The organism is Herbaspirillum lusitanum (assembly GCF_046025995.1).
Taxonomy (GTDB): Bacteria; Pseudomonadota; Gammaproteobacteria; order Burkholderiales; family Burkholderiaceae_D; genus Herbaspirillum; species Herbaspirillum lusitanum_A.
The window spans coordinates 169,806-227,476 of sequence record NZ_JAQQFM010000009.1 but is presented as its reverse complement, the minus strand read 5'-3'; the positions used below and the strand labels follow the sequence as shown (position 1 = coordinate 227,476).

The window sequence follows — 57,671 nt, the reverse complement described above, 5'->3', positions numbered from 1 at the left end:
GCTGGCCAAACACCTGGCATCGTCTACGGCGGCACCAGCGCACCGGTCAACATCGCTCTCGATCACAACGCGCTGTACCACGCGTTGAAGAAAGAAACCTTCCACTCCTCGATCCTGGATCTGGAAATCGAAGGCAAGGTTGAGCAAGTTCTGCTGCGCGACTTCCAAGTCCACGCGTACAAGCAACTGGTTCTGCACGTTGACTTCCAACGCGTCGATGCATCGCAAAAGCTGCACACCAAGGTGCCTCTGCACTTCATCAACGCTGAAATCTCGCCAGCAGTGAAGCTGTCGGCCGGTATCATCAGCCACGTGCAGTCGGAACTGGACGTGTCCTGCCTGCCTAAGGATCTGCCTGAGTTCGTGGAAGTTGATCTGGCCAAGCTGGAAATCGGCCAATCGATCCACCTGGCTGACCTGAAGCTGCCAAACGGCGTGAATGCCGTGAGCCAGGAAAACCTGACCATCGCTACTGCAAGCGTGCCAGCCGGCAAGGTTGAAGCTGCAGGCGAAGCTGCTGCAGGCGAAACACCAGAAGCCAAGTAATATCAGGCTTGCATGTAAAAAAACCCGCTTCGGCGGGTTTTTTCATGTCTGCGTTTTAGTCAGCGCGGATGGCGCGACCAACATCGCCATGCAAAACAAAACGAGGCAAGCAGATTCGATATCTGCTGCCTCGCCACGACAGGACTTTATTTCTCCAGCTTCAGCCAGGCTTCGCGTTGACGCACCACCGCCACCGGCTTGCCGATGGCATTCAGTCTGACCTGCGGCGCCGAGTCGGCTTTCAGCTTGACCGAAAACTCCATCAGTTCATCACGCCGGAAGGCATGCACGCGCACCGTGTCATTCACACGATAGCGCGCCAGCAAACCATCCACGCCGGTCGGCGGAACGCGCAGGCCGTCGAGCGCCACCAGCTTGTCGCCGGCCGACATGCCGGCGATGTGTGCCGGCCCGCCTTCATACACGCTGGCCAGCTTGGCGTCGCCGTTGTCGCGCGTCACGCGCACGCCGAAGGCCGGTTTCGCCGCAGCATCGTCATCGGCGTAGGCAACGCCGAAGGGCGCCAGCAAAGTCTGCAGCGGCACATCTTCCGTACCCAGAATGTAGCGTTCGACATAGCGCTTGAGACTGACGCCGGAAACGCGCTCCATCAATCCCAGAATCTCATCTTCGCCGACGCCCTTGCCGCCGCTCGCTGTATAAAAGTCGCGACCGAATTCCTGCCACAAGACGCGCATCACATCATCCAGCGAGCGCTTGCCCTTGCTTTCGCTCCGGATGGTCAGATCCAGCCCCAGCGCCACCAGCGAACCCTTGGTGTAATAGCTGACGATGGCGTTCGGCGCGTTTTCATCCTGGCGATAATATTTGACCCAGGCATCGAAGCTGGACTCGGCCACGCTTTGCTTGCGGCGGCCGCTGCCGCGCAAGACGCCGTTGACGGTCTTGGCCAGCATCTTCAGATAAGTGCCGGTGTCGATCAGGCCGGTACGCACCAGGAACAGATCGTCGTAATAGCTGGTGAAACCCTCGAACAGCCACAGCAGCGAGGTGTAATTTTCTTCGCGCAAATCGTAGGGCGCGAACACCGCCGGCTTGATGCGCTTGACGTTCCAGGTGTGAAAATATTCGTGGCTGCACAGGCCGAGATAAGTGCGGTAGCCGTCGGTCTGCTCGTCCTTGCCCTTCACCGGCAGATCGCTGCGCGCGCAGATCAGGGCCGTCGAGGCGCGATGTTCCAGACCGCCGTAACCATCGCCGACCGCCAGCGTCATGAACACATAGCGCGACATCGGTGCACGTTTGGTCTTGGGCTCGAAGAAAGCAATCTGCGCTTCGCAGACCTTTTTCAGATCGTTGCTCAGACGCGCCAGATCGAGATTGGGCACCTGGCCGGTGATCACAAAGTCATGCGGCACGCCATGCGCGGTAAAGGTGACCAGTGCAAACGCACCCAGTTCGACCGGGTGATCGATCAGTTCGTCGTAGTCGCCCGCGACATAGGTGCCGAAACCGTAGCGCTTGGCTTTCAGCTCGGGCAAGGCGGTGGCGACACGCCAGCGCTTGAATTCATCGCCCTTGGGCTTTTGAATATCGACCACATGCGGCGCCTGCTCATGACCGTGCACGCACAGAAAGACGCTGGTGCCGTTGAAAAAGCCATGGGTCTGATCCAGATGCGCGGTGCGTACCGACAAATCCCAGGCGTAGACCTGATAACTCAGCGTCAGCGCGCCCGTGCATGGCACGGCCTGCCAGGTGTGCTTGTCCAGCTTTTTCAGCGACAGCTTGCGGCCATTGGCGCTGGCGCGGATCTGCACGATGTTCTTGCCGAACTCCCGGATCATGTAGCTGCCGGGAATCCAGGCCGGCAAGGAAAATATCTGGCCCTCCGGCGCCGGCGTATCCACCGTGACGGTGACATCGTAAAGATGGGAAGCGGGGTCGTGGGAGGTAATGCTGTAGCGGATCGGAGTAGCCATATCGGTCTGTGTGCCTGAAGGGTGACCTCCGCATTTTACTTGAGCGCGCCAATAAAAAAACCGGACAGATTGTGGTCTGTCCGGCTGTAAGGTCAAATGAAGACTTTGCGGCTGGCGTCCGATTCGAAATCAGCGCGCAGCTTGATGCTTAGTTAGCGTGGCAACAGCGATGCACCCTTCAGATACTCGTCGACTGCGCGTGCGCACTGGCGTCCTTCACGGACGGGAGCCGGATCAACGAAACAGACCTGCGTCTGTTTCGTCCGGCGAGCGCTGCGATGGCTTGCAAGCCATCGCCGGGCGATCCATTAACGTGGCAGCAGCGAAGCACCCATCAGATATTCATCTACCGCGCGTGCGCACTGGCGTCCTTCACGGATCGCCCACACCACCAGCGACTGGCCGCGACGCATGTCGCCTGCGGCAAATACCTTGTCGACCGAGGTCTTGTAGCAGCCATCGCCGTCAGTCGTGGCCTTGGCGTTGCCGCGCTGATCCTTGTCGACGCCGAAAGCGTCCAGCACCTGCTGCACCGGCGACACGAAACCCATCGCCAGCAAGACCAGATCTGCCTTCATCTCGAATTCCGAGCCCGGCACTTCCTGCATCTTGCCGTCCTTCCATTCGACGCGCGCAGCGATCAGCTTTTCGACCTTGCCGTTCTTGCCTTCCAGGCGCTTGGTGGCGACCGCCCAGTCGCGGCTGCAGCCTTCCTCATGCGAGGAAGAAGTGCGCAGCTTGGTCGGCCAGTAAGGCCAGACCATGGGCTTGTTTTCGGTTTCCGGCGGTTGCGGCATCAGTTCGAACTGCGCCACCGACTCGGCGCCATGACGGTTCGACGTACCGACGCAGTCGGAGCCGGTATCGCCGCCGCCGATCACGACCACGTGCTTGCCGGTGGCCATGATCTGGCTCTTCAGCTTGTCGCCGGCGTTGACCTTGTTTTGCAGCGGCAGGAAATCCATGGCGAAATGCACACCCTTCAGCTCACGGCCCGGCACCGGCAGATCGCGCGGCTGCTCGGCGCCGCCGGCGATGACCACGGCGTCGAATTCTTTCTTGAGCTCTTCAGGCGATACGGTTTCCTTGGCCCAGTTGTTGACGTTGGACGGGAAATCGGTACCGACGAATACGCTGGTGCGGAAGTTCACGCCTTCTGCCTTCATCTGTTCCACGCGCAGATCAATGTGCGACTTTTCCATCTTGAAGTCGGGAATGCCGTAACGCAGCAAGCCGCCCAGACGATCGCTCTTTTCGAACACGGTAACGTCGTGACCGGCGCGCGCCAGTTGTTGCGCCGTCGCCAGGCCGGCAGGGCCGGACCCGACCACGGCGACCTTCTTGCCGGTCTTGATGGCGGCAGGTTGCGGTACCACCCAGCCGTTTTCCCAGCCCTTGTCGATGATGAAATGCTCGATCGACTTGATGCCCACGGCGTCATTGTTGATGCCCAGCGTGCATGCGGCTTCGCAGGGCGCCGGGCAGATGCGGCCGGTGAACTCGGGGAAGTTGTTGGTCGAGTGCAGTACGTCCAGCGCTTCCTTGTAGTTGCCGCGATAGACCAGGTCATTCCAGTCGGGAATGATGTTGTTGACCGGGCAGCCGTTGTTGCAGAACGGAATACCGCAATCCATGCAGCGCGCGCCTTGCGTCTTGGCGTCGGCGTCGTTCAGATGCAGGACGAACTCTTTGTAGTGCTTCATGCGCGACTGCGGCGCTTCGCTCGCCTCTTTCAGGCGCTGGAACTCCATAAAACCGGTTGCTTTACCCATTTTCCACTCACATTCTTCGCTAAGGATGGCGACGGACGCCTTGCTGAATTTTCTGACCTTGCAGTTTCAGGTGTCGCCCGTCAGGCGTCTTGATTGATCGTCGATGCAGAACTGGTTGCGGATCAGGCCGCAACTTTGTCCTTGGCGGCTTCAGAAGCTGCATTCAGCTCGGCCAGCGCACGTTTGTATTCGGTCGGGAAGACCTTCACAAACTTGGCGCGCGAGGCGGCCCAGTTATCCAGCAGATAGCGCGCACGCGTACTGCCGGTGTACTTGAAATGCCGTTCAATCAAGCCGCGCAGGATGGCTTCGTCGGTATCGCCCTTGCCGCCGCGTTGCAGGCTGTGCCAGATGTCGCGAGCGACGCCGGCTTCCTGCTCCGAATCAGACAACACCTTTTCCAGTGCCACCATCGAGGTATTGCACTTGCTGGCGAAGTCGGCATCCGGATCGTAGACATAGGCGATGCCGCCCGACATGCCGGCTGCAAAGTTGCGGCCGGTGCCGCCCAGTACCACCACGGTGCCGCCGGTCATGTATTCGCAACCGTGATCGCCGGTGCCTTCCACCACGGCAATCGCGCCGGAGTTACGCACCGCGAAGCGCTCGCCCGCCACGCCGTTGATGAAGGCTTCACCGGAGATCGCACCGTACAGCACGGTGTTGCCGGAGATCATGTTGTCCACTGCACGGCCACGGAACTCGGTGTTCGGACGCACGATGATGCGGCCGCCCGACAAGCCCTTGCCGACGTAGTCGTTGCCTTCGCCGACCAGATCCAGCGTGATGCCGTGTGCCAGGAAGGCGCCGGCCGACTGGCCAGCCGTACCTTGCAGCTGAACGTGGATAGTGTCGTCCGGCAGGCCTTCGTGGCCGTAACGCTTGGCCACTTCGCCCGACAGCATGGCGCCGACGGTGCGGTTCAGGTTCTTGATCGGCGTGATGAAGGAAACCTTCTCGCCCTTGTCCAGCGCGATGCGCGCCTGTGCGATCAGCTTGTGATCGAGCGCCTTGTCCAGACCGTGATCCTGCTCTTCGGTGTGGAAATACGGCGTGTTCGATTCCGGCTGATGGAAGATGCGGGTGAAGTCCAGACCCTTGGCCTTCCAGTGTGCAATCGCCTTCGAACGGTCCAGCAGATCGGCGCGGCCGATCAGTTCGTTGAAGGTGCGGATGCCCAGTTGCGCCATGATCTGGCGCACTTCTTCAGCGATGAAGAAGAAGAAATTGACCACGTGTTCCGGCTTGCCGGAGAACTTGGAACGCAGCACAGGATCTTGCGTCGCAACGCCGACCGGGCAAGTGTTCAGATGGCATTTGCGCATCATGATGCAGCCTTCGACCACCAGCGGTGCGGTGGCAAAACCGAATTCATCGGCGCCCAGCAGCGCGCCGATGACGACGTCGCGGCCGGTCTTCATCTGACCGTCGGCCTGCACGCGGATACGATTGCGCAGACCGTTCAGCACCAGCGTCTGCTGCGTTTCAGCCAGACCCAGTTCCCACGGCGAACCGGCATGCTTGATCGAGGACAGCGGCGAAGCGCCGGTGCCGCCGTCATGGCCGGCGATCACCACGTGATCCGACTTGGCCTTGGCCACGCCTGCCGCCACCGTGCCGACGCCGACTTCCGACACCAGCTTGACCGAGATCGATGCGCGCGGATTGACGTTCTTCAGATCGTGGATCAGTTGCGCCAGATCTTCGATCGAATAAATGTCGTGGTGCGGCGGCGGCGAAATCAGGCCCACGCCCGGCACCGACACACGCAGCTTGGCGATGTATTCGGACACCTTGTGGCCCGGCAGTTGACCGCCTTCGCCCGGCTTGGCGCCCTGCGCCATCTTGATCTGGATCTGATCGGCGGAAATCAGGTATTCAGCCGACACGCCGAAACGGCCGGACGCCACCTGCTTGATGCGCGAACGCAGCGAGTCGCCCGCCTGCAGCGGAATGTCGACCTCGATCACGTCCTTGCCGATTTCCGACGCCAGGGTTGCGCCCTGCTTGATCGGAATGCCCTTCAGTTCATTGCGATAGCGATTGACGTCTTCGCCGCCTTCGCCGGTGTTCGATTTTCCGCCGATACGATTCATCGCAATCGCCAGCGTGGCGTGCGCTTCGGTCGAGATCGAGCCCAGCGACATGGCGCCGGTAGCAAAACGCTTGACGATATCCTTGGCCGGTTCGACTTCATCGATGGCGATCGCCTTGGATGGATCGATCTTGAATTCGAACAGACCGCGCAGGGTCATGTGACGCTTGGACTGATCGTTGATGATCTGCGCGTATTCCTTGTAGCTGTTGAAGCTGTTGGAACGGGTCGAATGCTGCAGCTTGGCGATCGCGTCCGGGGTCCACATGTGTTCTTCGCCGCGGATACGGAATGCGTATTCGCCGCCGGCGTCGAGCGCATTGGCCAGCACCGGATCGCTGCCGAATGCGGCCGTGTGCAGACGCAGCGCTTCTTCCGCCACTTCGAACACGCCTATGCCTTCGACGTTGGAGGCGGTGCCCTTGAAATACTTGTCGACCAGCGCCTTGTTCAGACCGATAGCTTCGAAGATCTGCGCGCCGCAGTAGGACATGTAAGTGGAGATGCCCATCTTCGACATCACCTTCAGCAAGCCCTTGCCGATCGCTTTCTGGAAGTTGTAGATGGCCTTGTCGGCCGACAGCTCGCCCGGCAAATCCTTGGCCATGGCCGACAGCGTATCCATCGCCAGGAAAGGGTGGATGGCTTCGGCGCCGTAACCGGCCAGCAATGCAAAGTGATGCGTTTCGCGCGCCGAGCCGGTTTCGACGACCAGACCGGTGGAAGTGCGCAGGCCCTTGCTCACCAGATGCTGGTGAATCGCCGAGGTGGCCAGCAGCGCCGGGATCGCCAGTTGTTCAGGATCGACCTTGCGGTCCGACACGATCAGGATGTTGTGGCCGGACTTGACCGCATCCACCGCCTTGGCGCACAGCGATGCCAGCCGTGCTTCAATGCCTTCCTTGCCCCAGCTGACCGGGTAGCAGATGTTCAGTTCATAGGACTTGAACTTGCCGCCGGTGTGCGCGCCGATATTGCGCAGCTTGGCGATGTCGGCATAGTTCAGCACCGGCTGCGACACTTCGAGGCGCATCGGCGGGTTGATGTTGTTGGTGTCCAGCAGATTCGGCTTGGGGCCGATAAAGGACACCAGCGACATCACCATCGCTTCGCGGATCGGGTCGATCGGCGGATTGGTCACTTGCGCGAACAATTGCCGGAAGTAGTTGTATAGCGTCTTGTTCTTGTTGGACATGACGGCCAGCGGCGAGTCATTGCCCATGGAACCGATCGCTTCTTCGCCGGCGGCGGCCATCGGCGCCATTAGGAACTTGACGTCTTCCTGGGTGTAGCCGAAGGCCTGTTGCAGATCCAGCAGCGACAGCGGCGAGCTGGACTGATTCGGTTCGGCCTTCAGCTCGTCCAGCTTGACGCGCACCGAAGCGATCCACTGCTTGTAGGGCTTGGCGTTGGCGTAGGTGTCTTTCAGTTCCTTGTCGTCGATGATGCGGCCGGCATCCAGATCGATCAGGAACATCTTGCCCGGTTGCAGGCGCCATTTCTGGATGATCTTGGATTCGGGAATCGGCAGCACGCCGGATTCGGAAGCCATCACCACCAGATCGTCATCGGTCACGATGTAACGCGCCGGACGCAGTCCGTTGCGGTCCAGCGTGCCGCCGATGTGACGGCCGTCGGTGAATGCCATGGCGGCCGGGCCGTCCCACGGTTCCATCATTGCGGCGTGGTATTCGTAGAAGGCGCGACGGTTTTCGTCCATCAGCGTGTGGTTTTCCCAGGCTTCCGGCACCATCATCATCATGGCTTGCGGCAGCGGGTAGCCGGACATGAGCAGCAGTTCGAGCGCATTGTCGAAGCAGGCAGTGTCGGACTGGCCTTCATAGATCAGCGGGAACAGCTTCTTCAGATCGTCGCCCAGCACGGCCGACTGCATCACGCCTTCGCGCGCGCGCATCCAGTTGAAGTTGCCCTTGACCGTGTTGATTTCGCCGTTGTGTGCGATCAGGCGGTACGGGTGGGCCAGCGGCCATTCCGGGAAAGTATTGGTGGAGAAGCGTTGGTGCACCAGCGCCAGCGCGGAGATACAGCGCTCATCCTGCAGGTCCTTGTAATACACGCCGACCTGATCGGCCAGCAGCAGGCCCTTGTAGACCACGGTACGGGCCGACATCGACGGCACGAAGAATTCCTTGCCGTGCAGCAGATTCAGCGCCTGAATCGCGTGGCCTGAGGACTTGCGGATCACGTACAGTTTGCGTTCCAGAGCGTCGGTGACGATGATGTCCGGGCCGCGGCCAATGAAGATCTGACGGATGACCGGCTCTTTTTCGCGCACGGTCGGCGACATCGGCATGTCGATGTCGATAGGCACATCGCGCCAGCCGAGCACGACCTGGCCTTCAGCCAGGACTGCGCGCTCGATTTCCTGTTCACAGGCGATGCGCGATGCGTTTTCTTTTGGCAGGAACACCATGCCGACGCCGAATTCGCCTGGCGGCGGCAGTTCAATGCCCTGCTTGGACATTTCTTCGCGATAGTACTGATCGGGAATCTGAATCAGGATACCGGCTCCGTCACCCATCAGCGGGTCGGCGCCGACTGCACCCCGGTGGTCCAGATTTTTCAGAATGAGCAAACCCTGCTCAACGATGGAATGGGTTTTCTTGCCCTTGATATGGGCGATGAATCCGACGCCGCAGGCGTCATGTTCATTTGCTGGGTCGTATAGGCCTTGCGCATGCATATCAGTACTCCACCACTTTGACAGTAAGGACATTAAGAATAGTGCACCGCACCCAATAGTTCAATAAGAATAAAAGGGGTCGGAGTCAAATTAAAAACCTCATCGATTTTAGGAATTTTAAAATAGGGACAGAGTAATTAAATATCTTTAAAATGCATCTAAGTATCTGTTTTTAAAGAGATCACTTATTTTCCGGAACTAGCTCTTTCTGATCTGTGCTTTGCATTTTTACTTTTTTGACTGGCCTGCCACGCTTTGCCGGACTGACGCGACGGTTCACCTGACGCATCAGATCGTTCTTGAAATCGTCGGAGCCCAGTGCCCAGCCCTTTAATGTTGCTGTCCTGATATCGTTGCTGCGTTGACTGCCGAGACCCGCTTCCATCTCGGCTTTGTAATTGAGTTCCCGGTCAAAGGGGGTGTTGCCCAATGCCCAGTAGCAGGAATGATCGGTGATCAATGAGTCCTGTTTTGCGCCAATGTGATGCATGTAACTGGACCAGGGATAGTCGCCCGGCGCCGCCGTCAGCCCATTGCGCACCGGATTGAGCTCGATATAGCGGCTGCAATCCAGCAAATATTCCTCTGCCTCCAGCACGGTTGCCTTGTATCGCCCCTGCCACAGTGTTCCGCTGCGGCCATACTTTTGATTGAAATACGGAACGTAATGCCGTCCCACCCATTGCATCATTCGTGCCAACCCTAGTTCGTCGGCCGGCGTGACCAGCAAATGCAAGTGATCGACCATGAGCACATAGGCGTGCAAGGCCACCTTGAACTGCCTGGCGGCGTCGCGTAGCCAATCGAGGAAAGCCTGATGGTCAGCAGCATCGCGAAAGATGTGCAAGCCGTCGTGGCCGCGCTGGATGATGTGATGCGCTTGACCGGGCACCACAAGACGAGGAAGACGAGCCATGACAATTGCCGCTGAGAGAAATGGAGCTTGAATTCTAATCGACTCCGACCCCAATTTCTACGCGAGCTGGCAATGAGCAAAAGAAAAGGCGGCTGACCGTTTCCGATCAACCGCCTTCATTTCGTTCACCTGCAGATTGGGCTTATGCAGCTTTGTGTTTGTCTTTCGACAAGGCCAGACTCAGAATCACCGACACCAGCAGGATCACACCGACGATGCCCAGGGACCACAGCACCGGCACGTGGAACCAGTAAGCAATCAGCATCTTGGCGCCCACGAAGATCAGCACCAGCGCCAGGCCATACTTGAGCAGGTGGAAACGCTCAGCCGAATCCGCCAGCAGGAAATACAGGGCGCGCAAACCCATGATCGCAAACATGTTCGAAGTGAACACGATAAACGGATCCTGTGTGATGGCGAAGATCGCCGGGATGCTGTCCACCGCAAACACCAGATCGCTCAGCTCGATCAGAATCAGCACCAGCAACAGGGGCGTGATGTAGCGCACACCGTTCTGCACGGTGAAGAATTTTTCGCCGTCGTAGTCATGGCTCACGCGCAGATGTCCGCGCAGCCATTTCAGCAGAGGGTTCTGACCGAGGTCACCTTCCTTGTCGGCAAAGATCAGCATCTTGACGCCGGTGAACAGCAGGAAGGCGCCGAACAGATACAGGATCCAGCTGAACTGCGCGATCAGCCAGGCGCCCAGCATGATCATCACCGCCCGCATCACGATGGCGCCAACCACGCCGTAGAGCAACACGCGGCGCTGCATTTCGGGCGGTACGGCGAAGTAGCCGAAGATCATCAGAAACACGAAGATGTTATCGACCGACAACGCCTTCTCAATCAGATAGCCGGACAAGAACTCCATGCCCTTCTGATTGGCAATCTCGCGTCCGACGTTGGCATCCAGATACCACCACATCAAACCGGCGAAGGCAAACGCCAGACTGACCCAGATCAGCGACCAGCTCAGCGCCTCCTTCGGCTTCACGCGGTGCGCATGGCGACCGCCCAGCGCGAACATGTCGAGCGCCAGCATGCCGAGCACGAACACGATAAAACCGATCCACATGGGAAGGCTTGCAAAACTTTCAATGCTGCTCACTTGATTCTCCCGTTCACTTTATTTCCCGGCATTTCCGCCGCCGAACCGATGTGTGCGATTCGCTCTTCTTTTCAATTTGCCCGCTCAGTCGAAATCAAAAATCTCGCCGAGGAAGCCCTTCTTCTTGCGCGCGCGATAATCATGATCGCGCCCCTGATACTGATCGCGTCGGTGATGGCCGAAATCGTTCGATTGCTGCTGATATTGCTGATGTTGCTGGTGCTGATGCACCGGCGGCGGCACAGCCTGGCGCACCGCTTGTGGCGCCGGCGCGGCAGCCTGGGCAGCAGAACGCTCGATCAGCTTGTCCAGCTCACCGCGATCCAGCCACACCCCGCGACATTGCGGACAATAATCGATTTCTATGCCTTGTCGTTCGGAAATCACCAACGCGGTCGTCGCGCATACAGGACATTTCATGATCGCTCCTTGTCGAAATCACCGGCATAGCCACCACTGCGCGCCGGAACATCGCCACTTTAGCCAAGATCGATCATCTTGAAAATTCGAATATACTGATCTTTCAATTCGAAAAAACCGATGATCAGGGTCGATGGCCAATATCAATTACAAGCATCTGCATTATTTCTGGATGGTCGCCAAAAGCGGCGGCATTGCGCGCGCCAGCGAGAAGCTGCATCTCACCGCGCAGACCATCAGCGGGCAATTGACGCAGTTTGAGGATAGTCTCGGCTATCAATTGTTCAACCGCGTCGGACGGCGCCTTGAGCTCAACGACGCGGGGCGCATGGTGTTCGGCTATGCCGATCAGATCTTCACGCTGGGCGAAGAACTGGAAGAAGCCTTGCGCTTCCGCCCGGGTGGATTTCCACTGCAATTGAAAGTCGGCGTGGCCGATGCGGTGCCGAAAGCGATCGCCTACCTACTGCTGGAAACCGCGCTCGATCTGCAGGAGCCGCTGCGCATCATTTGCCGTGAAGGCAAGCTGGAGAGCCTGCTGGGCGAGCTGGCGATTCATCGACTCGACATCATCATCGCCGATAGTCCGATGCCGCCCAACGTCGATGTGCGTGGCTACAACCACTTGCTGGGCGAATGCGGCATCAGCTTCTTCGCGACCCCGGCGCTGGCGCGCAAATACCGACAGGGATTTCCGCACAGCCTGGATGACGCGCCGTTCCTGATGCCGGGCGAAGATGCCGCAGTCAGGCCGCGCCTGCTGCGCTGGTTTGAAAAGGAAAAGATAAGACCCCGCATCACCGGCGAATTCGACGACGGCGCGCTGATGCTGGCCTTCGGCGATGCCGGCGCAGGCATCTTCGCGGTGCCGACTGCCGTGGCGGATCAGGTGCGCAAACAATTCTCCGTCACTGAAATCGGCCAGACCGAGCTTGTCAAAGAACAATTTTTTGCGATATCGGCAGAGCGCAAACTGACGCATCCCGCCGTGCTGGCGATTCAATCAGGCGCACGCGCCAGTCTCATCGACGGCAAAAAGTAAGGGCGGGATTGGTAATACCAGCAATGTGCGCCCACATATCTGCGACGAGAAAAATCCTTGCACACCGTTGTGACGATATCGCAGGCGTCTCATGCTGAATATGTTCGCGGCTCGACTAACACATCTTTACACCTGACGGAACGCTGACCTCGGCATTGAGAGATGTCAGCGCGAAATCAGCAGGCGATGGATTGCTGCTTGCCTCACCAATCAGCCGAAAGTCCGCCAGCAGCAAGGCCGACGCACGCTTGGCGAAAACCGGAAACACAAAAGAAAAACCCCACGTCCTTTGCAGTCCGTGGGGTAAATCCCATTCTCGGGGGGGAGAATGGAGGGGGAACTTCAATATAAAAAAATCAGAGGCGCAGCGCAGTGTTTATTACAAATTGTTACGTCATCCTCATAAGCTGTAACAACTCGCGTCTGCATTCAATATATCAAACACTCGCCAGAAGTAAAGCTCGCAAGGCCAGAAAGGTGGCCGAAGATTTTTCACGTCGGCAGATCAGATAAGTTGTGATTCTTCCATTCTTGCCCAAAGAATAAGTTGCGAACTTCAACGGCTGCGCCTGCAATTGCAACACCGAACGCGGCACCAGGGCGACACCCGCCCCGGCCGCCACGCAGGCCAGCATGGCGTGATACGAGGCCAGTTCAAGCACGCGCATGGGGCGCACCGGCTTCTTCTGCGCCGAAGCCAGCCAGGCCTCGGCATGAAGCCGATAAGTACAGCCTTGCTCGAATACGATCAGAGTATCCAGTTCAATATCATCGGCACTGCGCACGCGGCGATGGCTGGCCGGCACCGCCACCAGCAACTCCTCGGTGTACAGCGGCGTAGCGTCCAGCGACAAGTCCGGCAAAGGGCCGGCCACCAGCGCGCCGTCCAGTTTGAAATTCCTGACCTGATCGATCAGATGCAGGCTAGGCCCGGTGCTGAGCTCAAGCCGCACCTCGGGCCAGCGCTGATGAAACTCCGCCAGCGGCCCCGGCAAGCGACTGGCGGCAGTACTTTCCATCGAGCCTATGCGCAGGCGTCCGCTCGGATTCTGCGGTGCTGCGGCCTGCCTGGCCTCCTGCACCAGATCCAGAATGCGCTCGGCATAGTCCAGCATGACCTCACCGGCCGGCGTCAGCACCATGCGCCGCCGATCGCGAACAAACAGCGGCACGCCGATCGACTCTTCCAGCTGCTTGATGCGGGTGGTGACGTTGGACTGCACTCTGTGCAGACGCTCGGCCGCGCGCGTGATGCCCCCCTCGGTCACGACCGCGCGGAATATTTCAAGTTCGGCAAGCTCCATGATTCATCTCTTATACAGATCAAGTCATTTCAATTATTCATTTTTTTAGATGTTTGAATCACGATACCATACTAGTCATTCTCAAGAACCAAGCGCCAGACATGAGCCCACGCTGCAGCCTGCAAGATGTCGATACATCGTTGCCCCTCTCTCTTTTCGTTATCCGCAATGTCCTGCGTTGCGCTGACGCAAGCCCTGCGGGAGTCGGCGCATGAAGCTGCCGACTCAGAATGAAAGTGTGCGCACATCAAGCGTAACCAGTGGCACGCCAAACGCACAACACCATGCCGGCCGCGCCCTGGCCTGGCAGATTTGCCTGTCCGGCATGCTCGCGCTGGCAGCCGCAATGGGCGTGGGCCGCTTCGCCTTCACCCCGCTGCTGCCGATGATGCTGCATGACGGCACACTCAATCTCAACACCGCCGGCATGCTGGCGACCGCCAATTACATCGGCTACTTTCTCGGCGCCATGCTGTGCGCGCTGCATCGCAGCAAAGCTCCCATCACCATGATCAAAGGCGGCCTGGTTGCCACCGTCTTGCTGACCTGGGGCATGGGCCTGCTGCACAACGACATCTTGTGGATTTCACTGCGTCTGATATCCGGTATGGTCAGCGCCTTTGTGTTTGTCTACAGCTCGGGCTGGTGTCTGCACAAGCTGACGCAACTCGGATATCCGGAATTGGGCGGCGTGATTTTCTGCGGGCCCGGCATCGGCATCATGCTGACCGGGCTTTCGTCCGGACCGATGGTGGCGCATGGCTGGAGCGCAGATTCCGGCTGGCTGGCGTTCGGCGCATTGGCGCTGCTGCTGGCATTGATGATCTGGCGTACCTATCGTAACGACCCTGCCGATCAAGACCTCAGTCCTGCCGGCGCCAGCAAAAACAAACCGGCCGGCGAAACGGCAACGGTGAAACGCGAAGTCCATCTGCAAGTGATCGCCTACGGCATGGCAGGATTCGGCTACATCATCACCGCCACATTTTTGCCGGTGATCGCGCGCCAGGCCTTGCCCGATTCATTCTGGCCGGATTTCTTCTGGCCGATCTTCGGTTTCGGCGTGGCGCTGGGTGCATTTGGCGCCACCCGCCTTTCGGCCGACGGCGACCAGCGTCGTCTGCTGACGATCAGCTATCTGATGCAGGCGGTCGGGGTCTCGCTCAGCATCCTGCTGCCGAATGCGTTCGGCTTCGCCTTGAGCTGCCTGCTGCTGGGCCTGCCCTTCACTGCCATCACCTTGTTCGCCATGCGCGAGGCACGCCGTCTGCGGCACGAACATGCCAGCAGCCTGATGGGTCTGATGACCGCCTCCTATGGCCTGGGCCAGATAGCCGGTCCGCCGCTGGCGACCGCACTGGTTCATCGCAGCGGGTCGTTCTCGCCTTCGCTGTGTGTCGCAGTGGTCGCACTATTGTTCGGCGCCGCCATGTATTACCGCCTGTCGCGCCGGCATCCTTATCCGATCTCCCAATGAAAAAGAGCCTGCAATTGCAGGCTCTTTCGTTTCCGCACGCAGCAGGCGATATCAGCGGAACGCCGGCTCGCTGAAACTGCGCAGCTTGCGGCTGTGCAATTGCTCGATGCCGTTGTTGCGCAACAGCTCCAGCGCGCGGATGCCGATCTTCAGATGCTGCGCCACGCGTTGCTCGTAGAAGCTGTTGGCCATGCCGGGCAACTTGATCTCGCCATGCAGAGGTTTGTCCGACACGCACAGCAAGGTGCCGTAAGGAACACGGAAACGGAAACCGTTGGCGGCCACCGTTGCACTCTCCATGTCCAGCGCAATCGCCCGGCTCTGACTGAAACGCAGCAGCGGCGTGCGGTGATCGCGCAGCTCCCAGTTGCGATCGTCGACCGAAGCGACGGTGCCGGTGCGCATGATGCGCTTGAGCTCGTAACCTTCCAGCTGCGTGATGCCGGCCACGGCATCCTGCAAGGCCAGTTGCACCTCGGCCAGCGCGGGGATCGGCACCCATAGCGGCAGGTCGTCATCCAGCACGTGATCGTCGCGCACATAGGCGTGCGCCAGCACGTAATCACCCATGCGCTGCGAGGCCGACAAGCCCGCACAATGGCCCAGCATCAGCCAGCCGTGCGGACGCAATACCGCCACGTGATCGGTAATGGTTTTGGCATTCGATGGCCCGACGCCGATATTGATCAGCGTGATGCCGCTGCCGTCTGCGCGTTGCAGGTGATACGCCGGCATCTGCGGCTGACGCGCCGGCGCCTTGCCGACCTGGTCGCGCGCGGCTTGCCCATCAGGCTGATTGGCGCTCCAGGTGGTAACGTTGCCGGGTTCGACGAAGGACACATATTGCTGACGGTATTCACGCTCGGCCGGATCATCGGTCGCTTGCATCAGCTGACGACCGAGACGGATGAACTCATCGATATAGAACGCGTAATTGGTGAACAGCACATAGCGCTGAAACTGATCCGGCGCCGTCGCCGTGTAGTGCCGCAGACGATGCAGCGAATAATCGACGCGCGGTCCGGTGAACAGGGCCAGCGGATGTACGCCGTCGCGCCACATGCCGTTCTCCACCTCATATGTCCCGTTGACGATGCGATCGTCCATGGTCGCCAGGTCGGGCAGGTCGAAGGAATCCGGCAGCAGGCGCAGGTGATCGGGATCGAGACTGCCTTCAACGTGTATGCCTTCGGGGAAAGCGAAGTGCACCGGAATCGGCATGTCGCTCACGCCGATCTCCAGCGGCACCTGGTGATTCTGCAGCACCAGCTTGAACTGGCTTAGCAGGTAAGTGTGGAACAGCGCGGGCCGCGTCAGCGTGGTTTCATAAGTGCCGGGCGCGCCGACAAAACCGAAGGACTGGCGGGTATCGGTGTGCGTGGCCTTGTCGGTGGTGATACGCACAAAGGGATAGCAGGCCCGCACCCGCTGCGGCAATTCTTCACCGGCAGAAAACTTGCGGAAGGCCTCACGCAGCAAGGCTGTATTGTGTTCGTAGATGTCGAGTACGCGAGCGACGGCTTCTTCGGGATTGGTAAATTTTTTTGTATCGAACATATTTTTCTCCATCTTTTCGTATCACGCGTCAGCAGGCAGCGAGATGCACTTTCAGTATGAGCCGGACATCGCATGAAGGTTCGCGGCGCCGCACCATACTGCTGCCCTGGTCTCGATATTACCTGAGTATTCAGGTTCGCCGGATGAGTGAAACAGAGGCCGCAACATCGCATTTCACTCGCTTTACCGGCAGTGGCTTTTGGTGCTATCGTCCAAGCCTGTCCTCAAAAAAGCAGGTAGCTTGAGACGCTTGAAAGCAGACACGATCTCAGCGCATCAACGCCCTGCCCGCAGCAAAAAATCTGCAACTGAAATCGACTGCCATTCCACTTTCTCTCGCCATCCTCTCGACCAGACTCTTTCAGCGCACGCGCAATTTCTGATACGCAGATTTCAAACGAGAGAATCCGCCTTTCTCGGAAATGCCGTCCGTTTATCCTGACATCTTTTGTCGTCGCGCCCCTGCGGGCCGCCACTTCTCGCGCGGCGCACATCGTGCCCCGTCCGCTTGTTGGCAAATAGCCATTCACCGATTACGAGCAGGGGCATGGACATGCCCGCGCGCGCCCTCCCGCAAAGCCTCCGTTTAAATCAGGTTTTGGGCCATTTGAATCGTCTGGAAATCGCTTTCGCGCAAGATGAAAACTTGTGCAAACAACCACACAATCTTGCTGTTCGGCATGCTTCGGGGATGTCCGTTTGTGGTGCTCAACCAGCTCATTCCGGTGCGCATTTTCACACCGAAGGTGCATGCTTTTTTCAATCAAAAAACCGCTTTGAAGAAGATGCGAGTGATGCTATCGTGAGCGCTCCCGATGGCTCGCAAGGCCCGCCGGTATGCCGCTCCGGCGCACCGGACATCGCGGACACAAAACATACAATCCTTACCAAGAGGCACTCATGTACGCAAAAAATCTATTCCGCCAATTTCTGCTGTTGCTGTGCGTCGCGTTCGCGTCGGCAGCCCATGCGCAGAAGCTTCCTAATGTGATGATTCTCGCGACCGGCGGCACCATCGCCGGCACTGGCGCAACCAGCACCACCACCGTCGGCTACACCGCCGCAAAAATCGGCGTCGAAGCGCTGATCGATGCCGTGCCGGAACTGAAGAAAGTCGCCAACGTCAAGGGCGAACAAGTGTTCCAGATCGCCAGCGAAAACATGAACAACGACTATTGGCTGAAGCTGTCCAAGCGCGTCAACACGCTGCTGGCACAGGATGATGTCGATGGCATCGTGATCACTCACGGCACCGACACGATTGAAGAAACCGCTTACTTTCTCGACCTGACCGTGCACAGCAAGAAGCCGGTCGTGATCGTCGGCGCGATGCGCCCATCGACTGCGATCAGCGCCGACGGCCCGATCAATCTGTACAACGCAGTTCTGCTGGCCGGCAGCAAGGAAGCCATCGGCAAGGGCGTGCTGGTGACACTGAACGACCAGATCAACGCCGGTCGCGAAGTCACCAAGACCAACACCTCGACCCTGGATACTTTCAAGACACCTGAACTGGGCCTGCTCGGTTACATCCAGGGCAGCAAGCCGTTCTTCTATCGTCAATCGACCCGCAAGCACACTGCCGACTCGGAATTCGATATCTCGAAGATGGATACACTGCCGCAAGTCGACATCGTCTACGGCTACGCCAACATGAACCCGATCGCGCTGAACGCCTTCGTCGCCGCCGGTGCCAAGGGCATCATCCACGCCGGCGTGGGTGACGGCAGCCTGAACAACACCGTAGCGCCATCGCTGACTGAAGCACGCAACAAAGGCGTGGTGATCGTTCGTTCCAGCCGCGTCGGCCAGGGCATCGTGGCACGCAACGGCGAAGCCGACGACGACAAGCTGGACTTCGTCGTGTCGGACACGCTGAATGCACAGAAGGCACGCATCCTGCTGATGCTGGCACTGACCAAGACGACCGACACCAAACAGATCCAAAAGTATTTTTACGAATATTGATCTGATGCCCGATCGGATCACGGCGTGATGCAGCTGCTCTGAATCAGCGACATCCGCCACCGATTCGAAACGCAAAAGAAGGCCGGCGACATGCACATGTCGCCGGCCTTTTACATTGTGCAGTTCATCCTGCAAGGGCTTGTCGGCAAATACGGCTACCGCTGAATTCCATGACTTGCCCGTCGCCGGCAAGCTCGCCTCTGCAGCAATCGCGGCGATCAGCGCCGCAACCCTGTTCCCTGCAAGCCATAGACAGGAGCAGACAGGTGCAGTCAAACCCGCCTCCCTCAAGAGCGCCGGATCATCGATAGAAGACGAGCAAGGATTGCGGGCGCATGATGCGTGCACGGAACCATCCGACTCTTTTTCAACTCAGTGAAGCTGAGCTTTCGCAATCGCAGGCCTGGCTGAAGATGGTAAAAATGCAATGAACATCCACCAGCCTCAGCGCCGCCGGCCTTGATGCATGCAAGCTGCCGGAAAAAAAACAGGCGTCGCAGGCCATGCCGAGCACAGCCCATCTCCAGCCGGCGTCCACTTGCGCAACCCCGACAATCCATAGAGACACAACTACCATGCTGAACCGACGCCGTTTCCTGACCTCCGCCACCGCTGCTGCCGCCCTGGCCGCATTCGGCATCACGCCGGAGGCGCTGGCCGCCAATCGCATCAAACTGTCGGCCGCCAGCAAGTTCTCCTACGAGGACCTGATTGCGCGCGCACGCGCGCTGGCGCAAAGCCCATACCAGCCGCAGCCCGCACCGCCGCGCGAGATTCTGGATCAGATCGATTACGAAGCGCACGGCAAGATCAAGTTCGACACCGGCTATGCGCCATTCGCCGACGGCCCGGGTCAATTTCCGCTGACCTTTTTTCACCTCGGCCGCTTCTTCCTGTCGCCGGTGCGCATGCATGTGCTGGAAGGCGCCACCGGCAGCAACGGCGCCAAGCGCGCGCGCGAAATCGTGTACGACGAAAGCTATTTCGACATGCCGGCCGACAGCCCCGCGCACAAGCTGCCGGCCGGCAGCGGCTTTGCCGGCTTCCGCTTTCAGGAGAGCCGCCTCGGCGATCAAAGCAAGCTCGACTGGCACAAGAACGACTGGGTCGCCTTCCTCGGCGCCTCCTATTTCCGCGCCATCGGCGACCTGTATCAATACGGCCTGTCGGCGCGCGGCATCGCCATCGACCCGGCCGTGGCCGGCAAGGAAGAAGAGTTTCCCAACTTCACCCACTTCTACTTCGAACCGCCGGCCGAGGGCGGCGATGCGGTGGTGGTGTACGCCGTGCTGGACGGCCCCAGCATCACCGGCGCCTATCGCTTCGTGATGCAGCGCGGCGCCGGCGTCATCATGGAAATTGAAAAAGCGCTATTCCTGCGCAAGGACGTCAGCCGTCTCGGCATCGCACCGGCCACCTCGATGTACTGGTTCTCCGAAACCGTGAAAGGGACCGGCGCCGACTGGCGCCCCGAGGTGCACGATTCCGACGGTCTGGCGATCTGGAACGGCGCCGGCGAACATATCTGGCGCCCGCTCGACAATCCGCCGCGCACCACGACTTCGGCCTTCGGCGACAACAACATCCGCGGCTTCGGTCTGCTGCAGCGCGACCGCAACTTCGATCATTATCAGGATGGCGTGATGTATGAACGCCGTCCCAGCCTGTGGGTCGAGCCGCTGGAAGGCTGGGGCGAAGGCGCCGTGCAGCTGATCGAGATTCCGACTGACGACGAAATCCACGACAACATCGTCGCCATGTGGGTGCCGAAGGCGGCGGCGAGCGCCGGCAGCAGCTATCGTCTGCGCTACCGCCTGTACTGGCAAAAAGAGGAGCCCTTCCCCTCACCGCTGGCGCGCTGCGTCGCTACCCGCCTCGGCCGTGGCGGCCAGCCGGGCCAGCCGCGTCCGCCCAATGTGCGCAAATTCATGGTCGAGTTCAAGGGCGCACCGCTTGAAAAACTGCCCTTTGGCGCCCGCCCTGAACCGGTACTCAGCGCCTCGCGCGGCCAGTTCTCCTACGTCTTCACAGAAGCGGTCCCCAACGGCGTCGCCGGCCACTGGCGCGCCCAGTTCGACCTCACGGTCGACGGCGAAGACCCGGTCGACATCCGCCTGTTCCTGCGCAACAAGGACGAGCCGCTGTCGGAGACCTGGCTGTTCCAGTATCACCCGTTCAAGACGCAGGGCTTGTACTAAAGCAAGGCCTGCAAGGATAAGCGCGGGCGTACGGATGTGACTGTATTAGCAACATAGCCGGAGCTCGTCCGGCTATTTTTTCGTCCGTCAGCACTTGCCAGAAATCAAGGTGAAAAAAAATAGCAAGGCTATTGATGACAGCACAAACAATAACAATTATCATTTGCAAAAATTTGTAAAGCCGCTACAGCGGCTCCATTACTTCGAGACCCAGCACCTTGTGACCCAGCCCTGTTGATGTCACTGCCAGGCAGTCGACATTCATATCAAGGGAATCCATGACACTCTTTTCCATGCGTGCGCCGCAGGCCCGTCCGCGTTTGCTCGCCAGCGCCATCGCAAGTGCATTTTTAATGGCCGGCCCGGTTTCGGCACAGAGCCCAACAGGCGATTCCAGCCTGCCTGAAATTCAGGTGACAGGCAGCTCCGATCAGACTGCAACCGGCCCGGTCAGCGGCTACGTCGCCAAAAAGACGCTCGCCGGCAGCAAGACCGAAACCCCTTTGCTGGAAACACCGCAATCCGTATCCATCGTCACCCGCGATGAAATGGATGCACGCGGCGTACAAAATCTGGTGCAGGCGCTGGCTTATACGCCCGGCGTCGGCGCGCCCTATCCGGATCCCAACGGCGACTGGGCTTACATCCGCGGCTATTTCTCCAGCCAGTATCTGGATGGTCTGCGCGTGGTGTATTCCGGTGGCGGCGGCGCCGTTACCATGCGCACTGAAACCTGGGGCCTGGAACGCGTCGAAGTGCTGCGCGGCCCGGCCTCGGTGCTGTACGGCCAGAATGCGCCGGGCGGTATTTCAAATGCCGTCAGCAAGCGCCCGACTGCGGAACCAATTCGGGCGATCGAATTGCAGACCGGCAGCTTCCATCGCAAGCAGGCCGCATTCGATCTGGGCGGCGCCATCGATGAAGACGGCAAACTCAGCTTCCGCGTGAATGGCCTGATCCGCGACGCCGGCACCGGGGTCGACGGCATCAAGAACAACCGCCGCTACATCGCGCCGGCGCTGACGTGGAAGATTTCATCCGATACCAGCTTCACGCTGCTGGCGCATTATCTGAACGAGGAACTGAGCCCGCGCAACTTCATCCCTTCAGTCGGTACCCTGCTGCCCAATCCGCTGGGCCAGATCGCACGCAATCGCAACCTGGGCGAACCCGACTACAACATCTACACGCGTGAGCAGCACGCAGTCGGCTATGCCTTCGAGCATCGTTTCAACGACGCGCTGACCTTGCGTCAGAACTTCCGCTTCGCCGACATCAATGCCTATTCACGCGCGATCTCGCCGACCGGCTTCGCCAATCTGCAGGCAGATAACCGCACGGTATTGCGCTCGGCCTCGCAGGCCTGGCGTCAGAGCCAGACCACCAATGTCGATACCCATCTGGAGGCCAGGTTCGGTACCGGCCCTCTGAAGCACACCATGCTGACCGGTTTCGATTATTCGCAATACGACGAAGATACCCGCAGCCAGAGCGCCAGCGCGCGCTCCATCGATATCTACAACCCGGTATACGGCAGCGGCCCGACCTCGGCCTGGGTCAATCAGACCCCGACCCTGCAGAAGCAGGAACGTCCCGGCGTCTACGTGCAGGACCAGATCGCGCTCGACCAATGGCGCTTCACCCTGGCCGGCCGTTACGAGCAGGCGCGCACCAGCACCCGTAACCAGCAGAGCGGCGCCACCACCGCCAGTCTGGACGACACCGCCTTTACCAAGCGGCTGGCGGCGCTGTACCTGTTCGACAATGGTCTGGCGCCTTACCTGAGCTATTCGGAGTCGTTCGAGCCGGTCAGCGGCACCGACTTCTTCGGCAACGCCTTCCGCCCTACGCGCGGCATTCTGTATGAAGCCGGTCTGCGCTATCAGCCGGCCAGCTACAACGCCATGCTGTCGGGCGCCCTGTATCGGCAGAAGCAAAAGAACATCACCATGACCGATGCCGATCCTGCGCACGTGTGCGCCGGCAATACCCTATGCTCGGTGCAGGCGGGTGAACTGACCACTCAGGGCGTGGAACTGGAAGCCAAGACCACGTTGAAAAGCGGCGTGAATCTGACTGCGTCCTATACCTATACCGATGCCGAGTACACCAACTCGGATCCGGCCACCAAGGGCAAGAAGGCGACTTCGGTGGCGCCGCACGCAGCCTCGCTGTGGGCCGACTACACCTTGCAGAACGGGCCGCTGGCCGGTCTGGGCATGGGCGCGGGCGCACGCTACACCGGCATGATGTGGGCCGATTCGGCCAACACGCAAAAGATCCCGAGCTATGTGTTGATCGATGCCATGCTGCGCTATGACCTCGCCAAGATCAGCCCCAGCCTCAAGGGCATGCGCTTCGCATTCAATGTGCAGAATCTGCTCAACAAGGTCTACTTCCCGGGCATCTGCTCCAAGACTTATTGTCAGTACGGTGAAGGCCGCACCATGACTGCGACGCTGGGCTATCAGTTCTGACCTGCAGCGCTCAGGCAACTGACTGAAAGCTGCAAAGAACACGCCGGATTCGTCCGGCGTTTTTTTGTTGTCCGCAAAAAAGAACCCGCCGAAGCGGGCCATGAAAACTTTGCGTCTGTGCTGCGTCTGTGCTGCGTCTGCGCCATAGGTCAACAGCAGCGCATCAACCACGCCAGATCACAGGAAACCAATTGAAATCCACGGCACCATCGCGACCACCACGATGCCGATGAACAGGGCAATCATGTAGCCGATGATGGGACGTATGCCTTCGTCCGGATGGATCTTGCTGATGGCGCAGGCGCCGTAGTAGCCGACGCCGAAGGGCGGTGCGAACAGGCCCATGCCCATCGACAGGATCACGATCATGGCGTATTGCACTTCATGCACGCCGACCTGTTTGGCGATCGGGAACAGCAAGGGCCCGAACAGCACGATGGCGGGGATGCCCTCCAGCACGCTGCCGAGCACGATGAACACCGCAATCGAGACCGCGATGAACATGGCGCGGCCGCCGGGCAGAGTCGACATCATGGTCGCCAACGAGTGCGAGAAGCCGGATTGCGTCAGCGCCCAGGCCATCGCGGTGGCAGTGCCGATGATCATCAGAATCGCGCCCGACAAGGCCGCCGTTTCGATCAGGATGGGCATCAGCCGTCTGGTGTCGAAGCGGCGGTAGATCAGCAGCCCGACCACAATCGCATACGCCACGCCCAGCGTCGACACTTCGGTCGCAGTGGCGATGCCCTCCACCACTGCAAAGCGGATGAAGAACGGCAGCGCCAGCGCCGGCACGGCGGTAGCGCCGATGCGCAGAATCTGCGCCAGCGGCGTACGCTGCACGTGCGACAGATCTTCGTGACGCGAACGCGCCCACACCACCACGCACAAGGTGATCGCCAGCACCACGCCGGGCAGCATGCCGCCGGTGAACAGCGCCGAGATCGAGACGCCGGTGACCGAGCCGATGGTGATCAGGACGATGCTGGGCGGAATGGTTTCGGTCTGCGCGCCGGTGGCCGACAACAGCGCCACCAGTTCGCCCTGCTTGGCGCCGCGCTTCTTCATCTCCGGAAACAGGATAGGCGCAATGGCCGCCATGTCCGCCGTCTTCGAGCCGGAGATGCCGGACACCAGATACATGGCGCCCACCAGCACATAGGCCAGACCGCCGCGCACATGCCCCAGCATGCTGGCGAGGAAGCTGATCATGGCTTGCGCCATGCCGGTCATCTCGATCAGCAAGCCGAGGAAAATGAACAGCGGCACCGCCAGCAGAATGATCTGCGACATGCCTTCATCCATGCGGCTCAATACCACCAGCGAGGGCATGGTGGTGCTCAGGGCCAGATAGCCGAAGGTCGCCAGTCCGAAGGAAAAGGCAATCGGCATGCCGCTCAGAATCGTGGCGCCGACGATCAGCACGAAGAAGATCAGCAGATTCAGATTGCCCAGACCTTGCATGAAAGGCACCGAGGCATGGAACAGGCCGGCCACCACCGCGACGATGGCGAGGCCGGTGGCGGTCAGTTTCCAGTTGCCGAAGCTGACCAGCCGCAGCAGGCTGATGATGATCATCATCACCGTGCCGACCAGAATCGCCGCCACCCGCCAGGCATTGATGATGTCCAGCGCGGGCGTGCGGATGACCATTTCCTCTTCCACATATTCGTAGGCCGGGAAGAGGATCATCACCAGAAACGCCAGGCAGGCCGTGACCGCGACGAAATTCCACATCGGCCGCCAATGCTCGCCGGTCTTGTTGACGATGGCCGTCATGCGCATGTGCTCGCCGCGATGCAGGGCCACCACCGCGCCCAGCATCGCCAGCCACAAGAACAGAATGCTGGCCAGTTCATCCACCCAGACCAGCGGATGATGGAAGAAGTAACGCGCCACCACGCCGATGAACAGGATCAGAATCTCCACCGCCACCAGCAAGGCGGCCGGAATTTCAGCCAGCTTGCCGATGAAGTAATCGATCTTGCGCAGCGCGGGCAGCACCTGCGGCGCGGAGCCGTGCGCCGTTGCCGTTGGCTGTGAGGTGGTCATGCCAGATTGCCGGTGACTTTTTCGAGATAGCCCCAGGCTTCATCGCCAAATTTCTTTTTCCACTCGGCGTAGAACCCGGACTTGCTGAGTTTGTCGCGGAAGCCCTTGGTGTCGACTTCGTTGAAGGCCAGACCGTGTCCTTCCAGCGTCGAACGCAGCGAGGCATTGACGCGGATCACTTCCTTCTGCTGCTCCAGCGCATTGCTGTTGATGTGATGCGTCACGATCTCTTGCAGATTGGGCGGCAGGCGGCCCCATGAACGGCGATTGGCCAGACACAGAAAACCGTCCCACATGTGATTCGACAGCGCGCAGTATTTCTGCACCTCGTACAGCTTGGAGACCTCGATGATCACCAGCGGATTTTCCTGGCCGTCGACGATCTTGGTCTGTAGCGCCGAGTAGGCTTCGTTGAAGCTGATATTGGTCGGCGAAGCGCCCAGCGACTGGAACAGCGAAGTCCACAGCGCGCTCGGCGGCACCCGGATCTTGAAGTTGTCGAGATCCTGCGCGGTCTTGATCGGCTTGCTGCCCGAGGTGATCTGGCGGAAGCCGTTGTCCCAGTATTGATCGAACACTTCCAGCCCGGCCTTGCGCACCTGCGCACGGATGTATTTGCCGAGGTCGCCGTTCATCGCGGCCGAGACTTCTTCATTGCTCTTGAAGGCGAAGCCGACGCCGGTGATGGCGGCATTGGGCACCATGGCCGACAAGGCATTGACGCCCGAGATGGTGAAGAAATCCAGCGCGCCGGTGCGCAGCTGCGACAGCATGGCGGGATCGCCGCCCAGTTGTGAATTGGGGAAGACTTGCAGCTCGACCCGGCCGTTGCTGTCCTTGGCGATGCCGGCGGCGGCCTTGCGCATGTAGACCGTCTGCGGATGGCTTTCGGCGGAATTGTTGCCGGTCTTGAGCGTGAATTCCGCGGCATAGGCATTGCGGATGCCGGGACCGGCTATCGTGGTAATGGCGCCGGCGCCCGCCGCCATCAGAATCCTGCGTCGTGTGATCGAGGTCATGCTTGTCTCCTTTTATGGTTTTAGGGCGCCCACTTATGTGAGGGTCGCCATGTCGATATGTCGTTGAAACGTCGTGCCTTACTCCTTGCTGATTGATCTGGTTTTGCGCTACTTTTCCCTGCCGGTGTTCGTTGTTCGCTTGCCGCCGCTCAGGAACCGAAAGTCTCCAGCGCCTGCTTCAGCTCCGCATGCGATTGCGCCGCCGTCGCCAGCGCAATGTTGTCGCGCGCAGCGTCCCACGACTGGCGCAGTGCGCGCACGCCGGCGGCGATGCCGGCCGGATGCGCGACGATGCCGCCGCCGGCGCAATACAGAAAGTCGGGCGACTGCAGCATCTGATAGGTAGCGGGAATCTGCTTGGCCGACTGGCCGGAAGAAAACACCGGCATCACCGCGCAGCTCTTGTCGCTGAACATGGGCGTCGAGCAGGCGCGCGCCGAGGCGATCACGCTGTCATCCGGCTCCCAGAATTTGTTGGACAGGCCGTTGACGTGCATGTGATCCACGCCCGCCAGTCGCCAGATCTTCTGCCAGGCGACGTAGGACCAGCCGTTCTGCTCCGAGCGTCCCAGATAACCCCAGCCGTTGCGATGCGCGTGAATCGGCAGGCGGCAATGTTTGCGGAAGGCGTTGAAACCGGTCAGGCCGACCGAATTCAGACTCAGCATCACACAAGTGCCGCCGAGCGACTCCACCAGATCGTGACGGCGCTGCATTTCATCAAGCTCGCCGGTCAGGTTGAAGGCGAACATCACCTTCTTGCCGCTGCGCTGGGCGTGGCGTTCGATCACTTCCATCACCGCGCGCGCCCGATCTTCGAAGCTGCAGTAATAACCGTCGCCCTGCAATTCGTCATCCTTGATGAAGTCGATGCCGCCTTCGCACAACTGATCCACCAGCGCCGCAGTTTCCGCTGCACTGAGTCCGACCGAGGGCTTGATGATGGTGCCGATCAGAGGTCGCCCTTCGACGCCGGAGAGTTGGCGCGTGCCGGCCACGCCGAAGCCCGGGCCGGGATAGGCGGCCGCGAATGCATCCGGCAGATCGATGTCGAGAATCTTCAATCCGGCGACTTGTTTGAGTTCGAACAGATTGCCGGCCACGGTCGCCAGCAGATTGGTCAGCGACAGGCCGAGATTGTCGACCGGCCACGACAATTCCATTTCATACGTGCGCAGTTCGCCGGCAACTGCGCCGGGCAAGGGCGCCGGCGCCGCTTGCTGCAGTTCGCTGAAGTGCTCGACGCGCGCCGCTGAACGTTCTTTCAGTTCGGCGCTCTCGCCGGGAATGGCGATGAAGGTGCCCGAGGATTGTTCGCCGGCCATCACCTCGGCCACGCGGCGACCGTCGCCGGTCGTCTGCAGGCGATAGCGCGCCTTGATTCTTTGATTCGTCATTGCTCAGACCTCTGACTTGATTTCTGTCCCGGATGCTTGCTGCGAAGGGGGCGCACTCAGATCGCGCAGGTGATCCCGCCGTCGACCGGCAGGCAGACGCCGGTGATGTATTGGGCCTCGTCGGATGCCAGGAAAGCTGCCGCCTTGGCGATATCCCAGCCGGTGCCCATGCGTCCCATCGGGCACAGCGCGGAACGCTGCTCCACCATCTTTTCCTTGGAGACGTACTGGCCGCTGATGGCCTGATAGATATGCGGCGTGTCCATCATGCCCGGCATGATGACGTTGGCGCGCACGCCCTTCCTGGCGTATTCCAGCGCAATCGACACCGTGAACTGATTCAGCGCGGCCTTGCTGGCGTAGTAAGCGGGATAGGGATAGCCGGTATGACGGATGGCCGCAATCGAGGAGATGTTGACGATGGCGCCGCCGCCGTTTCTGACCATGATAGGCACCACTTGCTGGCAGGTGAAAAAGACGCTGCTCAGATTGATGTCCAGCGCGCGCTGCCAGGTCTTGTAATCCAGCTCTTCCAGCGTGCCCATGATGGGAGCGCCGACATTGTTGTGCAGGATGTCGATACGACCGTGCGCCTGCTCGATCTGCGCCACCACCTTGGAGATCTGCGTCTGATCGGTGACGTCGCAGGCATAACTGCTGGCCTGCCCGCCCTCGCCTTTAATCAGTTCCGCCGTTGCGGCGGCAGCCTCGGGATTGATGTCGATCGCCACTACCACGGCGCCATCGCGTGCGTACTGCACGGCGGAAGCCTTGCCGTTGCCCCAGCCTTCGCCTACCGAGCCGGCGCCGAACACTACGGCGACCTTGTTTTCCAGTCTCTTAGCCACGTCTTTGTCTCCATGTTGGTTTTTGCTTTCTTTGTGTAAGGTATAATGTATTATGTTATACAAAGATTTTCAAATGATTTCGTTCAGCGTGCCGTGAAATGAAATCGCCTCCGTCTTCGTGCCCGCGACAAGCATGGAACACACGGAAGCCGGAAGGAGAAGCACGAGCTAAAACGCTCGATTCTTCTCTGATTTGAGGTCTATCGCCTTTAAAATGCGAGATTCTTTCTACTCGGCACGACGTTCATCACTCATGGATTTATCACTACAAAACAAGCTGGCGGCGGTAAGACAGGCTGCCCGCCATGATCAGCGGCGCGCCGACATCGTCATCGAATTCGTGCGCAGCGCGGTGTCGGACGGCACCCTCAAGCCGGGCGACCGCCTGCCGACCGAGCTGGAAATCGCCGAAGCGCTGGGTGTGAGCCGCACGCCGGTGCGCGAAGCCATGCGCGTGCTGGAAACCCTGGGCGTGCTGGACATCTCGCCCGGCTCGGGCACCTACCTGAAGTCAGGCGTTGGCAACTCGCTGTCGCTCCTGTTCATGTTTCAGTCGCTGTTGCAGGATCCCTCCGCGGAGTTGCTGGCCGAGCTGCGCACGATCTTCGAGCGCGCCTGCGCCGAGATCGCCGGCGTCAAGGCCACGGATGAGGATCTGGCGGCCATGCGCGATGCCATTGCGCGCCTGGAAGCGCTGCACGCACTGCCGGAACCGGACATTGAACTGATCGTCGACGCCGACCTCGATTTCCACCGTGCGGTCTATGCCGCCACCCACAATCCGCTGATTTCCACGCTGGCCGATTACGTGCTGTCGATGCTGCGGCCATGGATACACGCCACCCAGATCAAGGAAGGCCCGGAGAAATCCATACTGCTGCATCAGGCCGAGTACGAAAGCATCACCAGATCACTGGCACAGCCGACCGATCCTTCTGAAGTCCGCAAGATTGCCGATCTCAACATGGCGCACTGGCTCAGCGTGTTGAGCCAGGTGCCGAACAGTCCGACTGCACATACCCGCCTCAATGCCAATGAGACGAATGGCGCAGCCGGCAAACCCGAGCGCGGCAAGTAGTCTGCGCGCGGATTTCTTCCGCACTCAAGCAAGACCAACACCCATACAAAAATGAAGACAAAAATAGGTTTTTACGGAGACGACTTCACCGGCGCATCGGACAACGCTGCGCAATATCACCGCCACGGTCTGCGCACGATTCTGTTCTTTGCCAGGCCGGGCGATGCAGCGCTGCGTCAGGCCGCTGAAGAATACGATGTCATCGGCGTGGCCGGCACCGCGCGTTCGGCGCGACGGGCCGACATGGCGGCCGAAGTGCTGCCGGTGCTGCACAGCCTGCGCCAGCTCCCGCTGCGCGTGGTGCAATACAAGTGCTGCTCGACGCTGGATTCCACATCCGAGACCGGCAGCCTGGGCGAAGCGGCGCGCCTGATGCGCTCGGTCTGGCCCGGCAGCTTCGTGCCGGTGCTGGGCGCAGCACCCGAGTTCGGCCGTTACACCCTGTTCGGCAATCATTTCGCCCGCGCGCGCGACGTCATTTATCGCCTGGATCGGCATCCGACCATGTCGCGCCATCCGGTCACGCCCATGCATGAAGCCGACATCAGGCGCCTGTTCGAGGAACAGGGTTTTCCCATCGAACGGCTGGTCGATCTGCCCGAGCTGGATGCGGCGCAAAGCGATCCGGCCGCGCATGCGACAACGCTGGGCGCGCAGCATGATGCCGCCGTCTACGATAGCTACAGCGTGCAGCAACTGACCACCGCCGCCGGCAGCATCTGGGAGATATCGGCCACACGCCCGGTGACCGCCGTGGCGGCGCAGGGCTTCGCTTTCGGCCTCGGCAATTATCTGAAACAACAGGCCAGCGCAAACCGTGAAAGCCGCCCGGAGCCGGCCGACACGACACAACATCTGCCTGCGGCGGATCGCATTCTGGTCGTCTCAGGTAGTTGTTCACCGCAATCGGCAGCCCAGATCGACTGGGCCGAACAGAATGGATTCCATTGCATCCGGGTCGCCCCGCATATCGCGCTGACGCCGGATGATGCGGCCCATGCAGCACAACTGGCCGCAGTGCGCGAGCAAAGCATCGTCGCGCTGAATCAGGGCCGCAGCGTACTGATCTACACCGCGCGCGATCTGGACGATCCGGCCATAGCACAAACCCGCGAGGTTCTGGATCAGCTCAAACTCGGCAACGTCGAGCTGGCCGACCGCGTCGGCAAGTTCTACGCCGACCTGATCCGCGCCGCGATTGCCGCTACCGGACTACATCGCATCGTGGTGGCCGGCGGTGACTCGTCCAGCTTCACCATGCGTCATCTGCGTGCCACCGCGCTGACGGTGCAGGCCAGCCATTTCATCCAGAACGCGCATATCTGCCGCATCCTGGCCGACGATGCACAGGTCGACGGCATCGAGGTCTTGCTGAAAGGCGGCCAGGTCGGCACCGATGATCTGTACGGCATCGTCAGAGACGGCTTTACCTTGAAAGGCTGATACCGAAAAACACAGAAGCACAGCAATACAGCGGACGCCGCCCATCACACTCATAAAAAGCGCCGCTGAGTTCACACTGATTTCCAACCGGAGGAGACTGGCAATGGCATCAACAGAAGCACCGCAGGCGCGCCTGCAGGGAAGAGTCGCAAGCATCACCGGATCGGGACAGGGCATGGGCGAAAGCATCGCCCGCGCCTTCGCCCGCAACGGCGCCGCAGTCGTCATCAGCGACGTCAATGAAGAACGCGCCCAGCGCGTGGCCGACAGCATCATCGGTAACGGCGGTCGCGCAGTTGCCTTGCGCGCCGACGTCACCGTCAGCGCCGACGCCGAGCGCATTGCGCAGGCGGGAGTCGACGCCTTCGGTCAGCTCGATATTCACGTGAATAACGCCGGCATCAGCCAGACCCGCCTGTTCATGGAAACCGAACGCGGCGATCTGGAGCGCATCCTGCAGGTCAATCTGGTGGGCGCCTTCATCTGCGCGCAGGCGGCGGTGCGCCACATGCTGCCGCGCGGCTACGGCCGCGTGATCAACATCGCTTCGCTCTCGGGCCAACGCGGCGGCGTCGGCCGCGCCGCCTACGGCAGCTCGAAAGCGGCGCTGGAATTGCTGACCAAGGTGATGTCGGTGGAGCTCGCGGCCTCCGGCATCACGGTCAACAATATTGCGCCGGGCGCCATCGCCACCGAGATGGCGGCAGCCCAGCATGACCAGGCCACGCGTGAGGCTTATCACTATCTGATTCCGCAGCGCCGCTACGGCACGCCCGATGAAGTCGCGGATGCTGCGGTGTTTCTGGCCTCGGAAGAAGCGCGCCACATCTGCGGCCATACCCTGAACGTGGATGGCGGTTATCTGACGGCAGGTCTGATGTTCAGTCTGGGCAACAGCAAGGCGCCGGCGGCGCCCAGCGTTTAGCTACTGGACGGTTCAATCAGATCAGTCCGGACCGGAAAACAGGAGCGCATTGGCGGGCGCATTGCACAGGTTTTTCGGGCCCGGCCAAAAATAATTTCCCATTCCATAAAAACCTCTATATAATCGCGCCTCTTGCGGCTGTAGCTCAGCTGGATAGAGTACTTGGCTACGAACCAAGGGGTCGTGGGTTCGATTCCTGCCAGCCGCACCAGATATAAAGGGTCCATCGCAAGATGGGCCCTTTTTTCTTTGTGCAAAGCCTTTTATTGAAGTCTTTTCAACTGCTTTTCTGCATGCACCTGCGGCATGCCGCGCGCTCAGTCCCTCACTCCCTTATTCCCGTATTAGCCCGCAACTGATAAATCCGGCCATTGATCTTGCGCGCACAGCCCTTGCAGCAACATCCGGCTGCCCGATATGACCGGCGCGCATTGTCACAGTGCCCGCCAGACCGGTGTCGGATCACGATAAAAAAGAGCTTGTATAAATCCAGGACTTTTCGGTTAGAATGCCAGCTCTCTTTGGGGAGTAGCCAGCTTCCGAGCCATTCGGAAGAGCCCGTGTCAACATTCTCGACCGTCGGTCGTGGTGCGGGTAGCCAACAGGTAGGCGAGACCATTGATATTTCCGCGCATTCGGTCAGGCGCGTGGAGATGTCATGGACTTTTTGCCTGACCAGGACCCCTTTCATGAATTTCGCCGCGCTCGTTCTCCTCGCTCTCGCCATGTCCACCGATGCTTTTGCCGCAGCCATCGGCAAGGGCGCCGCCATGCAGAAACCCCGTTTTTTCCAGGCTTTGCGCATCGGTCTGCTGTTCGGTGTGATCGAAGCCATCACCCCGCTGATCGGCTGGCTGATCGGCTCCGCCGCCTCCGAATGGGTCTCTGAATGGGATCACTGGATTGCCTTTGCCTTGCTGCTGGTGCTGGGTAGTCTGATGGTGCGCGAAGGCCTCAGCTCTGAGCAGGAAGAAGAAAAAGCCGCGCCGCAAAATCAATCGCTGCTGATGCTGGCGCTGACAGCGGTCGCCACCAGCATCGATGCCATGGCGGTCGGCGTCGGCCTCGCCTTCATTGATGTGAACATTGTTCAAGCCTCGGCGATGATCGGTATTGCCACCATGGTCATGGTCACCATCGGCGTCATGCTGGGCCGGCTGCTCGGCGGCATCATCGGCAAGCGCGCGGAAGTTCTCGGCGGCGTCGTGCTGATCGGCGTCGGCGCCACGATCCTGTATGAACATCTGGCCTGATACCTGATCACTGCTGTAAAACTGGCAAGCTGTTGCGGATAGCAGACATACGGCCCGGCATGCATTGGGGCAGATCGCAGGCCTGCGGCACGCAGTGCGTGGCAACCACATCGGCCACGCCCGCGCTCTGCCACGCCGGCTTCGCCAGACCGCAACCCGCATAGAGCCCCACGCAGAACCGATAGCGCTACATGACTCAACTTGTTCGGGGTCTCTGCGTGACTCGTCTTCGCACGTATTTACATGCACCAATCGCAAGCGTTTCTTCGCGTTGCCGTTCCGGCATACATTGCTTCTCAATATTGATATGGTTAGGGCTGACAGACGCTTCTAGAATCCCGTAGTGCGTGCGGGCAACGCCGGTGGGAGCGGATTTGCGCCAACGTGCATCAGGGGAACTCAAGGGAATGAGCTCACAGTCATGGCGCATTTCCCTTGGAACTAAACTTAGAACGCAATACAGTCGGTCTTGATAGGGAAAGCATTTCATGTTCGGAAACATAAAAATCGGCCCGCGCCTCGGGGGAGGTTTTGCGGTCGTGCTGGTTTTTTCCATGCTGGTCTCCGGCATTGGCGTCTGGCGCCTGAAGACCGTGGCCAAAGAAACCCGCGCCATGATGGATGTGCCGCTGAGTTCGGAGCGTCTGGTCTCTGAATGGAACACCTTGCTGCTGATTGCGATCCAGCGCACGACTTCTGTGGTCAAGAGCAAGGATCCGGAGTTGCAGGCATTTCTGGCCAAGGAAGCGGCCCAGTCCAGCAAGATCTCCACCGAAACGCTGACACAGGTTGAACGCCTGCTGGCCTCAGACGAAGAACGTCAGCTGTTCAAGAGCATCAATGAATATCGCAAGAAATTCCTGGAAATCAGAGATCGCATCTACAAGGCGAAGAAAGACGGCACCCCGGAAGAAATCAACCGTCTGTTCGAAACCGAGTACGTGCCGATTGCCAAATCCACCCAGGATGAAATGCGCAAGCTGCTCGACTATGAGCGCGGCAAGATCGACGCCATTTCTCGCCATGTCGAAGAGACCTCGGACAATAGTCAGAAGCTGATCCTGTTGCTGGAAGCGATCATTCTGTTGTCGGGCGTGTTCTTCGCAGTCATGCTGACGCGCAGCATCACCCGTCCGATCAATATCGCGCTCGACATCTCCAAGCAAGTCTCGTCGGGCGATCTGACCTATCGCGCTGCGCCGACCAGCAAGGATGAACTCGGCGAACTGGTCATGTCGCTGCAGCGCATGAGCGAACAGTTGCATGTGATCGTGGCCAATGTGCGCAGCGGTTCGGACAACATCGCCACCGCCTCCGGCGAGATCGCCTCCGGCAATCTGGATCTGTCCTCGCGCACAGAAGAACAGGCCGGCGCGCTGGAAGAGACTGCCGCATCGATCGAGCAGTTGACCTCCAGCGTCAGGCAGAACGCGGACAATTCCAATCAGGCCCACCAACTGGTGACGACTGCCGCGCAGGTGGTGAATGAAGGCGGCGACGTCATGTCGCAACTGACGCAAACCATGAGCACGATCAATGAATCCTCGCGCAAGATTGTCGACATCATCAGTGTGATCGACGGCATCGCGTTCCAGACCAACATCCTGGCGCTGAACGCTGCGGTGGAAGCGGCGCGCGCCGGCGAACAGGGCCGCGGCTTTGCCGTGGTGGCATCCGAAGTACGCGGACTGGCGCAACGCTCGGCCACGGCGGCCAAGGAAATCAAGGTGCTGATCAACGAATCGGTGGACAAGGTCGACTCCGGCAGCAAGCTGGTGGAACTGGCCGGCGCCACCATGGCGAAAGTGGTGGACAGCGTGCAGAGCGCCAACAGCCTGGTCAGCGAAATCAATTCCGCCAGCCAGGAGCAGGCCGAAGGCATCAAGCAAGTCAATCAGGCCATCACGCAGATGGATGGCGTGACGCAGCAAAACGCCGCGCTGGTGGAGCAAGCCGCTGCCGCAGCCCATTCGCTGGAAGATCAGGCCAAGAACCTGAAGCAACTGGTGAGCGTGTTCAAGCTGGCATAAATGTCTGTAAGGCCGGGATGAAATCATCCCGGCCGGATTTGACAGTCCTCCGCAGTTACCGATCGCCTTACTGATGTGGATCGCCTCGTCAGGCGACATCACTCCTTGCTCCCCCGCAATCCCCCGTCTCCGCAGTCCTGCGGCGTCCTGCCTCGCTGATGGCAAATCAAACCGCCGGCAGCAATCCCACACTCTGCAGCAATTGCATCGCGCCTGAACTCTCCCGCACAGGCCTAGTCTGTCCATGCACATGCGCGAATTTCAGCGTGCGCAATCCCTTCCGCCGGGGCTGAGCCGGCGCCGCTATCGAATTTCAAGGAGCGTGCAATGGACCCAAAAGTCACCGCGATACTGGACAACTATCACGCGCTGATCGTCCAGGAAAAGGAAGCGCGGCAGCAACTGCCGCACGTACGTGAAAAAGAAACCGGCCCGGACACCTGGATGCGCGCAGTCGGCCCGCAGACGGGACAACTGATCAACATCATCGCCGGCAGCATGCGCGCTCCGCGCATTCTGGAGCTGGGCACGTCTTACGGCTATTCCGGCATCTGGCTGGCCGAAGCGGCGCGCGCCGCCGGCGGACATCTGACCACCATCGAGATGCACGAATACAAATCCGCCTTCGCGCGCGAAATGTCGCAGAAGGCCGGGCTTGCCGGGCACGTGGATTTTCTGGTGGGCGATGCGGTGCAACTGATCGCGGAACTGGCAGGCAATTTCGATTTCGTGCTGGTCGATCTGTGGAAGGATTTGTATGTACCCTGCCTTGACGCCTTCTATCCCAAACTGAATCCGGGTGCCGTCATCGTGGCCGACAACATGCTCAAACCCGATAGCGTGGAAGCCAATCAATATCGTGCGGCGGTCAAAAGCAAACCCGGCATTTCCAGCGTGATGCTGACGGTCGGCACCGGCATTGAGATCAGCAGGTTTCAGGGCGAGTGATCGCTTTTCAGGGCCCGCAGTCACCAAGTCACCGGCCGCTAAAGCATTCGGATATTCAAGCAGCTGAACCAGCTTGACCACCTGGAAATATGCAAACGACAAGACCGCCTGCGCGCCAAGATGTAACAACTGTAAGAGATCATTTACAAGCCGCGTTGGCCGGAAACTTATGAGGATAATGCGACGGTCTACAACATGGCTGAGCTTGAACGAACAGCACTGCCGGCAGTTGCCTGGCACACAATGAGCACGGCGCCAGCATCCCTGGCTTTTATCGAGAGATCATCATGAAAACAATTCAAAAGATTACCGTCATCTCCATCACGGTCTGCGCCCTGGCGGCGATGAGCGGCTGCAGCAACATGTCGCGGCGTGACAAGAACACCGCCATCGGCGCCACGATAGGCGCGGTCGGCGGCGCAATCCTGACCGGCGGCAGCGGCATCGGCACCGCAGGCGGCGCTGCAGTCGGCGGTGTGATCGGGCATCAGGTCGGCAGGTAAGAGCGGAGCATCGCGTGGCCGGGTAAGGGGTATCGATGGACTGAGCTGCTGAGCAGCACGCATCTGCCCAGCCCCGAGACCGCGCCGTATCTGCATGACGGCGGGCATCGAGGGATCACTTGGTGGATCCGCCTGCGTGCTTTCCTGATATGAGTGCAATCGCAGCGTCGACCAGCATGCCAGGCCGACTCCTGTTCCAGGAAACCGCGGCAGTCGTCACCATGATTTTTTCTTTCAGCGGTCTGAAGACCACACTTTGCGGCGCCATTTTTTTCATGGTCGCAGGCACCAGCGCCACACCCTGGCCGCAGCCCACGAAGGCAATCTGAGAAGTGATCGAACGCACTTCATGCAGCATGCGCGGACTGAAACCGTGGCTGCGGCAACTCGCCATCAGGCTGTCAAAATAGAGCGGACTGTAGCGCCGCTCGAACATCACGAATTCTTCCTCATTCAGCGTATCCAGTCGGATTCTGGCCGTCTGCGCCAAGGGATGCTGGTGATGCAAGGCGACGCACAGGCGGCTCTCTTCCAGCGGCAGCGTAGCGATGGTGTCGCCCGCCAGTCCGTCGAGCCTGGCAAATGCCAGATCGATATCACCGCGTTCGAGTGCAGGCAAGGCATCCACACTATCAATCTCGCGCACGCTGACGGCCAGGCCGGGCATGCGCTTCTTCAGCATGTCGACGATGGGCGGAACGGCGTCGAACATGGCGGCGCTGACCGCACCTATGGTCAGCACGCCGGTCTGGCCTTGGGCAGCTTCGTTGACTGCGCGCTCCAGCTGGCCCATCTGCTCAACGAATTTTTGCACCGCCGGCAGGATCGCCGCGCCTTCCGGCGTCAGCCGGGTGCCCTGCCGCGAGCGTTCGAACAAAGTAAGCCTGAGCGCTTGTTCCAGCACCTTGATCTGCTCGGTCAAGGGCGGCTGCGACATCCCCAATCGCTGCGCCGCGCGGCCGAAATGCTGCTCCTCGGCGACCGCCACAAACATCCATAACTGCTTCACTAGCCGGAAATTGATCATCGCCTTTGATACGATTTATATATCACGATCTTATTTTAATCGTAATTTACTGATGAGCATGAAAAGCCGAAAGTAGCGTCGCTTCTCACCTCTCTCCTACAGAAATGAAACTGCCGCCGCCTCACGCAAAGTATCGATTGCATCAGATCAGGCCATCCACATGAGCCATGCCGCGCTATTCGACTGGCCCGCCATTCTCGCCGTTCTGTCCGCCAGCGCCATCGGCGTGGCCATCCCCGGCGCCAACTTTGTCGCCATTGCCAACAAGGCGCTTGACTCATCGCGTGGCGAGGCGATTTGCATGTCGTTCGGCTTCGCGGTGGTCAATAGTCTGTGGGCGATCTGCGGCATTTTCGGCGCCGGTGCAATCATCGTTCGTTACGATTGGCTGGGCCCGGTGTTGAAAGGCCTGGGGTGCGCCTATCTGATCTGGTTCGGCTTGCGGCTGCTGATCGTGACGCAGCAGGCGGCGTTGCCGGACACAGGCGCCGCCTCAGGAGCGAAAAATGCCTTCTGTCGCGGCATTGCATCGAACATCGTCAATCCCAAATCTCTGCTCTATTACTGCGCAGTGTTGTCCAATCTGGTTCCGTCCACGTCAAGCAGCGCCACCGTCGCAGCCATGATCGTGACGGTCGGCGCCTGTGCGGTGATCTGGTACAGCGGCTTGAGTTTTCTGCTTTCGTTCTCGCCCATCTCATCTGGCTTGCGTCGCCATTTCCGCAATATCAATCGCCTCTGCGGCGCAGTACTGGTGACCGCCGGGCTGCTTGAACTACTTGAGGTGCTGGGAAAATAAGCGGCAGCGGCGATTATCCGATGGATGATCGCCCTTTACCTGATTGAGCTGCGCGGACTGCGGCCATGCCGGCTTACTCTTCTTCCAGCTGGTCCAGCGCATCCGCAAACTTGCGCATCAGACGTACCAGCTCATCCATCTCGCCCGGCTCCCAGGAGGCGAAAATCTTTCGCCCCATACGTTCGCGCGCGACGTCGACGAGGTCGGTCATTGCCTTGCCTTTCGGCGTAACCGATGCCATCCGCACCCGGCGGTCGGCGTCGCTGCCCTCGCGCTTTACCAGGCCCAGACCTTCCAGCGTTGAAACCTGACGACTGACCGTGGTGTAGTCGCGCCCCACGCGATCGGCCATGTCGACCACGCCGATCGGCCCCAGTCTTTCTATGCCGACCAACAGGGGAAACAAGGCCCGTTCCAGCGAGATGCCGGCAGCCTTGACCATGGCCTCGTCGCGTTGCGGTCGATTCATCGCACTGACGATACTGATCAGACTTCCATGCAGAATCCTCAGTTGCGAAGATATATGTGTATCTTGCACATTCTTTTCCAATGACATACACTCTCCTAAATTATGTGCATATTACACTTATGAGGCTGACAATGAAGACAGTATCTGAAACTGATGTATTGATTTGCGGCGCAGGCCCCACCGGACTTGCACTGGCGCTGGTACTTGCTCGATATGGCGTGCGTTTCCGTCTGATCGAAAAAATGGATGCGCCCTTCCACGGATCGCGCGGCAAGGGTCTGCAGCCGCGTACGCTGGAAATCTTCGGGGACCTGGGCATTCTTGATGCCATCATGGCTGCCGGCGGCCCCTATCCGCCCCAGCGAGAATATCTGGACGATGGCGGCTGGCGCGATGCGCCGACGACGGCCCCGCTCGCGCCCACCCCATCCGAGCCCATCCTGCAGCCCCTGATGCTGCCGCAGTTTCTGGGCGAAGCGGTCATGCGGGCCAAGTTGAGCGAATCCGGCCATCAGGTGGAATACGGACGTGAGTTGCTCACGCTGGAGACGCATGAGCAGGCGGTCGAAGCAAGGATTGCAGGCCAGGCCGGCGAAGAACAATTGCGGGCGCGCTATGTGGTCGGCGCGGATGGCGGACGCAGCCGGGTGCGCCATCTGCTGGATATCCATCTGGCAGGCAAGACCCTGGGCGTCAGAGCGATGGTGGCGGACGTCACATTGACCGGCCTGAGCCGCGACTTCTGGCATCGCTTCAATGCTCAAGACAGGGCCCGCCAGATTGCCATCTGCCCGCTCGCCGGCACCGATTTGTTTCAGGTGCAGGCGCCCATCGCTGCCAATGAGGCCAACGACGCCAGTGAAGCCGTCGACCTCACGCCGGCCGGACTCACCAGAATGATCGCCGAGCGCAGCGGTCGCGACGACATTTCCGTCCTTGCGGTCCACTGGGCCTCGGCCTTCGACATGCATGCGCGGCTGGCAGATCGCTACCGCGCCGGCCGCATCTTTCTGGCAGGCGACGCCGCGCATATCCATCCGCCTACCGGCGGCCAGGGGCTCAACACCAGCGTTCAGGATGCCTATAACCTCGGCTGGAAACTGGCGGCAGTGCTGGCCGGCGCCGCAGAAAAACTACTCGACACTTACGAAGAAGAACGCCGGCCGGTGGCCGAATCCATGCTCGGCATGTCGACCCGCTTGCTGGATGCTGCGGGCCGTGGCGACTTGCGCCGCGGCAGAGAAACGCAGCAACTCGATCTGGGCTATCCGGAGTCTTCACTGGCATTGACGCTGCCGGAACGCCTGCAAGGCATTGCGGCCGGCGACCGTGCGCCTGATGCGCCGATTACCACTGCGCAAGGCGAAGCGCGACGCCTGTTCGACCTGCTGCGCGGCGCGCACTGGACGCTGATAGGTTTCCACGTAGCGCCGGAACTGGTGGCGCCGCAACATCCCCATTTGCACGTGCATATCTTCGGCCCAGGCGGCGATCTGCTTGATTCGCAGGGACATTTCGTCGATGCCTATGCGCCCGCAGCGGGCGACTGGATACTGGTGCGCCCGGACGGCTACATCGGCGCGATGGTTTCATCGGCCAATTTGTCTGCGCTGGAGGAGTATCTGCAGGCGGTCGGATTGTCTCTTCACGCTCGTTAACAAGGAACCAAGGAGCGCCAGGCACGGAGGTCAACGCCAGAACTGCAGATGGAGCCGGCAAGCGGCTGAAGGCAATTATGCATCGCCATGCCTTGCCCTGCCATCCAGTCACTGGCGTTGCCTCGCCGTTGTTGAGCGCGATTGCGCCATCGTCGCACACTCAAGGCACTAGTTGAGCAGGCGACGCATGGATTGCCAGACCAGGTCTGCATGTTCAAGGCCTTCCGCCTCTTCGTACTGCCGGGCGGTGCGTTCGCAGACCTCGGCGGTGGGAAAGATCATGTCGCTCTGCCTTGCCGTCAGTTTCATCTGAATCTGACATGCTCGCTCCAGATACATCAGATTCAGAAATGCCTCGGCAACGGTACGCCCTGCGACCAGCAATCCGTGGTTGCGCAAGATCATCGCCTGATGCCCGCCCAGGTTGGCAACGAGGCGTGAGCGCTCATCCAGATCGAGGGCGATGCCCTCGTAGTCGTGATAGCCGATGCGCTTGTAGAACTTCAACGCGTGCTGGCTGATCGGCAGCAATCCCGACTTTTCGCAAGCGACCGCAATTCCGTCCGGGGTATGCGTGTGGATGACACATGAGAGATCGTGACGAGCGTTGTGAACCGCTGAATGAATGACGAAACCGGCTCTGTTGATCCGCATGGACTGCTTGCCCGACTCTTGCAGAACCTGGCCGCTCGAATCGATCTTGACCAGCTTGTCCGGGCTCATTTCGTGAAACAGAACTCCATATGCATTGATCAAAAAATGGTCGCTAGTGCCTGGTACGCGAGACGAGATATGCGTATCGATCAGATCACTCATCCGAAAATGGGCCAGCATGCGGTACAAAGTCGCGAGCTCCAACCTTGCATTTGCTTCGACGGATCTATTGCCAGATTCAGTTTCAGATCGCATATCAGGGTGAATTCAAATTGAAAACCAGATCAGAGCAGCCTATCGGCGGAAGATCCGCCGATAGGCTGCGATGGAAGACTCGTCGCAGCCGCGACGCATGGCTGATCAGTGACCAGCTTTAGCCCCCGGAGATCATGGACAGGGCGGCGCCGGCAAAGACCTCCGCCCCCATGCGCAAATGCTTGTCGGCTGTATTTTCGAGATAGACATGGCTGCGTCCGCCGATGCTGGGAACGAACAACATGGCCGAGGGCACGTGACGCGCCAGCACCATGGCGTCGTGAATTGCTCCGCTGTGCAGATGCATGGTTTTGTCGGTAAGCTGTGCCGCCGAAGAGGCGACGTGCTGCAGCAGTCGGGCATCCATGATCGCCGACGGCAAATCCCCGACGCGTTCAAGAGTGATGCTGACGCCGGCGCGGCCATCGTTGCTCTCGATCAGATCGGCGACCCGCTTTTGCATCTCATCCAACACCTCCAGGCGCAGATCTCTCGTCTCCAGAGTCAGAAGCGCTTCTTTCGGGACGACGTTTGCCACGCCCGGACGAAATTCAACCGCGCCAAAATTCCAGACGGCCTCCGGCGCCCCCAGTTCTACGAAACTGTCGCGCAGCTGCACCGCAAACTCGAAGGCCGCCATGCCGGCATCCTTGCGAACAGACATGGGTGTGGTGCCGGCGTGATCGGCCTGGCCTTTGAAGACGATACGATGGCGACGCATACCGGCGATGCCGGTAACAATGCCCAGATCGAGTTCGGCATTGTCCAGACGCGGACCTTGCTCGATGTGTGCTTCGAAGTAGCCGATGCAGCGCCGCGCATCAAATTGCGCCCCCACCTCAGAGTCGTAGCCAGCGAGCTGCGCCGCGCCGGCGAAATCGATGCCGGCATAGGACAGCCGAGCCAGGTCGGGCAAGCTCAGTTCGCCGCAGAACCACTTGCTCCCAAGGCAGCTCAGGTATCGGCCTTCCTCATCCGAAAAGGCGACGACATCGCAACCGATCGGTGCATCCGGAAACTGCAGATTGAAGGCGCGGGCCGTCTCTATCGCATAAATCACGCCGAGCGCGCCGTCGAGCCAGCCGCCCGTCGGCACGCTGTCGGTATGCGATCCGAGCAGTAAAGCCCGTGGCGCTTTTGACTTCCCGATGACGTTACCGACGGCGTCGACCACGACGGTCAGGCCGGCGCTTTCCATCTCGCCGGCCAGCCACCTCCTTGACTCAACATCCGCGTCCGATAGTACCGGCCGATTGACGCCCTGCCCCTGGGCGCCGAATCGGGCGAGGTGTTTGAGAGAGGCGATGACCCGTTCGGTATCGATGGCTAGCATTTCATGCATTTCAAGCTCCGGCGGCCTGATCGCGCTTGCGCTGCGCCAGCCCTGCCATGAAGTAGGTCAAGGCGTAGACGATCACGCGATACATGACGGCCGAACCCGGCGGAATGCACAGGAAAGACAAACCGGCACAGCCCCTGCGACCGGTCTCGTAAGCAATGCGAATCGCCTCGTAGTCGGTCATTCCCATCGGCTCTGCCAGCTCACCCAGAATGTCGCCGTCGGTCGGCCCGGCGCCGCCCAGCACATCCATGTCGAAGTGCGCGTATACCGCCTCGGCATCCTTATAAGCATGATCCAGATTCTTGATCACGCCCTCGATGCCCAGCTCGGTGCGAATCTTCCACATCGGCATGAAGCAACAGCCGCCGTTGACGAAACGACGCACCACGTTTGGATCTTCCAGCATGCCGCGCTCGCCGATTTCCACCAGGTTCTTGATGGCGAAATTGGGGCAATCGCGGTAGAGCTTGTCCTTCCAGTTGGTCGATCCGGCGATCCGGTCATTCTTGGTGGCCCAGTCATACGGCCAGCAATCCCAATGGGTATCCAGACTCACCATGCCGATGGTGCCGTTGAAGTGCTGTGCGATCGGACGGCCTACGGCATAGGATGCCACCGGCGAGTTCTGTCCGATCACAATCGGCACGGCGCCGGCATTCAGTGCTTGTTTCACGCGCGTCTCAACCAACTCCTGCGCCGCCAGGATACGTTCGACCGTTCCCTCGTAGCTGGCTTCAATCGGAATCGGAATATCGCCGTAATCGACGACCTTCAGATGCTCGAAAACATCCAGGTCGAGTTCCTGTATGTAACCGCCACGGTAGCGGATCGACTGCTGGCGCACGCGGGTGGTCGCGGCCAGCCATTCAGCTTTGTCCACTCCGCTGTATTTCTTGCCCCAGCCGGCGGCAAATGGTGCGCCGATAATGACGACATCGGCGCCTTGAATATCGGCTTCATCCAGCGCGTAAGGAACACCGAGAAAGGTCGGTGTGTCCTCGCGGATACGGGGAAAATGTACGTTACGCCAGTGCTTTCCGGCGAGGGTCTGCTCCCAACTTGGATATGACGGCATGCTTAGCTCTCTCTGTGATCGGTGGCGGTTATCGGCGATTACTTGGGAAATTCCTGCAGGTTCGGGCTATCGATATAGCGGCCGCCCTTGAGGTATTTGCCGACGGTTTCATTCATCTGGCCCGACAGAATCAGATTGCGGATCGCCACGTTGAAAACGTCCTGCAATTCGGTATTGCCCTTCTTCACGGTCCAGGCAATCGGCAAGAAGAACACCGGCTTTTCAGAGAAGATCACCTTGGTGCTCGGCTGCTGTTCCACGAAACGCGAAGCGGTAAATGCATCTTCAAAGCTTGCATCGGCGCGGCCCGAGGCAACTTCAACGAAGCCTGCCGCCAGATTGCCGCCGGCGAGCGAAATGATCTTGGCATTAGGCATGGTGTGGCGAACGTAGTCTTCGGCGGCCGTTCCCTGAATTACGGCAATGCGGATCTCAGGCTTGTCCATGTCCTTGGCAGTCTTGAAGCGTGTTTCATTGGACTTGACCACAGCAACGCTACCCAGATAAAACAGTGGCGTGGTGAAGTCCACAGCCATGGCGCGCTTGACGGTCGCAAAGGTGGCCCCGATGGAGATGTCGAATTGCTTCGCCTGCAGGCCCGCGACAAAGTTGGCCCAGGTGGTCTCGACGAACACCGGCTTGACATTCATGTCGGCCGCGATCGCTTTCGCCATGTCGACATAGAAGCCCGTCAGCTCGCCGCTGGCCGGATTTTTCTGAGCACCCGGCGGCGAAGGAATGTAGCCGATACGCAGCTCGCCGCGTTTTGCAATCTGATCCAGTTCGCCGGCGGCATGCGCGGGACCGACCGCCGCAATACAGAAGGCCACGGCCGAAAGTACGAAAGCAAATCTCTTCTTGAACATGATGGTTCCTTGGTAAAAGTGATTGTTGAATTAACGGTTGACGCGGGAAAGAAACGATTTGGTTCTGGGATTCATAGGCGCAGTGAAGATCTGCTCGGCGCTGCCGTCCTCCACCAGGTAGCCGCCTTCCATGAAGACGACACGGCTGGCCACCTCTCTTGCAAAAGACATTTCGTGAGTGACGATGACCATGGTCATGCCGTCGCCGGCCAGATCGCGCATGACGGCCAGCACCTCGCCGACCAGTTCGGGGTCCAGCGCCGAGGTCGGCTCATCGAACAGCATCAGTTCCGGCTTCATGGCCAGCGATCGGGCGATTGCCGCACGTTGCTGCTGACCGCCGGACAGCCGCGTGGGTTTGACATCCAGCTTGTCGCCGAGGCCGACCCGGTGCAGCAGCTCGGTCGCCATTTGCCGCACCTCGTCCGCCGGCTTTTTGAGAACGTGCACCGGGCCTTCAATCACGTTTTCGATCAGCGTCATGTGCGGGAATAGGTTGAAGTTCTGAAACACCATTCCCATACGCGTCCGCAGCCGGTTGATCTCCGCCTGAGGAGCCATCTTGCGGACCTTCGATGCGGACTTTGAGTAACCAACCAGTTCGCCGTTGAAATGGACTTCACCTTCGTCATACGGCTCAAGAAAATTCAGGCATTTGAGCAAGGTGCTTTTGCCCGATCCGCTGGGGCCGATCAGGGCGACGATGTCTTTGGTGTTGATTTCCAAATTGATGTCCTTCAACACGCGAAGCTTGTCGTAGGATTTACCGAGAGACTTGATGGAGAGCATTGGCTTGTTCCTTTATGGTCATGCGTTTTTCTTGATCTTTTTCTCAAGCTGGCGGGAAATCCAGATCCAGGGGAACGTGATCAGGAAAAAGACGATGGCGAGGAAGGTGTAGACCTCAAGCGGGCGATACGTTTGAGAAATCAGGTTGTTTGATTCCTGCAGCAATTCATAGACCGCGATCGTCGAGCCCAGTGTGGACAGCTTCATCAGATTGGCAAATTCATTGATGAAAGGTGGAATCATGCGCTGCACCGCCTGCGGCAGAATGATCCGGCGCAGCGCAGCGAGGTGCGCCATGCCGATCGATCGCGCAGCCATCATCTGACCTCGATCGACGCTCTCGACACCGGCGCGTACGATTTCGGCAATGTAGGCACCGCTGTGGATGCCGAGCGTGAGAATGACCGCGGTTTCCGCACCGAGCTGAATGTCGAACAACACCGGAAAGCAGTAGTACACCCAGAACAGCTGCACCAACGCAGGCGTGGAACGTATGGCCTCCACATAGACGGTGGATACGCCGCGCAGAATCGAAGAGTGCGACTGACGAGCAATACCGACCGGAAACCCGATCACCAACCCAAGCAGGGTGGCGCCGAAAGTAATCTGCAAAGTCACCACCGCGCCATGCACGAAGACGGGCCAGTATTGGTACAGCAGATGAAACTGCCAGTTGTAGTTCAAAGCGTGCTCCTTGGGAGTGCAGTCAGAATGTGGCGGGCGTGTTCACCCAATAGATCCGGGCCACCACGTCGCCGATGTTTTCGTAGCCGTGCGGCACCTGGCTCATGAAGTGAAATCCATCGCCCTCTTTCAGCTCGTATTGCTCGCCGCCTATGGTCAATTTCACCGCGCCCTCGAGGATGTATCCGACTTCTTCGCCGACGTGCTCAATCAGACCGTCGCTCTTGGCGCCCACGGGGATGATGTGGATGTGAGCCTGCAGCAAAGAGCCGGGCGCGGCATGATCCAGCCGCTCCAGACTGATCCCGCCGGCCGCTCCGAAGGTGGACACGTAGCGATTACCGCTGAACAGCACCGGAGAATTGGCGACCTCGGCTTTGCCCAACAACTCGGAAACATTGCTTTCATAGAGGTGAGCAAGACGATGCAGCAGCGCCAGCGAAGGATCTGCCACGCCTCTTTCCACCTTGGACAACTGCCCTTCCGAACAACCTGCCGCATCGGCGCAATACTTCAGCGTCAGATTTCGCAGGTGCCGCGCATGCCGGAGCCGTACACCGAGTTGAATTGATGCCGCCACCAGATCGGTCGGATTATTGTTTTCCGTGCTCATTTGTTGAATTTCTTCCCGCTCATGAAAGTAACTTTCCTATTAAAAAGTCTATTTACAAATGAAAAGCAAATTGCATGCCACAGATTCCAGGCAGGTTTAAAGGCCCAAATGGGCCGAAAAAATTGCGATGCGGGTAGAAAGCGCACGACTTGTGCGTGATACGCCCCATTTGGGAGCGAGAGCTATCCGGCCGCACAACAAGCGGCCGGTGCTCGGGGAATACTTGCAAGACGCGATGAAGAAAAGTCGCCCCTATCCGTCCGGTGGGCAACCGCAGCTTTCCGGCAAGGTAAACAAGCCCGCATGAAGCGGCAATGCCGTTCAGCCAAGTAGCGTTCCCAAGCAAGCCGTTGGGGCTGAGTAGGTCCGAAGCCCGCCGGCTACGTTCACAACGCTTGCTTGCCCTCTGACACGCTGCTTTGCAGCTACTCCGGACGAATGGATCTGAATCGAAAAATAAAAAAATGCCGCTCAGCTCTTAACTGAACGGCATTACGTACGAAGCGGGCTCTTTCACACAGGGGATAGTCGCCGACAGCAAATATCCGCCCCTCACTTTAATACGGGCTTGCCCCTATTCCGAGGCATCGAGCTCGTGCCTGAGCAAAGACCTGCAATAAAAAAACGAGCAGCGCCTTAAAGACTTTCATGCGGCGAAACCTGCACCGCGCGCTTGATGAAAATCGGCGGCACCATCATCGCCGCCAGCAGAATTGCCACCGCGAGCAGGAACATCACGATGAAGGTGATGTGCAGTGAATCGTGCAAGGCCATCTGCACCACACTGTTTTGCATGACGCCGGTAGCCTGCGCATCGAGCAGGCCCTTGATCTGGTCGGCGGTAATCGTCACGGTGCTCGAGGAGTGCGCCAGTCCGTAGTTGAGCACGGCGCCGAACAGGGTCGCGCCCAGCGTATTGCCGAGATTGCGTGAGAACAGATTGGAGGCAGTCGCCGCGCCGCGCTGGGCGGGCGCCGCGATTTCCTGGATCAGCACCAGACAGGTGACGCTGGAAATACCCATGCCAAGGCCCATGATCAACGAACCGATACCGGCAAGCAGAGGCGAACTCTCGGGCGTGAGCATCACGAAAAACACTGCCCCGCACGGGATCACGGCGCCGCCGACCAGCATCAGCTGACGCAGGCCGAAACGATGGAAGGATTTGGCCGTGGCCGTGGCGCCAATCGGCCAGCCGAGCATCATCATGGTCAGCGCCAGCCCGGCCACCACCGGCGTGCGATGCAGTACGCCCTGTACATACACCGGCAGGAAAGTAGTCAAACCCATCATCGCCATGCCGACGAATAGGGTTGCGCAATTCGAGGCCGCAATCGGGCGATGGCCCCAGATGCTGAATGAAATCATCGGATCGGCCGCACGCCTTTCCTGCCATACGAACAGCACGGTACAGATACAGAAGACGATGAATTCGATCAATGCATGATCGGTGTTGGATGAACCGATATCGGTCAAGGCCAGCATCAGCGCGCCGATGGCGGCGGTGAACAGTACTGCGCCCGGGATATCGAGCGAGGGTTTTTCCCGCTGCTCGTTTTCGCGCAGGAACATCACGAAGCCGGCAGCAGCGGCCAGGCCGATCGGCACGTTGAGCCAGAAGATCCAGGCCCACGACATGTCCTGAATGATCAGACTGCCGACCAGCGGGCCCAGCACCGCGGAAATCGCCCAGACGCTGGCGAGATAACCCTGAACCTTGCCGCGTTCGCGCGCCGGAAACAGATCGGCGATGATGGTCATGTTGACCGGCTGGATGGCGCCGGCGCCGACGCCCTGAATCAGGCGGAACACGATCATGGCCGGCATCGACCAGGCGAAACCGGCCAGCACCGAACCGATCAGAAAGATCGCGATACCTGCCAGCATCACCGGCTTGCGGCCGTAGAGATCGGACAGTTTTCCGAACACCACGGTCATTGCAGTCTGGGCCAGCAGGAAGGAAGAAAATACCCAGCTATACAAATGCAGGCCGCCGAGCTGCGTGACGATCTGCGGCATGGCCGTGGCGACGATGGTGGCTTCGAGCGCAACCATCGCCATTGAGCCCATGACGGCGGCAACGACGAGGGGACGATTGGATGTGTGGGATGAGGACATGGCGTCGGAATGAGAAATGGCTGCCTGACTCGCCGCTCTGGAATGTGCCATGAAACAGGCAAGACTGCGGTCGGTCAATGGTGGCTGGTGCCGGGCATTATGCCGCGCCGCGCAGAAACCTGCTGACGGCCGGCAATAAACACGTGGCTGGTCACGCAACCGCGACGCATGCAAAACGGATCGCGGCCTTGTGCGAGATGATGTCCAGACGATTTCTGGTAATGCGCCGCGCGCTTGAAACGCTTTCTGCTTCAGCCTCTGCGCTGTTATCAGAAATTTTCCGGGCAATTGAAAATGCCGCCGGTATCTCCGGCGGCATTGCGATGATCAGACCGGTTTCAGAGCCCGGGTTCCTGCACCGGATACCTGGTCACAGGCGGGTTGCGACGTGAGGCGATAAGCAGAATGAAGCCGATGACCTGCAGCGCAAGAATAGGCGTCAGTGCCAGAGCGAAGCTGCCGGTCTGTTCGCGGATCACACCGATCAGATAAGTGCCGGCAAACCCGGCCAGATTACCTACCGCATTGATCTGCGCCAATCCCGCCGCTGCCGCGCGCGGCCCCAGACGCTCGGTCGAGAGCGCCCAGAACGGCCCCTTGAATGCATAGGTACCGACCAGTGTCAGAATCATGAATAGCATGGCCGGCAGCAGCTGCCTTGTCATCATGCCGGCTCCCAGCGCGCAGGCCGACAACAGCAAAGGCAAAGCGGTGCTCCACACCCGTTCGCGGCGCTTGTCGGAGACGCCACCCCACCAGATCATCGTGACCGAGGCGATGGCGAACGGCAATGCATTCAGCCATCCGGTCTGAATATTGCTCAGCCCGAAGCTCTTGAGAATCTGCGGCTGCCACAGCGACAGGCCGTTGCTGGCGGCGGAAGTGCCGGCATACACCAGCGACAACAGCAGCACCTGTGGATGAAGCACGATGCGCCAAGTGCTGTTGTCATGTACCGGCGCATCGGCCTCGCTTTTCTTGCGCTCCGCTTCCAGCGTCAGGTTGAGCCATTGCTTCTGGTCGGTGTTTAGCCATTTGGCGTCGCTCGGTGAATCGGGTAGCCAGAAATAGGTGAAGATCGCCAGCAGAATCGCGGGTGCCGCCTCAATCAGGAATAGCCATTGCCAACCGTGCAGCCCGCCCATGCCATCCAGCTCCAGCAAGGCAGCCGAGATTGGTGAGCCGACGAAACTGGACAAGGGCACCGCCACATAAAACAGACTGACGATACGGCCGCGCGTGGCTGCGGGAAACCACTGCGTCAGATACAAAATCACGCCGGGGAAGAAGCCGGCCTCAGCCGCTCCCAGCAAAAACCGCACGACATAGAAAGAGTTTGGCCCGCTGACCAGCGCCGTGCAGGCGGAGATGACACCCCAGCTCAGCATGATGCGGGCGATCCACCTGCGGGCGCCGAATTTCTTCATCGCCAGATTGCTCGGCACTTCAAACAGGAAATAGCTCACGAAAAACAGACCGCCGCCGAGTCCGAACACGGCTGGCGTCAAGCCGACGTCCTTGTTCATCTGGAACGCGGCGAAGCCGACGTTGACGCGGTCAATGAAGGACACCAGATAGCAGATCATCAAAAACGGGATGAGGATCGTCGTCACGCGCTTGACCGTCGATGCCCCGATTTCATCAGTACTCATGAATTTGTCTCCTTATGGATGAATATCTTTTCGATGAAAAATAATTTTAGTCATGGTAACGTATACGTTAATGTATTCGCTAACTAATTTTTTAGGTGATGCACAATTGACGCCTGTTTGTTTTTTTAGGGAATGGTGAGAAATGGGCGCTAGCGATTCTTTGCAGTCAAAGCCGGTCGAGCCGCATGCGCCGGAAGTGCCGTCCGGTCGCATGGCTGATGCGGCTTACACGACGATGCGCAAGAAGATATTGGATAACGTCTGGCCGGCCGGTTTTCAGGCCACCGAAGGCGACGTCGCGACCGAATTAAGCATGAGCCGCACGCCGGTGCGCGAAGCGCTGATGAAGTTGCAGCAGGAAGGTCTGATCAAGGTTACGCCGCGCCATGGCATGCAGGTGCTGCCGATTTCCCCCGAGGACATGGAGCAGATCTATCAGATCCTGACCTCATTGGAATCGACGGCGGCCGAGCTGGTGGCCGAACGCGGGCTGGACGATGAAGCGCTCAAGCCGCTGATCGAAGCCACCGAGGCGATGGATCAGGCGCTCAAGGTCGACGATCTGGATGCATGGGCGGTCGCCGATGAACAGTTCCACACGCACTTGCTGATGCTGTGCGGCAACGAATATCTGCGCGGCGTGGTGCTGAATTTCTGGGATCGTGCGCACCGGGCGCGGATGGTGACCTTGCGCATGCGGCCCAAGCCCATCCATTCGACGCGTGAACACATTGAACTCGTCGCCGCCATCCGCGCAGGCGATGCCGCCCTGGCGGGCAGCGCGCAACGCGCACATCGCAAACGGGCAGGCACCGAGCTGCTCAGTCTTCTCAAGCGGCTAGGGCTCAGTCGGCTCTAGCTTTTCCGCATGAGCGATCATGCGCATCCACTTAGGTAGGAATATGTCACAGACCACCCCATCGATTTACGAGATTGCCGTGTTGCCAGGCGATGGCATTGGCGTAGAAGTCATGCAAGCCTGCGTTGCGCTGCTCGATGCCGCCCAGAAAATCGACCACGGCCCGCAGCTGAAAATGACACGCTACGATGCCGGCGCGCAACACTATGCCAAGCATGGCGAAGCGCTGCCGGAGCGCACGCTCGATGCGGCACGCGCCGCACACGCGGTGCTGTTCGGCGCCATGGGGTGGCCCAACGTGCGCTATCCGGACGGCACCGAGCCGATTCCGCAGCTGGACCTGCGCATGGCGCTGGATCTGTATGCCGGCGTACGTCCTATCCGCTGGTTCGCCGGTTTGCCGAAAGTGCTGACCGATAGTCGCGCCGAGAACATCGACTTTGTGCTGGTGCGCGAGCAGACCGAGGGCCTGTTTTACGCACGCGGCAAGGGATCGGTAAATGAAGCCGGCGAGTCCTATGACACCATGCAAATCACCCGCCGCGGCACCGATCGCGTCAGCCGCTTTGCATTCAAACTGGCAGAACAGCGCAAGCGCCGGCGCGGCCAGGCCAACGTCACCTGCGTGGACAAGGCCAATGTGTTCACCTCGATGGCCTTCTTCCGCGAGGTGTTCAATGATGCGGCCAAGGACTTTTCAGGCATTTCGTTCGATCACGCCTATGTGGATGCGATGGCGCTGACCATGATCAAGAAGCCATGGGCGCTGGATGTGATGGTCACTGAAAACATGTTCGGCGACATCCTCTCCGATCTGGCGGCCGGCCTGATCGGCGGCATGGGCATGGCGCCCTCGGCCGACGTCGGCGACGACCACGGTCTGTTCCAGCCGGCACACGGCACCGCCCCCGACATCGCCGGCCAGGACAAGGCCAATCCCGGCGCCATGTTCCTTTCGGGCGCAATGATGCTGGACTGGCTGGCCGATCGCCACGATCAGCCGGAACTGGAACAGCGCGCGCGCCTGATCGAATCGGCGCTGGAGACGGTGCTCGGCGATGGAGCGGTACGTCCGATGGAATATGGCGGCAGCGCCGGCACCAAGGCAATGACCGAGGCAGTGATCGCAGCCCTGCCGCAGGCATTCGCCACGCTCAAATAAGCAAGCAAACAATCTTCTGCCTCACATGCGTTCCCTCGGCGGGAACGCATTCCCCACATCATTCTGAACGGACCGAACATGCTCATCATTGCAGTGACATTCACCATCAAACCCGAGCACATCAATTCCTTTCGCGCTGCGATGCTGAAGAACGCCTCGACCTCGCTGGCCGAAGAAGACGGCTGCCTGACCTTCGATGTGTGCGAAGCCAAAGAAGGCGAAGTGATTTTTCTGTACGAGCGCTATACCGACAGCAATGCCTTCGACCTTCATCTGCGGGCCCCGCATTTCCTGGAGTTTGACAAGCTCGTCACGCCGTGGATCAGAGCCAAGCAGGTAGATCGCTACAGTCTGATTTCGGAAGAATAAGTCATTCGCCGAAGCAGAATTCCGGCGATTCAGCCTCCTGCAGCCCGCTCAAGCCAGTCCAGAAACTCCCTGAGCGGCAGCGACTTGTCGGCGTCGGGCGGCACCCATGCCGAATAGCTGCTGCCTTTGGCGGTGACGGCAAACGGCAAGACCAGACGCCCCAGCTGCACATCATGCGCCAAGGTCGGCAACCCGCCGACTCCCACGCCCAGGCCATCGACGATCGCCTGCAGGCTCACGTGATAGTGGTCGAAGCGCTGAAAGCGCCGTGGCCGCAACTCCGCCACCCCTGCCGCCTGCAGCCAGCGCTCCCACTCGCCCACCCGCGTGTGCGAAGAGACGCAGACCTGCCTGCCCAGGTCTTCAAGCTGCTCCAGAGGATTGCGTTTCAGCAGTGCCGGCGCGGCGATCAGGCTCAGTTGTTCCTCGAACAGAGGGCGCCGTTCGAAATAGCGCCATTCGGGCCGATCCAATGCGTCCCTGCGAATCAGCACGTCGAAACCGACCAGGCCTTTGGTTTCTGCGCTATTGGAGGTCGTCACCGACACCTCGATATCGGGATAGCGCTCATGGAATGCGGGCAAGCGCGGAATCAGCCAGTGCATCGCGAATGTGGTCTGGCTATTGACCTTGACGACGCGCGTGCTGGGCGTCTTGCCGAAGCGCACCGCCGCATCGCCGAGCAGATCGAAAGCGCTGCTGATTTCCGCTGCAAACGCGCGTGCATGCTCCGTCGCAACGCTGCGCTGGCCTTGCCGCCGGAACAAGGGCTGGCCCAACCAATCCTCCAGCAGACTGATTTGCCGGCTGACGGCGCTATGTGTGATGCCAAGCTCTTCAGCCGCAGCGCTCAGGCTGCTGGCGCGCGCAGCGGTTTCAAAGATGCGCAAGGCATTCAGGGGCGGCAAATGTCGCTTCTTCATCTATGAGTTTTAGTATCGGATGGATCAATTATTCATCGATAGTATGACCCAGAAGAACAGAATAAGCTGACGCTTTCGCCTCTTACACACAGCAAAGCGCAGATACCGTGGCGACTTACTTCTATGTTTTTTCCATCGCGCTGGCGGCCGGGGTGCTCAGCGGCATCGTCGGCACCGGCTCCTCGCTGTTGCTGCTGCCGGTACTGGTACAGTCCTACGGCCCCAAGGCCGCCATGCCCATCATGGCCATGGCCGCGATCATCGGTAATCTTTCGCGTATGGCAGCCTGGTGGCGCGATATCGATTGGCGCGCGGCGATGGCCTATGCGCTGGCAGGCATGCCGGCTGCTGCGCTCGGCGCCCACACCTTGCTGGCGCTGCCGGCCTGGAGCATCGATGCCGCGCTCGGTCTGTTTTTCTGGTGCATGGTGCCGCTGCGGCGCCGTCTGCGCGCTGCGCGATGGCAGCTGTCTTTGCCGCAACTGATCCTGTGCGGCGGCGCCATCGGCTTCATGACAGGACTGGTGCTCTCGACCGGCCCCCTGAGCGTGCCGGTATTCACGGCATATGGCCTGAGCGGCGGCGCTTTTCTCGGCACCGAAGCCGCCAGCGCGCTCCTGCTCTATGTCAGCAAAGTCGGCACCTTCGCCGCGCAGGATGCCCTGTCCATGCAAACTGCACTGCAAGGCCTGCTGGTCGGCGCCGGGATCATGGTGGGCACAGCCGGCAGTAAATCGCTGGTGCTGAAATTACCGCCCGCGATGTTCGGCATATTGATTGACTTGCTTCTGCTGATTTCCGGGGCCGCCTTGTTGTACAGCGCTTGGAACAATTGATGCGAATCTGCGGCGGCTGCGCGGTCACCTGGAAACATGCCGCGCGCCGGCTTCAGGCGAAAAAACATTTCTCGGGATAAAGTTCACCCTGTGGCGAGCCGATAACAGAGGTTCGCGCCCGCTGTCGCCGGTCAACATGACGAAATGACATCATCGGCGAATACATCATGCCGGCACAACAACATCGTACAAGCTCGGGGAACAGCAATGAAACAGATCAAACTCAATCTCAAGGACGAGGTTTTCGAATCCCTTGAGCGCGACTACAAGAACTTCGTGCGGCTCTCGACCAAGGTCGACTCAGGCTTTGTCTCACCGTCGTTTGAAAGCTTCCTGCTGGCCAAGGTGTCGGAAAATACCAACTTCCTGACGGAAGACGCCGTGCAGCACCTGATGCTCTCCGGCCAGTACGCCTGGGCCAGGCGCGCAATGGACAAGGACTTTCCCGATGTGGTGGCGATCATGATCGAACAGGCCTCGGACTACGGCTTTCACATCGCGGTGCGCCACGACTGGAATACGGATGATCTGGTCGCGGCATCAAAAGCCTGGGCCACCGCCATCATCAAACAAGCCAAGGGCGACGAAACGCAGATCGACATTCTGGCCGCTCAGATCAAGTCAGCCGCGGTCAGCATCGCCATCGTCCAGGAAAAACTGAAGACCCCGGCCTCGCAGCTCGCGCATGCACTGACGCAGGAACTGCGCGAAATCAATATCGCCATCGAGCACTCGCGCAATGATGTCGCGCGCGAAAAGCTGGGCGCGCTGCGCAGCTTGCTCAGGCTGGGCCGGGCCTACGGCAGCGTCAAGGAAAAGGACGAGCAGGAAATACTGGGACGGATCCGCGCGCAGAAGCCCTATCTGTTCGAACCGCCGCGCGAAGGTTTCTGGGATCACATTGCCGCATGGTGGCGCGGCGTATAACTGATGGCGCTTGACGCCGCACCTGCCCGCCCTGATATCAGCAGCTAACCGGCCGGCGTTTTACGCCCCTATTTCTCTACGCCCCAGATGCGCCGTCCGGACATATCAAGTTCCGTCAGGTAGAGACGCAGATCAAATTCATATTGGTGGTAGTTCGGCTCGATATAAGAACAAAGCTTGTAGAAGGCTTTGTCGTGTTGCTTTTCTTTTATATGCGCGAGTTCGTGGACTGCGATCATCCGCAAAAATTCAAGCGGCACGTCTTTGAACAAGGTGGCGATACGAATTTCATGTTTGGCCTTCAGCTTCCCGCCTTGAATACGCGAAATCGAAGTATGCAAGCCAAGCGCGTGTTGAATCACGTGAATCTTGCTGTCATACCCGATCTTGTTGATCGGCTCCGCGTTACGTAGGAATTCGCTCTTGAGCTCCTGGATGTACTGATACAAAGCGCGGTCGGTGCGCAGCTCATGCGCCTTGGGATAGCGCGTGAGCAGCACATCGCGCAAGCGATCCTGCGCGACAAGCTGCGACACTTGCTCGCGCGTCTGTTCGGAATAGGCGCTCAGGTACTTAAGCGATGACATTGCGGCGCGGGAAAATTGATAGGTGGAATTGCAGGCCCGAGCTGGCGGGAAGCGGGCGAATATACCACAGGCGAAATTCCGAGCAGATCGGCCAAATCGGCCGGTAGCGGACTTTGCTTTGCACTGATCTGAGCAGTAATACCTAATCAAGCAGAAGTGCTGCGGCATCCTCCGCAAATCGCGCAAGCTGCCCTAACTCAGATTCAATTCCGGCAGTGATCTGCCACTCCTCCGGCGCCCCTTGCCCTCCCCGCAAGTCCACACTGAAGATAATTGTCCCCAATGCGCTGCATGTCACCGCAAGCTTGAAATCTCTTTCAAGCGACGCCCATGTCAACGCCCCCTGCCAGGGACGCTGCTGCTCAGCAAGCGTTGCAAAGAAACCAACCAGCGATGCGAGATCCCCTGTCTCTGTCCAAACGACAGATGTGGCCGACACAGGAATATCTGATAGAGCGATCTGAAAATGGTCTGGCCCTTCTCTAGTGATTCGGAGCGAACGACTGGATGTTGACGAGTGGATGGCAAGCAAATGGCGGCCTTAACTGAAATACGGAAAAACATTCATCCGGCTTCGCCTGCCTGATTCAGGGACACCCCATTGAAGGTCTGCATCTGCCCGACAACGACCGCCGGCTGACTGAGGCGCAGCATCAGTATCTGCCGACGCTGGCATATGCTGCGAAGTAGGCGTAGCCATCCATGCCCTAGGCCAGCGCTTCTTTGGCCGCCTCTTCAGGTGCGAGACCGTCATAAAACAGATCGGTAAAGTATTCGACCTCTTCTTCGATATGATCTTGCGCCTGTTTTACAGTCGCGCCGCCGGCGACCAAGAAGCCTTCCACCTCGATGCACCAGTTGATGAGTGCGAGGGTTTCTTCGTCGAGTTTTTCTTTCTTGGGCATGGTATTTCCTTTCAGCGCGCAGAGATGGATCTGCGTGTCAGCATAGCTATTTGTGGGTTATTGAACAAGGACTGAT

General features: G+C 59.5%; 47 protein-coding genes, 1 tRNA gene and 1 riboswitch (1 of these 49 only partly in view). Of the genes, 21 read left to right on the top strand and 27 right to left on the bottom strand.

Translation table 11 applies throughout. The annotated features are described in order from the left end of the window. Window positions 1-546 carry the 3' portion of a 50S ribosomal protein L25/general stress protein Ctc gene (locus PQR62_RS20735; RefSeq protein WP_408159966.1) on the top strand. Its footprint begins 63 nt before the window's first position, so only the last 546 of its 609 coding nucleotides appear in the window; its start codon lies off the left edge, out of view; it ends in the stop codon at window positions 544-546. Window positions 547-692: 146 nt separating this feature from the next. Here the strand turns inward: PQR62_RS20735 and PQR62_RS20730 are convergent, their stop codons facing one another. The 6 genes from PQR62_RS20730 to PQR62_RS20705 all read right to left on the bottom strand — a co-directional run bounded on the left by PQR62_RS20730 (window position 693) and on the right by PQR62_RS20705 (window position 11,507). Next, entirely contained in the window at window positions 693-2,489 is a 1,797-nt protein-coding gene (locus PQR62_RS20730) for a M61 family metallopeptidase (protein ID WP_408159926.1), read from the bottom strand. A 308-nt stretch (window positions 2,490-2,797) separates the two neighbouring features. Further along, on the bottom strand, window positions 2,798-4,261 hold the full coding sequence (locus tag PQR62_RS20725; protein ID WP_408159925.1) for a glutamate synthase subunit beta: 1,464 nt from the start codon (window positions 4,259-4,261) through the stop codon (window positions 2,798-2,800). A gap of 122 nt (window positions 4,262-4,383) precedes the next feature. Continuing rightward, window positions 4,384-9,060, bottom strand: coding sequence for a glutamate synthase-related protein (locus PQR62_RS20720; protein ID WP_408159924.1), 4,677 nt, complete (start codon window positions 9,058-9,060; stop codon window positions 4,384-4,386). Between the two features lie 181 nt (window positions 9,061-9,241). Further along, a complete protein-coding gene (locus PQR62_RS20715) occupies window positions 9,242-9,976 on the bottom strand; it encodes a transposase (RefSeq protein ID WP_408159923.1) in 735 nt (244 codons plus the stop codon). Between the two features lie 142 nt (window positions 9,977-10,118). Continuing rightward, on the bottom strand, window positions 10,119-11,087 hold the full coding sequence (locus PQR62_RS20710) for a TerC family protein (protein ID WP_408159922.1): 969 nt from the start codon (window positions 11,085-11,087) through the stop codon (window positions 10,119-10,121). Between the two features lie 84 nt (window positions 11,088-11,171). Further along, entirely contained in the window at window positions 11,172-11,507 is a 336-nt protein-coding gene (locus PQR62_RS20705; RefSeq protein WP_408159921.1) for a TFIIB-type zinc ribbon-containing protein, read from the bottom strand. Window positions 11,508-11,640: 133 nt separating this feature from the next. Here PQR62_RS20705 and nhaR point away from each other — a divergent pair, with 133 nt between their 5' ends. Then, entirely contained in the window at window positions 11,641-12,549 is a 909-nt protein-coding gene (nhaR, locus tag PQR62_RS20700; protein ID WP_408159920.1) for a transcriptional activator NhaR, read from the top strand. A 437-nt stretch (window positions 12,550-12,986) separates the two neighbouring features. Here nhaR and PQR62_RS20695 read toward each other — a convergent pair whose 3' ends face one another. Continuing rightward, on the bottom strand, window positions 12,987-13,853 hold the full coding sequence (locus tag PQR62_RS20695; RefSeq protein WP_408159919.1) for a LysR family transcriptional regulator: 867 nt from the start codon (window positions 13,851-13,853) through the stop codon (window positions 12,987-12,989). 211 nt (window positions 13,854-14,064) lie between these two features. Here PQR62_RS20695 and PQR62_RS20690 point away from each other — a divergent pair, with 211 nt between their 5' ends. Then, window positions 14,065-15,330 (top strand): YbfB/YjiJ family MFS transporter, encoded by a 1,266-nt coding sequence (locus PQR62_RS20690; protein ID WP_408159918.1) that lies wholly within the window; start codon window positions 14,065-14,067, stop codon window positions 15,328-15,330. A 51-nt stretch (window positions 15,331-15,381) separates the two neighbouring features. Here the strand turns inward: PQR62_RS20690 and PQR62_RS20685 are convergent, their stop codons facing one another. Further along, on the bottom strand, window positions 15,382-16,887 hold the full coding sequence (locus tag PQR62_RS20685) for an AMP nucleosidase (protein WP_408159917.1): 1,506 nt from the start codon (window positions 16,885-16,887) through the stop codon (window positions 15,382-15,384). Window positions 16,888-17,787: 900 nt separating this feature from the next. Between PQR62_RS20685 and PQR62_RS20680 the strand changes: the two genes are divergently transcribed. The 3 genes from PQR62_RS20680 (at window position 17,788) to PQR62_RS20670 (ending at window position 23,530) form a co-directional block, all read left to right on the top strand. Beyond that, window positions 17,788-18,855 carry a type II asparaginase gene (locus PQR62_RS20680; RefSeq protein ID WP_408159916.1) on the top strand — a complete coding sequence of 356 codons (1,068 nt, stop codon included), beginning with the start codon at window positions 17,788-17,790 and terminating at the stop codon, window positions 18,853-18,855. A gap of 575 nt (window positions 18,856-19,430) precedes the next feature. After that, complete coding sequence (locus PQR62_RS20675) at window positions 19,431-21,053, top strand: OpgD/OpgG family glucan biosynthesis protein (RefSeq protein WP_408159915.1); 1,623 nt, start codon at window positions 19,431-19,433, stop codon at window positions 21,051-21,053. A gap of 278 nt (window positions 21,054-21,331) precedes the next feature. Then, a complete protein-coding gene (locus PQR62_RS20670; RefSeq protein ID WP_408159914.1) occupies window positions 21,332-23,530 on the top strand; it encodes a TonB-dependent siderophore receptor in 2,199 nt (732 codons plus the stop codon). A gap of 177 nt (window positions 23,531-23,707) precedes the next feature. On the opposite strand, the gene PQR62_RS20665 is transcribed toward PQR62_RS20670, so the two are convergent. The 4 genes from PQR62_RS20665 to PQR62_RS20650 form a co-directional block, all read right to left on the bottom strand. Beyond that, complete coding sequence (locus PQR62_RS20665; RefSeq protein WP_408159913.1) at window positions 23,708-25,582, bottom strand: TRAP transporter large permease; 1,875 nt, start codon at window positions 25,580-25,582, stop codon at window positions 23,708-23,710. Next, the gene (locus PQR62_RS20660) at window positions 25,579-26,601 is read right to left on the bottom strand and encodes a TRAP transporter substrate-binding protein (RefSeq protein ID WP_408159912.1); all 1,023 of its coding nucleotides are present in this window, start codon (window positions 26,599-26,601) and stop codon (window positions 25,579-25,581) included. The genes PQR62_RS20665 and PQR62_RS20660 overlap by 4 nt, the downstream gene beginning before the upstream one ends. Window positions 26,602-26,750: 149 nt before the next feature. Beyond that, the gene (locus PQR62_RS20655; RefSeq protein ID WP_408159911.1) at window positions 26,751-27,998 is read right to left on the bottom strand and encodes a ribulose-bisphosphate carboxylase large subunit family protein; all 1,248 of its coding nucleotides are present in this window, start codon (window positions 27,996-27,998) and stop codon (window positions 26,751-26,753) included. Between the two features lie 56 nt (window positions 27,999-28,054). Beyond that, window positions 28,055-28,846 (bottom strand): SDR family NAD(P)-dependent oxidoreductase, encoded by a 792-nt coding sequence (locus PQR62_RS20650; RefSeq protein ID WP_408159910.1) that lies wholly within the window; start codon window positions 28,844-28,846, stop codon window positions 28,055-28,057. 253 nt (window positions 28,847-29,099) lie between these two features. On the opposite strand from PQR62_RS20650, the gene PQR62_RS20645 reads away from it, so the two are divergent. The 8 genes from PQR62_RS20645 (at window position 29,100) to PQR62_RS20610 (ending at window position 37,026) form a co-directional block, all read left to right on the top strand. Then, on the top strand, window positions 29,100-29,924 hold the full coding sequence (locus PQR62_RS20645) for a FadR/GntR family transcriptional regulator (protein ID WP_408159909.1): 825 nt from the start codon (window positions 29,100-29,102) through the stop codon (window positions 29,922-29,924). A gap of 51 nt (window positions 29,925-29,975) precedes the next feature. Next, window positions 29,976-31,367, top strand: coding sequence for a four-carbon acid sugar kinase family protein (locus PQR62_RS20640; RefSeq protein ID WP_408159908.1), 1,392 nt, complete (start codon window positions 29,976-29,978; stop codon window positions 31,365-31,367). 103 nt (window positions 31,368-31,470) lie between these two features. After that, entirely contained in the window at window positions 31,471-32,292 is an 822-nt protein-coding gene (locus PQR62_RS20635) for an SDR family NAD(P)-dependent oxidoreductase (RefSeq protein ID WP_408159907.1), read from the top strand. A 134-nt stretch (window positions 32,293-32,426) separates the two neighbouring features. Further along, window positions 32,427-32,503: transfer RNA gene (locus tag PQR62_RS20630), tRNA-Arg, on the top strand. A gap of 300 nt (window positions 32,504-32,803) precedes the next feature. Beyond that, a riboswitch (yybP-ykoY riboswitch) is annotated at window positions 32,804-32,980 on the top strand. A gap of 1 nt (window position 32,981) precedes the next feature. Beyond that, entirely contained in the window at window positions 32,982-33,545 is a 564-nt protein-coding gene (gene mntP, locus PQR62_RS20625; RefSeq protein ID WP_408159906.1) for a manganese efflux pump MntP, read from the top strand. Between the two features lie 488 nt (window positions 33,546-34,033). After that, on the top strand, window positions 34,034-35,575 hold the full coding sequence (locus tag PQR62_RS20620) for a methyl-accepting chemotaxis protein (protein ID WP_408159905.1): 1,542 nt from the start codon (window positions 34,034-34,036) through the stop codon (window positions 35,573-35,575). A 327-nt stretch (window positions 35,576-35,902) separates the two neighbouring features. Then, window positions 35,903-36,523 (top strand): O-methyltransferase, encoded by a 621-nt coding sequence (locus PQR62_RS20615; protein WP_408159904.1) that lies wholly within the window; start codon window positions 35,903-35,905, stop codon window positions 36,521-36,523. A gap of 287 nt (window positions 36,524-36,810) precedes the next feature. Continuing rightward, window positions 36,811-37,026, top strand: a complete 216-nt coding sequence (locus PQR62_RS20610) for a YMGG-like glycine zipper-containing protein (protein ID WP_408159903.1) — start codon at window positions 36,811-36,813, stop codon at window positions 37,024-37,026. A gap of 115 nt (window positions 37,027-37,141) precedes the next feature. Here PQR62_RS20610 and PQR62_RS20605 read toward each other — a convergent pair whose 3' ends face one another. Further along, entirely contained in the window at window positions 37,142-38,053 is a 912-nt protein-coding gene (locus PQR62_RS20605; RefSeq protein WP_408159902.1) for a LysR family transcriptional regulator, read from the bottom strand. A gap of 160 nt (window positions 38,054-38,213) precedes the next feature. On the opposite strand from PQR62_RS20605, the gene PQR62_RS20600 reads away from it, so the two are divergent. Next, a complete protein-coding gene (locus PQR62_RS20600; protein WP_408159901.1) occupies window positions 38,214-38,852 on the top strand; it encodes a LysE family translocator in 639 nt (212 codons plus the stop codon). 73 nt (window positions 38,853-38,925) lie between these two features. Here the strand turns inward: PQR62_RS20600 and PQR62_RS20595 are convergent, their stop codons facing one another. Next, on the bottom strand, window positions 38,926-39,408 hold the full coding sequence (locus PQR62_RS20595) for a MarR family winged helix-turn-helix transcriptional regulator (RefSeq protein ID WP_408159900.1): 483 nt from the start codon (window positions 39,406-39,408) through the stop codon (window positions 38,926-38,928). A 44-nt stretch (window positions 39,409-39,452) separates the two neighbouring features. Here PQR62_RS20595 and PQR62_RS20590 point away from each other — a divergent pair, with 44 nt between their 5' ends. Then, window positions 39,453-40,979, top strand: a complete 1,527-nt coding sequence (locus PQR62_RS20590) for an FAD-dependent oxidoreductase (protein WP_408159899.1) — start codon at window positions 39,453-39,455, stop codon at window positions 40,977-40,979. 168 nt (window positions 40,980-41,147) lie between these two features. Here PQR62_RS20590 and PQR62_RS20585 read toward each other — a convergent pair whose 3' ends face one another. From PQR62_RS20585 to PQR62_RS20545, 9 genes are all read right to left on the bottom strand, one after another. Next, the gene (locus tag PQR62_RS20585) at window positions 41,148-41,888 is read right to left on the bottom strand and encodes a class II aldolase/adducin family protein (protein ID WP_408159898.1); all 741 of its coding nucleotides are present in this window, start codon (window positions 41,886-41,888) and stop codon (window positions 41,148-41,150) included. A 118-nt stretch (window positions 41,889-42,006) separates the two neighbouring features. Then, window positions 42,007-43,230 (bottom strand): M20 family metallo-hydrolase, encoded by a 1,224-nt coding sequence (locus PQR62_RS20580; RefSeq protein ID WP_408159897.1) that lies wholly within the window; start codon window positions 43,228-43,230, stop codon window positions 42,007-42,009. Window position 43,231: 1 nt separating this feature from the next. Beyond that, entirely contained in the window at window positions 43,232-44,305 is a 1,074-nt protein-coding gene (locus PQR62_RS20575) for an arginase family protein (protein ID WP_408159896.1), read from the bottom strand. Window positions 44,306-44,343: 38 nt separating this feature from the next. Beyond that, window positions 44,344-45,171 (bottom strand): substrate-binding periplasmic protein, encoded by an 828-nt coding sequence (locus tag PQR62_RS20570; protein ID WP_408159895.1) that lies wholly within the window; start codon window positions 45,169-45,171, stop codon window positions 44,344-44,346. A 30-nt stretch (window positions 45,172-45,201) separates the two neighbouring features. Next, complete coding sequence (locus PQR62_RS20565) at window positions 45,202-45,960, bottom strand: amino acid ABC transporter ATP-binding protein (RefSeq protein WP_408159894.1); 759 nt, start codon at window positions 45,958-45,960, stop codon at window positions 45,202-45,204. 18 nt (window positions 45,961-45,978) lie between these two features. Further along, window positions 45,979-46,644 carry an amino acid ABC transporter permease gene (locus tag PQR62_RS20560; protein ID WP_408159893.1) on the bottom strand — a complete coding sequence of 222 codons (666 nt, stop codon included), beginning with the start codon at window positions 46,642-46,644 and terminating at the stop codon, window positions 45,979-45,981. Between the two features lie 22 nt (window positions 46,645-46,666). Further along, window positions 46,667-47,257 carry a cupin domain-containing protein gene (locus PQR62_RS20555; RefSeq protein WP_408159892.1) on the bottom strand — a complete coding sequence of 197 codons (591 nt, stop codon included), beginning with the start codon at window positions 47,255-47,257 and terminating at the stop codon, window positions 46,667-46,669. Window positions 47,258-47,893: 636 nt separating this feature from the next. Continuing rightward, window positions 47,894-49,375, bottom strand: a complete 1,482-nt coding sequence (locus PQR62_RS20550; RefSeq protein WP_408159891.1) for an MDR family MFS transporter — start codon at window positions 49,373-49,375, stop codon at window positions 47,894-47,896. Between the two features lie 338 nt (window positions 49,376-49,713). Further along, window positions 49,714-51,027: an MFS transporter gene (locus PQR62_RS20545; protein ID WP_408159890.1), complete on the bottom strand. Its 1,314-nt coding sequence runs from the start codon at window positions 51,025-51,027 to the stop codon at window positions 49,714-49,716. Between the two features lie 142 nt (window positions 51,028-51,169). Between PQR62_RS20545 and PQR62_RS20540 the strand changes: the two genes are divergently transcribed. The 3 genes from PQR62_RS20540 to PQR62_RS20530 all read left to right on the top strand — a co-directional run bounded on the left by PQR62_RS20540 (window position 51,170) and on the right by PQR62_RS20530 (window position 53,417). Then, window positions 51,170-51,886, top strand: a complete 717-nt coding sequence (locus tag PQR62_RS20540) for a GntR family transcriptional regulator (protein WP_408159889.1) — start codon at window positions 51,170-51,172, stop codon at window positions 51,884-51,886. A gap of 43 nt (window positions 51,887-51,929) precedes the next feature. Next, complete coding sequence (locus PQR62_RS20535) at window positions 51,930-53,048, top strand: isocitrate/isopropylmalate dehydrogenase family protein (protein ID WP_408159888.1); 1,119 nt, start codon at window positions 51,930-51,932, stop codon at window positions 53,046-53,048. Window positions 53,049-53,126: 78 nt separating this feature from the next. Next, window positions 53,127-53,417: a putative quinol monooxygenase gene (locus PQR62_RS20530; RefSeq protein ID WP_408159887.1), complete on the top strand. Its 291-nt coding sequence runs from the start codon at window positions 53,127-53,129 to the stop codon at window positions 53,415-53,417. A gap of 29 nt (window positions 53,418-53,446) precedes the next feature. Here PQR62_RS20530 and PQR62_RS20525 read toward each other — a convergent pair whose 3' ends face one another. After that, complete coding sequence (locus tag PQR62_RS20525) at window positions 53,447-54,340, bottom strand: LysR substrate-binding domain-containing protein (RefSeq protein WP_408159886.1); 894 nt, start codon at window positions 54,338-54,340, stop codon at window positions 53,447-53,449. 107 nt (window positions 54,341-54,447) lie between these two features. Here PQR62_RS20525 and PQR62_RS20520 point away from each other — a divergent pair, with 107 nt between their 5' ends. Together PQR62_RS20520 and PQR62_RS20515 are read left to right on the top strand one after the other, a co-directional pair. Then, window positions 54,448-55,176: a TSUP family transporter gene (locus tag PQR62_RS20520; RefSeq protein WP_408159885.1), complete on the top strand. Its 729-nt coding sequence runs from the start codon at window positions 54,448-54,450 to the stop codon at window positions 55,174-55,176. A gap of 207 nt (window positions 55,177-55,383) precedes the next feature. Then, window positions 55,384-56,103: a DUF4088 family protein gene (locus PQR62_RS20515; protein WP_408159884.1), complete on the top strand. Its 720-nt coding sequence runs from the start codon at window positions 55,384-55,386 to the stop codon at window positions 56,101-56,103. Between the two features lie 68 nt (window positions 56,104-56,171). Here PQR62_RS20515 and PQR62_RS20510 read toward each other — a convergent pair whose 3' ends face one another. The 3 genes from PQR62_RS20510 to PQR62_RS20500 form a co-directional block, all read right to left on the bottom strand. Further along, entirely contained in the window at window positions 56,172-56,690 is a 519-nt protein-coding gene (locus PQR62_RS20510; protein WP_408159882.1) for a YgjP-like metallopeptidase domain-containing protein, read from the bottom strand. 142 nt (window positions 56,691-56,832) lie between these two features. Beyond that, window positions 56,833-57,222, bottom strand: a complete 390-nt coding sequence (locus PQR62_RS20505) for a DUF6228 family protein (RefSeq protein ID WP_408159881.1) — start codon at window positions 57,220-57,222, stop codon at window positions 56,833-56,835. A gap of 175 nt (window positions 57,223-57,397) precedes the next feature. Then, the gene (locus tag PQR62_RS20500; RefSeq protein WP_408159880.1) at window positions 57,398-57,595 is read right to left on the bottom strand and encodes a hypothetical protein; all 198 of its coding nucleotides are present in this window, start codon (window positions 57,593-57,595) and stop codon (window positions 57,398-57,400) included. Window positions 57,596-57,671: the final 76 nt, after the last annotated feature.

Coding starts and splice junctions, on each gene's coding strand:
- PQR62_RS20640 (WP_408159908.1), top strand. CDS start 29,976: ATGAAGACAAAAATAGGTTTTTACGGAGACGACTTCACCGGCGCATCG.
- PQR62_RS20605 (WP_408159902.1), bottom strand. CDS start 38,053: ATGATCAATTTCCGGCTAGTGAAGCAGTTATGGATGTTTGTGGCGGTC.
- PQR62_RS20685 (WP_408159917.1), bottom strand. CDS start 16,887: ATGTTCGATACAAAAAAATTTACCAATCCCGAAGAAGCCGTCGCTCGC.
- PQR62_RS20580 (WP_408159897.1), bottom strand. CDS start 43,230: ATGCATGAAATGCTAGCCATCGATACCGAACGGGTCATCGCCTCTCTC.
- PQR62_RS20715 (WP_408159923.1), bottom strand. CDS start 9,976: ATGGCTCGTCTTCCTCGTCTTGTGGTGCCCGGTCAAGCGCATCACATC.
- PQR62_RS20600 (WP_408159901.1), top strand. CDS start 38,214: ATGAGCCATGCCGCGCTATTCGACTGGCCCGCCATTCTCGCCGTTCTG.
- PQR62_RS20720 (WP_408159924.1), bottom strand. CDS start 9,060: ATGCATGCGCAAGGCCTATACGACCCAGCAAATGAACATGACGCCTGC.
- PQR62_RS20690 (WP_408159918.1), top strand. CDS start 14,065: ATGAAGCTGCCGACTCAGAATGAAAGTGTGCGCACATCAAGCGTAACC.
- PQR62_RS20565 (WP_408159894.1), bottom strand. CDS start 45,960: ATGCTCTCCATCAAGTCTCTCGGTAAATCCTACGACAAGCTTCGCGTG.
- mntP (WP_408159906.1), top strand. CDS start 32,982: ATGAATTTCGCCGCGCTCGTTCTCCTCGCTCTCGCCATGTCCACCGAT.
- PQR62_RS20540 (WP_408159889.1), top strand. CDS start 51,170: ATGGGCGCTAGCGATTCTTTGCAGTCAAAGCCGGTCGAGCCGCATGCG.
- PQR62_RS20635 (WP_408159907.1), top strand. CDS start 31,471: ATGGCATCAACAGAAGCACCGCAGGCGCGCCTGCAGGGAAGAGTCGCA.
- PQR62_RS20680 (WP_408159916.1), top strand. CDS start 17,788: ATGTACGCAAAAAATCTATTCCGCCAATTTCTGCTGTTGCTGTGCGTC.
- PQR62_RS20615 (WP_408159904.1), top strand. CDS start 35,903: ATGGACCCAAAAGTCACCGCGATACTGGACAACTATCACGCGCTGATC.
- PQR62_RS20705 (WP_408159921.1), bottom strand. CDS start 11,507: ATGAAATGTCCTGTATGCGCGACGACCGCGTTGGTGATTTCCGAACGA.
- PQR62_RS20500 (WP_408159880.1), bottom strand. CDS start 57,595: ATGCCCAAGAAAGAAAAACTCGACGAAGAAACCCTCGCACTCATCAAC.
- PQR62_RS20555 (WP_408159892.1), bottom strand. CDS start 47,257: ATGAGCACGGAAAACAATAATCCGACCGATCTGGTGGCGGCATCAATT.
- nhaR (WP_408159920.1), top strand. CDS start 11,641: ATGGCCAATATCAATTACAAGCATCTGCATTATTTCTGGATGGTCGCC.
- PQR62_RS20595 (WP_408159900.1), bottom strand. CDS start 39,408: ATGTCATTGGAAAAGAATGTGCAAGATACACATATATCTTCGCAACTG.
- PQR62_RS20670 (WP_408159914.1), top strand. CDS start 21,332: ATGACACTCTTTTCCATGCGTGCGCCGCAGGCCCGTCCGCGTTTGCTC.
- PQR62_RS20585 (WP_408159898.1), bottom strand. CDS start 41,888: ATGCGATCTGAAACTGAATCTGGCAATAGATCCGTCGAAGCAAATGCA.
- PQR62_RS20570 (WP_408159895.1), bottom strand. CDS start 45,171: ATGTTCAAGAAGAGATTTGCTTTCGTACTTTCGGCCGTGGCCTTCTGT.
- PQR62_RS20660 (WP_408159912.1), bottom strand. CDS start 26,601: ATGACCTCGATCACACGACGCAGGATTCTGATGGCGGCGGGCGCCGGC.
- PQR62_RS20610 (WP_408159903.1), top strand. CDS start 36,811: ATGAAAACAATTCAAAAGATTACCGTCATCTCCATCACGGTCTGCGCC.
- PQR62_RS20620 (WP_408159905.1), top strand. CDS start 34,034: ATGTTCGGAAACATAAAAATCGGCCCGCGCCTCGGGGGAGGTTTTGCG.
- PQR62_RS20665 (WP_408159913.1), bottom strand. CDS start 25,582: ATGACCACCTCACAGCCAACGGCAACGGCGCACGGCTCCGCGCCGCAG.
- PQR62_RS20530 (WP_408159887.1), top strand. CDS start 53,127: ATGCTCATCATTGCAGTGACATTCACCATCAAACCCGAGCACATCAAT.
- PQR62_RS20510 (WP_408159882.1), bottom strand. CDS start 56,690: ATGTCATCGCTTAAGTACCTGAGCGCCTATTCCGAACAGACGCGCGAG.
- PQR62_RS20535 (WP_408159888.1), top strand. CDS start 51,930: ATGTCACAGACCACCCCATCGATTTACGAGATTGCCGTGTTGCCAGGC.
- PQR62_RS20590 (WP_408159899.1), top strand. CDS start 39,453: ATGAAGACAGTATCTGAAACTGATGTATTGATTTGCGGCGCAGGCCCC.
- PQR62_RS20575 (WP_408159896.1), bottom strand. CDS start 44,305: ATGCCGTCATATCCAAGTTGGGAGCAGACCCTCGCCGGAAAGCACTGG.
- PQR62_RS20645 (WP_408159909.1), top strand. CDS start 29,100: ATGGATTTATCACTACAAAACAAGCTGGCGGCGGTAAGACAGGCTGCC.
- PQR62_RS20695 (WP_408159919.1), bottom strand. CDS start 13,853: ATGGAGCTTGCCGAACTTGAAATATTCCGCGCGGTCGTGACCGAGGGG.
- PQR62_RS20725 (WP_408159925.1), bottom strand. CDS start 4,261: ATGGGTAAAGCAACCGGTTTTATGGAGTTCCAGCGCCTGAAAGAGGCG.
- PQR62_RS20730 (WP_408159926.1), bottom strand. CDS start 2,489: ATGGCTACTCCGATCCGCTACAGCATTACCTCCCACGACCCCGCTTCC.
- PQR62_RS20675 (WP_408159915.1), top strand. CDS start 19,431: ATGCTGAACCGACGCCGTTTCCTGACCTCCGCCACCGCTGCTGCCGCC.
- PQR62_RS20545 (WP_408159890.1), bottom strand. CDS start 51,027: ATGAGTACTGATGAAATCGGGGCATCGACGGTCAAGCGCGTGACGACG.
- PQR62_RS20525 (WP_408159886.1), bottom strand. CDS start 54,340: ATGAAGAAGCGACATTTGCCGCCCCTGAATGCCTTGCGCATCTTTGAA.
- PQR62_RS20655 (WP_408159911.1), bottom strand. CDS start 27,998: ATGACGAATCAAAGAATCAAGGCGCGCTATCGCCTGCAGACGACCGGC.
- PQR62_RS20550 (WP_408159891.1), bottom strand. CDS start 49,375: ATGTCCTCATCCCACACATCCAATCGTCCCCTCGTCGTTGCCGCCGTC.
- PQR62_RS20515 (WP_408159884.1), top strand. CDS start 55,384: ATGAAACAGATCAAACTCAATCTCAAGGACGAGGTTTTCGAATCCCTT.